The organism is Thauera mechernichensis, from assembly GCF_029588855.1.
Classification (GTDB): Bacteria; Pseudomonadota; Gammaproteobacteria; order Burkholderiales; family Rhodocyclaceae; genus Thauera; species Thauera mechernichensis.
The window spans coordinates 488,696-546,366 of record NZ_JARQZE010000001.1; the positions used below are offsets into that span (position 1 = coordinate 488,696).

Below are 57,671 nucleotides of genomic sequence, written 5' to 3' on the forward strand. Positions count from 1 at the left end.
CGAAGGTCTCGACGACGAAATCGACCTGCTCGCTCAGCGGAACGTCCAGGCCCAGACCCCAGAAGTTCAGGTCTTCGTCGCCCTTCGTCCAACCTCGGCCAAGGTTGAGGTGAACCCTCGGCCCCTGCTCGAACGCCCAGGTCGCAAGGCCTGCCAGCGAATGGGCTCGTGCCGTGCCCTCGCCGCTCACGCGCTCGCGGCCATACTCGTACTTCAGGCCCGCCGACAGGCCAGCCTCGGCCTGCAGGGGAATCCACTTCAGCGCAGCGCCGACGGCGCGGATCCTGGCGTCGGGATCGGCGTCGCGATCCTTGGCCCGGCCGAGCCCGACCTCCACCTCGACGTTGTCGATCGGCCCGAAGCCAGCGGCGCCCTCGAAGCCGCGCACCCCGCCATCGCGACTCCAGCCGAACTCCAGCTTGGCGCCGCCGCGCTCGAGCGTACCTGCATCGTCCACCGCCATCGGACGCTCTGCAAGCGCCGGCGCTGCTGCGCTCGCGAGCAGCAGGGCTAAAACCGTGACGAGACGGCTACTATTGTTGTTTTGCATGATTCCACTCCCAGGGGAGGCACTGAGGATACGGAAGCGACGCCTCCCTGACGGCGCTTCCAGCTGACGACAAAAACCCGTTCAGCATACCCTGCCGGTCGGCGCCGTGCACCAGGCTCATCGTAATCGTCGATATGACGCGTATCAGGGCGGACTCGCCTCTTCGAGCACTTCCTCGCAGCCCGTTCCCGAATCGGGCCGCGGCGCCAGGAATACTGCGCCCAGATAGCGCGCGGCCAGGGCATAGGCCACCACCCAGGCGGCAACGCTCACCGCCTGCAGACCCGCGATCGGCAGGCCGGGCAGGCCCGAGGCCGCGCGCGCCAGCGCCGCCGCCACCAGCCCGACTGCGGCCAGCAGTACCCAGGACCTCATGTCCAGTTTGTGGCCCGCATGTGTGCGCCCGGCGATGCACAGCACGCCGAAGATCGATACCCCCATCGCGCCGATCGTCAGCAAGTGCAGGCCTGCACTGGGCGCCACCGGCACACCGAGCAGGGCCAGGCCGCTCAAGGCATAGCCTGCCGCCATCAGCCAATACACCACGTAGAGCATGAGGGCCCAGCGCGACAGCAGCGCGCGGCCGACATGCCAGTCGTTGAGCAGGTTGAGCACGGCGGCAGCCGCAGCCAGCGCCACCCAGCCGGCAATGACCGATCCGGGCAGCACGAACTCGACCGCGGTGTACAGCGCCACGCCGAAGATGGCGAGATTGCGTCGCGGCGGACGCGCGCGGTAATCAGGCAGGTCGTCGTCCTCGCCATGGCGGCGGGCCGCAGCACCATCGCGTCGCAGACGCTCGGCATCGAGCGCATCGTTGACGATGCGCATGGAGATGCGGCTCAAGGCGACCACGATCAGCACCATCATCACGCCGACACCTACCTTCACCCAGCGCATCGGATACAGCCCGCCCAGGGCGTCGGCATGGAAGCCGGCCAGCGCCAGCCACATCGCGCCCAGCCCCCACAGGAAGGCGAGGTGGCGACGCTCGGGGTCGTGCCACAGGCGCGGTGCGACGAGCGCGATCAGCGCGCCGAGAAAGCCCAGGTTGAGCACCGCCGCCAGGGCCTCCCCAACAACGCCCAATGTCCCGGACAGCCAGAAGGCGAGACGGGCAGCCGCCCACAGCAGGACCATACCGAGTGCGACACGGCGCCCCAGGGCGGGTGTACCGGTGAACTCGGGCACCGCCGTCAGCAGGAAGCCCGCCACCGCAGCCAGTCCGAAACCGAACATCAGCTCATACGCATGCCAGACGGTCGGGCCGCCGGACACGGCCGGCACGCCCAGCCCCCAGGCAAGAAAGCCCAGCCAGATCGACAGCAAAATCACGGCGTACCCGGCCGTGGCGAGGAAGAAGGGGCGAAAGCCGCACATGAACAGCGGCCGCGCCGCCAGCCGGTCGAACAAGGTGTCGCGAGTCGTAAAGCGCATGACGTGTACTCCTCAGCCGCCGCAGCGCGCGCCGCCACGGGCGCCCAGCACCGGCTCGGCGGGCACGACCAGGCGCAAGCCTGCACCCGGGCGCACTGCCGGCACCTCAGCCAACGCAGGCACGGCGGGCGGCAAGCCGAAGCTGTCGCGCACCGCCTCCGCCTGCAGCAGTTCCGCGGTATAGTGATAGACCCAGGCGTCGTCCCTGCTCGCCGCAGGCTGACCGAGCTCGAACCGGCACACGATGCGCCCGGGCGTGGGCGCCATCACCAGGATGGCGTCGGACAGGCGGACAGCCTCCATGAGGTCGTGGGTGATCATCAGCACGCCCATGCCTTGCTCGGCCTGCTGCGCCAGCAGCAGGCGGTAGAGCTCTTCCTTGAGACCGACATCGAGCGCCGAGAAGGGCTCATCGAGCAGCAGCAGTTCGGGCGCCAGCACCAGCGCGCGCGCAAGCGCAACACGGCTCTGCATGCCGCCCGACAACTGGTGGGGAAACTTGTCGAGGTCGCGATGCGCGAGCCCCAGGCGCAGGGCAAGCTCGCGGGCGCGAAAGTGGCGCTCGTCGCGCCCCACGCCGGCGGCCTTGAGACCGAGGGCGACGTTGTCGAGCGCCGTCTTCCACGGCAGCAGGCGTGGCTGCTGGAACATGAAGGCGGTGCTCGAAAAGCTGTTCGACACCTCACCCGCCTGCACCGTCAACAGACCGGCAGCAAGGTGCAGCAGCGTGGTCTTGCCACAACCCGAAGGGCCGACCAGGGCGACCACCTCTCCCGCACGCAGGCGGAAATCGATGCCGGCCAGTACCTCGTCGCGCCCGAAGGCGTGGTCGAGCGCGCGGATGCGCAGTTCATGCTGCGTGCCGGCCGCTGCCGGCAGTGTGCCGATGCTCATGTGCCCTGCTCCCGCCAACGCTCAACCTCGCGCTTGATCGGTTCGAGCACCAGGTACTCGACCGCCAGCAGCAAGCCGACCACCGCCGCGATCCAGGCCATGGTCGACGCCGTGTCCAGGTGCGAGCGCGACACCGCGAGCGCCGCACCGACGCCATCCTGGGTGGCGAGCAACTCGGCCATCACCACCACCTTCCAGGCCGTGCCGAGCGCGGCGATCCAGGCCGGGAACAGGTAAGAGACGACATGCGGCAGATAGACGTCGACGAACATCATTCGCCGCGGCAGGCGGAAGGCCTCGGCCATGCCGCGCAGGTGGTTGTCGAGCGTGCGCGTGCCCTGCAGCGCCCCGATGAAGATCACCGGGAAGGCAGCGACGAACACGGTGAACACCGGCGTGCCGTCGCTCGCGCCGAACCACAGCATGGCGAGCACCAGCCAGGCGATCGGCGGCGTGCCCATGAGCACGGTGACGAGCGGGCGCGACATCATGGATGCGGTCATCGACAGCCCGGCGACCAGCCCCAGCACACTGCCGGCAAGCACCGCCAGAACATAGCCTGACAGCGCGCGGCGAGCAGTGGCGGCGAGCTCGGGCCAGGCAGCGCCGCTGTCGATGAGCGCCCACAGCGTGGCGAAGGCCGAACGCGGGTCGGGCATGACCAAGGGCCCGTAAACGAGGCTCACCGCCTCCCAGGCGGCGAGCAGCAGGAACAGGCTGGCGATCGCACCCCAGCCGCTCCACAGGTAGGCGGGCAACCCGGCGAGCCAGGCGCGCAGCAGCGTCATCGTATCCCCGCTCCGGCGTAGAAGCCATCATCGGGGAGCTTGCCACCGACCAACGCGGGGTTCCTTGCAAGCAGGTGGCCGTACATGAACTCGAGTTCGGCGCGCGCGGCTGCCGCCGGCACGGCGTCGAGCTGGCTCACCGCAATCGAATCGGCCACCGCCTCGGCGCTGAGCATGTCGATGCGTGCCGCCACCGCCTTGCCACAGGCTTCGGCGTTGGCCTTGCACCAGGCCAGCGAGCGCGCGTACTCGGCCTCGATGCGCGCGACCAGCTCGGGGCGCGCGCGCAGGGCGCCCATCACCGCAATGCCGGCCTGCGGGATGCGTGCCTCGCGAGCGAACACCCGCCCCCACTCCTGCTGCAGGTCGACGCTGCGGTGGAGCTCGGGGGCAAGCACGCTGAGCGGGAAGGAGCCCGTCTTGCGCAAGGCCATCGAGGCGGCCGGCTCGGCAAGCAAGGCGTGGTCGACGCGACGCATGACCAGCAGCTGCATCGCATCGACCGGGCTGGCGACGTAGCGCAGGTTCAGATCCTTCCTGACGTCGATGCCCTGCTGCTCGGCGAGCAGCTGCAGCACGATGTCGGGCATGTCGCCGCGAAACGGCATCGCCAGCTCCTTGCCGCGGAGGTCGGCAAGCGATTTGAGCGTCGGATCGCGCGACACCAGCCACAGCACGCCCCAGGTCGACACGTTGATGAGTTGCAGCTTGGCGCCGCGGTTGTACAGGTTGGCGGCGACGTTGGTCGGCATGGCGAGCACGTCGGCGCGGCCGTCGAGCGCCATCACGCGCAGCTGGTCCGGGTCGCGCCAGGGCACGAACTCGACCACCTCGGCGACGTCGGCGAGCGCACCGGAGTCGACCATGTGGATCAACGCATTCGACACCGAGGCCGAAGGCCCGGACAGGGTCAGCCTCGGCAGCTTCTGCGCATGTACGACGCCGGTGACGAGCAGGAAGGCGCATACCACGCACACGTGCAGCACGGCGCGTGTCCACGCCGGCAGCATCAGTGCGCGCCGCTCGCTCCGGGCGGCCACCGCCCCCTTCTCCGCGCCCGATGCGCCCCCGAAGCGCTGCGTCGAGCGGTCCGCGAACACGACGCCGCGCGAGCGCCGGCGTCGTCCTGAGTAGCGGTGGCCGTTTTCCATATCAGAAGCTCCCGTTCAGGCTGAGTGCGACACCGCGCCCGGGCGCGGCAAGCTCGTTGCCGGAGACGCCGTCGGTCTGGTGCTCGTGGTAGCGCTTGTCGGCGAGATTGGTGAGCTGTACGGCCAGGCCGGCGGACTCGAAGGCGCCGACCTTGCCGAAGTGCCAGCCGAACCCGGCATCCGCGGTGACGAAGCCGGCGGTACGGTTCTCGGTGCCATTGGAGAAGCGCGTGGCGATGCGGTCCTGCTCGGCCACCGCGCGCAGCTGGGCGCGCCACCAGAAGCCGCGCTCGGCCGGCTGGCCAATGCCGAGCGTCAGCTCGGGCGCCGGCATCTGGAACAGCGGCTCCTTGTCCTGGTGGTTCTTGCCGCGCAGCCAGGTAAAGCCGGCGTCGGCAACGAAGGCGCCGAGCGGCATGCTGGCGCTGCCCTCGATGCCGTAGATGCTGACCTTGTCGAGGTTCTCGGTGCGCTTGAGCGGCAGGCCGGTACCCGGATGGCTGGCGCCGGTGATGCGCCCTGCGATGTAGTCGTCGATGCGGGTGTAGAAGGCCGCCACGTTGTAGCTCAACCCGGCCGCGGTGGACTTCAGGCCGATCTCGAAGCTGGTCGACACTTCGGGGTCGAGCTGCGGGTTGCCGACATGGAAGTAGCCATCCCCGCGCGCCGAGTCCTCGAAGCGCTCGCGCATGTCGGCAGCGCGGTAGGCGCGACCGATGTTGGCGTACGCGTTCAGCGCCTCGGCCAAGGGGTGCACCACTCCCAGGGACCACGACAGGTTGTTGTCGACGCTGTCGAGGCCGGTGGTGAGCGCCGAAGGCCCGCTGCCCTTCTGGCTGGCATTACCCTTGACGCGGTCGTAGCGCGCACCCGCCACTACACGCGTGGCGCCGAGCTCGAACTCGTCCTGCACGAACACGCCGGTGGAGCGGATGCGGCCGTCCGAGAACGGGTCATTGCGCACATTGTTGTTGAACAGCGGCGCGTTGTTGTCCATGTAGCGCTCGGGGTCGCCGGTCATGCGCCAGGTCTCGGCGCCCAGCGTGAGCAGGTGGCCGTCGGCAACCGGGAAGATATAACGCGCACGCATGCCGTCGGTGCTGAAGGTGACATCATTACGCACGTAGTCGCGACCGGTGTTGGCCGCACGCGCGCGAATCTGGCGGAACACTTCCTGGCGATAGACCTCGGCCGCCAGCTGCCCTTCGCCGAGCGCTGCATCGATACCCAGCTCGTAGAGTTCGCGGCGCTGCTCGGGCGAATGGATGGTGACCTTGCCCAGCGGCGGCGGAATGCCTGCACCGCTGCGGGTGGAGCCGGGGTACCAGACATCCTCGTCGTTATGGCGCTGCAGGTTCAGGCGCAGGCTGACACCCTCGGCGACGCGGTGGCGGTACTTCGCCAGCAGCGTGTCGGACTGGTAGCCGGTGCGCGCCTCACGCCCATCGGGACTGCGATAGTCATCGACGTCACGGCCGGCGACGCCGAGCACGAGTGCATTGTCGGCACTGGCATGCTGCAGCAGCAGCGCGCCGGCAATGCCCTTGTCGACGCTGCTGAAGCGGACACCCGCTCGGCCGCCGGTGCGCGCCTCGTCGCTGAACTCGGCCTCGGGCGTGATCAGGTTGACCACACCGCCCATCGCGCCACTGCCGTACAACACCGAACCCGGCCCCTTGACCACCTCGACGCGCTCGAGCAGGCCGAGATCCATGAACGATGCGATCGCCCCCTGCGGCTGGGCGGAATTGACCCGCAAGCCATCGACCATGACCACCACGCTTTCCTTCTTGAGCCCACGCAGCACCGGGTTCTGCCCCCAGGCACCGTCGGACTGCGCGGCCAGGCCCGGCTTGCCGCGCAACAGCTCGCCGGCTACTGCGCCGCTCGCCGCAGGAGCGTGGAGGATCTCGACCGCCTGTGGCGTCTCCAGCACGTCGGCGGCATAGCCTTTGGCGGTGACGACCTGGGTGCCGAGCACGGTGTCGGCCGCGACCGCAGGCAAGGAAACGAAGGAAAGGCCCAGCATCGCCGGGGCCAGCGCGCGCAGACGCAAATGCATGACAGCTCCAAGGGTTCTCGAGCTGGCTGGCGGCGGCTGGCTTGCTCTTCAGGATATAAGGATCGGACGAAATGATAATACAAAAATGCGAATTATTCGCATTTGATCCCGATCAAAAAACCCTCCTGCTGTGTCGCCCTTGCGTACCTGTCAGCGCCAGGTCACGGTAGCGGCAAGCAGATAGCCTGCGCCATACACGGTCTTGATGAACTTGCCGCTGTGCCCGCCCTGCTCGAAACGCTTGCGCAAGCGCGACACGCGCAGATCGATGCTGCGATCGAGGGCGGACACGTCGCGCCCGGCGAGCAACTGCTCGCGCGACAGGATCTGGTTGGGACGCTCGAGGAAGGCGATGAGCAACTGCGACTCGGCCAGACTCAGGGTCTCCTCGACCCCCTCTGGCGACACCAGGCGATGCGTGCCGCGCTCGAAGGTCCAGCCTGCAAAGCAGGCAACGCCCGGGGGCTGGGCGCAGGCCGCCGGCTCGGGCTGGTAGCGGCGCAGGATGCTGCGCACGCGCGCGATGAGTTCGCGCGGCTCGAAGGGCTTGACCACATAGTCGTCGGCGCCGAGCTCGAGGCCCATCACACGGTCATGGGTATCGTCACGGCCGGTGGCAATGAGCAGACCGAAGCGATGACGGCCACGCACCTGCTGCAGCACCTCCATGCCGTCCATGTCGGGCAGGCCGAGGTCGAGGATGGCGAGATCGGGCGACTGCATGCGCAACTGGCGCAGGAATTCACCCCCGGTCGGGAACACCGCATGGCGGTAGCCGAAGCGCTCGAGCGTACCGGTGATCAGCCGCGCCACCGCGGCATCGTCCTCGACGACGTGAATCAACGCCTGCCCTGGCTGTGCCCTGTCGCTCAACTCGGCTCCCTCAAGCTTGAAGCATGCTTTGCCCGCGGCGCGATTGGCGGCGCGGACGCTCAGGCGATCGCGGCATGCAGCGCGGCGGCAAGCTGCTCTGCGCTGAAGGGCTTGTCGAGCACCTGCACGTCCGCCTCCTCGCGGCCGTCCTCCGCCTTGTCGGCGTAGCCGCTCATCAGCACCAGCGGTAACTCGGGCCGGAAACGGCGCACGAAGCGTGCAAGCGCACGCCCGTCCATGCCCCCCGGCATCACGATGTCGGACAACACCAGGCCGATCGCGGGGATATTCTCGACCATGTCGGCGGCCTCGTGGCCACTTTCGGCCTCGAGCACGGCGCAGCCAAGCGCCGAAAGCTGCTTGCGCACGACGTCGCGCACCTTGTCGTCGTCCTCTACGAGCAGGACCAGGCGCCCCTCGAGCGCCGCTGCCGGCGCCACGCTCACGGGTGGCGGTGCGACCGCTTGCACCTGCTGCGGCGCCTGCGGCAGCAGGAGCGACAAGGTGGTGCCGACTGCCTGCCGGCTACGGATCCGCACCCCCCCGCCCGACTGCTTGATGAACCCATACACCATCGGCAACCCGAGACCACTGCCGCGGCCAAAGCTCTTGGTGGTGAAGAAGGGCTCGAACACCCGCGCCAGCGTCGCGCTATCCATGCCCGTGCCGTTGTCGCTGACCGCAATCTGGACATAGCAGCCGGGCGGCAGTTCAAGGTCGGCCGCCGCCCGCCCCTCGATGCACTCGAGCGAACACTCGATGCGCAGCTCACCTCCATTGGGCATGGCGTCGCGGGCATTGAGGGCGAGATTGAGCAGTGCGCTCTCGAGCTGGTTGGGGTCGACCAGCGCGCGCAGATCGACGTCGCGAGAGGCCGTTGAGATGGCGATCGTGCTCGGCAACGAGCGCCGGATCATGCGTGCCATGTCGAGCACGAGGCCATTGACCTCGACCACCACCGGCGCGATCGGTTGCCGGCGCGAGAAGGCGAGCAGCCTGCGCACCAGTCCGGCGCCGCCCTCGGCGGCCGCCATCGCCGGCTGCACATATTCGTCCACCGCGGGATGCTCGCCCAGCACCTCGATCAGGCCCTGCAGGTTGCCCATCACCACGGTGAGCATGTTGTTGAAGTCGTGGGCGAGACCGCCGGTGAGCTGGCCGATCGCTTCCATCTTCTGCGCCTGGGCGAGCGCGTCCTGCGTGCGGCGCTGTTCGGTGATGTCGACCGCATGCACATAGCAGCCGATCACCTCGCCATCCGGCCCGAAATCGGGCACCAGGGTGCTGCGGGTAAAGCGCGTCTCGCCGTCCGGGCCGGGCATGCTGTACTCGTAGCTCACCTGCTCGCCGGCAAGCGCGCGGCGCACCTTGTCCTCGACCTGGGCGAACACGTGGGGGCCGATCACCTCGGGGATGGGGCGGTCCTTCATTGCCTCGCTGGTGGTGCCGAACCACTGCGCGTAACGCTTGTTGCCGTAGCGGAACACCCAGTCGTGATCGAAGTAACCCACATGGGCCGGAATCGTATCGGTGATCTGGCGCAGGCGCAGTTCGCTGTGACTGAGCCGCTCCTCGCTCGACATCTGCTGCTCCCGACTCATCCCCGTGGCGCTCCAACTCAGTCCGCAATCACCCGCACAAAACCGGCCCATTCTATGCCTGTGCCGGCCATGCGGACGCCCAGGACACGATTCAGTACATTCCCACGCAATTACGGACAAGATGTTTTGTCATTCTCCATACCCGACGGTATGGAGACCCAGGCCGTCCCTGGGCTCGCCATCCCGATCGCCAACCTGTTGCACACATCTGGGAGTGGAGAAGGATGTCGAAGACTGCATACGAACAAGGACTGGACAAGAATCCGGCGAACTACGTGCCCCTGTCGCCGCTCAGCTTCATCGAGCGCACCGCCATGGTGTACCCCGCGCGCACCAGCGTCGTGCACGGCGCTCGCAGCTATACCTGGGCGCAGACCTACGAGCGCTGCCGCCGCCTGGCGAGCGCGCTGGTCGCCCACGGCGTGGGCAAGGGCGACACGGTGGCGGTGATGCTGCCCAACGTGCCGCCGATGTTCGAGGCCCACTTCGGCGTGCCGATGACGGGCGCCGTGCTCAACACGCTCAACACCCGGCTCGACGCCGAGGCCATCGCCTTCATGCTCAAGCATGGCGAGGCCAAGGTGCTGATCACCGACCCCGAGTTCGCGGGCGTGATCCGTGCCGCGCTAGAGTTGCTCGACGGCGACAAGCCGCTCGTCATCGACGCGCTCGACTCCGAATACCCGGGCACCGAGCGCGTCGGAACGCTCGAGTACGAAGAGGTCCTCGCCGGCGGCAACCCCAACTACGCCTGGCGCCTGCCGGCCGACGAGTGGGACGCGATCGCGCTCAACTACACCTCGGGCACCACCGGCAACCCCAAGGGGGTGGTCTACCACCACCGTGGCGCATATCTGAACGCCGCCTCCAACATCATCAGCTGGGGCATGCCGCAGCACTCGGTCTACCTGTGGACGCTGCCGATGTTCCACTGCAACGGCTGGTGCTTCCCGTGGACCCTGGCAGCCAACGCCGGCGTCAACGTCTGCCTGCGCAAGGTCGATCCGGCGCTCATCTTCGAGCTGATCCGCAGCCAGAAGGTCACCCACATGTGCGGCGCGCCGATCGTGTACGGCATGCTCATCAACGCCCCCGACGCACTGCGCGCCGGCATCGAGCACAGCGTTGCCGGCCTCATCGCAGGTGCCGCGCCCCCGGCCGCGATCATCGAAGGCGCCGAGCGCATCGGCTTCGACATCACCCACGTCTATGGCCTGACCGAAACCTACGGTCCGGCATCGGTGTGCGCCAAGCACCCCGAGTGGAACGAACTGCCGATCGACCGCCGCGCCGAGCGCAACGGCCGCCAGGGCGTGCGCTACCACATGCAGGAAGCAATCACCGTGCTCGACCCGACCACGATGGAGCCGGTGCCCGCCGACGGCGAGACCATGGGCGAGATCATGTTCCGCGGCAATCTGGTGATGAAGGGCTATCTCAAGAACGAGAAGGCCACGAATGAAGCCTTCGCGGGCGGCTGGTTCCACACCGGCGACCTCGCGGTCATGCACCCGGACGGCTACGTCAAGATCAAGGACCGCTCCAAGGACGTGATCATCTCCGGCGGCGAGAACATCTCCTCGCTTGAGGTCGAAGAGGTGCTGTACCGCCACCCCGCAGTGCTGACTGCCGCCGTGGTCGCCAGGCCAGACGAGAAGTGGGGCGAGGTGCCCGCCGCCTACATCGAGGTCAAGGACGGCGCCGGCGTGACCGCGGACGACATCATCGCCCACTGCCGCGAACACCTCGCTCGCTACAAGGTGCCCAAGCACATCGAGTTCTGCGTCCTGCCCAAGACCTCGACCGGCAAGATCCAGAAGTTCGCGCTGCGCGAAATGGCCAAGTCCGCCTCGGCCATCGAGTAAGCACCCCGCAAGGCCCCCCGAGACCCGGGCGGCGGCCATCGTGCCGCGGCCCGGGCCTCCCCCAGCATAACGACAACCCAAGGAAGACAAACCATGTTGATTCAGCGCCAGCACGGCGCCGAGCATCCGTATTGGCCGCTCGGCCCGTTCAAGATCCGCCTGCCCTTCATCCACTATCGCTGGGAATACCCCGAGATGGTGCAGGGCCTGTTCATGTTCGTGGTCGGCCTGGCCATGATCCCCCTGCTGCAGAAGTACCTTGGCATGCCCTACGAGGCGGCGCTCGCCTTCTGCGTCATCGCCGGCATCGGCTACATGCTGCCGGCGCTGCTCGGCGTACCGCTCGTCCCGGGCTGGATCACCCCCGCGATTCCGGTCGTCATCCTCTTCCTGCAGGGCTTCGAACCCGGCCCCGAGGCGGTGCGCGCCATGTTCGCACTGCAGATCACGGTATTCGCCATCTTCCTGATCCTGGGCATCACCGGACTGGGCAACAGGCTGGTGACGATCATCCCCAACTCGCTCAAGAGCGGCATCATCATCGGCGCCGGCATCGCGGCAATGATGGGCGAACTCAAGGCCGGCGGCCGTATCGACAGCACCCCGATCTCGCTGCTGCTGGGCTCGATCGTGTCGGCCTACATCCTGTTCTCGCTGTCGTTCAAGCATATCGTCGAGACCAGCAGGTTCGCCAAGACGATCTCCAACTTCGGCATGATCCCTGGCCTCTTCGTCGCCATCCTGGTGGGCTGGGCGGTCGGTGAATATCCGCTGCCGAGCATCGAGTGGGGCATCACCCAGCCCGACTTCAAGGGCATGACCGAGTACCTGATCTTTGCCGTCGGCATGCCCAGCCTGGACATGTTCCTGCTCGCCATCCCGACCGCGATCATCGCCTACGTGATCGCCTTCGGCGACATCCTGGTCGGCTTCACGCTGTGCAAGCGCGTTGACCACCTGCGCCCGGACGAGAAGATCGAGCTCGACGTCACCCGCGTGCACCTGGTCACCGCGCTGCGTAACGGCATCCACGCCTTCTTCGCCCCCTGGCCCGGCCTCGCCGGCCCGCTGTGGACCGCCGCCCACGCCACCGTGGCCGAACGCTACGCGCTGGGTCGCAAGTCGATGGACTCGATCTTCTCCGGCGGCGGTACGTTCTGGATCACCGGCTTCGTCGCCCTCTTCATCCTGCCGCTGGTGTCCTTCTTCAAGCCGGTGCTGCCGATCGCGCTGTCGCTGACCCTGGTGCTGACGGCCTACATCTGCATCATGGTGGGCATGGAAGAGCTGAAGAACTCGACCGAACGCGGCGTGGCCGGCATCGTGGCGGTGACGCTGGCCATGCCTGATCCGAAGGCGACCGTGTACGCGGTGGTGATCGGCCTGCTGCTGTACTGGCTGATCGAGCGTCCCAACGCCGCCCAGCGCGCCAAGCAGGACCTGTCGATCATCGGCGACAACACGGCCGACATCGAAGCCGGCGATGAGCACGGCGTGGCCAGGAAGTAATCGTCAAATCGGATCGCACGCTGCGCTGGGGCCCGCCCCGGCGCAGGCGGCCGCCGAGGGGGCTGGAGCTGTTAGCAGAAACGCTACCAGCCCAGCCCTTTTCTCATCAGCAGCAGCACCGCCATGCCGAGGATGAAGGGCAGCCAGGGGTTGCGCCAGCGCACGGCCACGGCAACCACCACGATGCCGGCGGCGAGCTTGGGGTTGAAGGGATCGAAGCTGCCGCCATCGAGCAACAGGTCAGGCATCACCAGCGCCGACAGCGCCGCCGCTGGCGCATAGCGCAAGGCGCGCTGCAACGCAGGCGGCAGACGGCCTTTCTCGCCGGCGAGGATGAAGCTGCCACGGGTGAGGATGGTGGTCGAGCCGATCGTCAGCAAGGTCAGCCACAGCCACAGGCCCTCGCTCATCACGCCTTCGGTCATCGCACCGCCCTCCCCGCCAGCGCGCGTTCGGCGACAAACCCGGCACCGATGCCGAGCGCGATGCCGGCGATCAGGCCAAGACGCAACGGCAGCTCACGCAACAACACCGCGCCCAGGCCGCCGACCAGGGCTGCTACCCACATCGGGCGCTCGCGCAACATCGGGATCATCATCACCATCAGCGCGATCGTGGTCATGAACTCGAGCGACCAGTCGCCCGGAATCACGCCGGCCCCCAGCACGCCTCCCAGCACGCAGCACTGCCACAGCGCCCAGCAGTACAGCGAGGGCACGATGTAATAGCCCCAGCGCCAGTGCGGATCGTCCGCCTTGTGCAGCTTCTCGGCGCCGATCGCGAACATGCCATCGACCAGCAGGTAGCTCGACGCGAGGCGGCGCATGAAGGGGTGGCCGTGGAACACCGGCGCCAGTGCCGCGCTGAAGATGACGAAGCGCAGGTTGAGCACCAGCGCGGTAAGGAAGATCAGCCACAGCGGCGCGCCGCTGCCGATCAGCGGCAGCGTACCGAGTTGGGCCGTGCCGGCATAGACCAGCAGGTTCATGCCCATGGCCTCGAGCGGCGACAGCCCGATCGAGCGCATGGCGATGCCGGTGACCACGGCCCAAGGCACGAGACCGACCGAAAGCGGCAAGAAGTCGCGCATGCCCTCGCGGGCACCGCGGCGGAAGGACGATTCCATGAGGCGTGGGTGCAAAAAGCGTCCAAGCATAACAGGCCCGCGCGACAAGTCGACGCTCACACCAGGCGCATCGCCCTCCCGTAGGAGCGGCGCCAGCCGCGAGCCTTTCGCGCGGCGCCAATGCGCGATGTCGCCTTCAACACCTCGCGGCTCGCGCCGCTCCCACGGCACCCCACAGCACTGCGCGCGCCGCTGCACGTGTGTGCGCTCAAGGCCTTACAAGCACTCAGAACCCGAGCGCCTCGCCCGCACCGAACAGTGTCGCAATACCAAGGCCGAGGAAGATCGCTGCAGCAATGCCATGCACCAGCCGTACCGGCATGCGCGCGGCGATGCGGTCGCCGAGTACCACCGCCGGCACGTTGGCGATCATCATGCCCAGCGTAGTGCCTGCGACCACCGCAACCAGGGCCTGGTACTGCGCGGCCAGCGCCACGGTGGCGACCTGCGTCTTGTCGCCCATCTCGGCAAGGAAGAAGGCGATCAGGGTGGCACCAAAGACACCAAGACGCGGCAGCTTGGCGTCGTCTTCATCGAGCTTGTCGGGGATCAGCGTCCATACCGCCATCGCGATGAAGGACAGGCCCAGCACCCAGCGCAGGGTCTGCGGCCCCATCAGGGTGGTGAGCCAGGTGCCGACCGCAGCGGCGAAGGCATGATTCGCCAGGGTGGCGACCAGGATGCCGGCGATGATCGGCCATGGGCGGCGGAACTTGGCGGCAAGGATGAAGGCGAGCAGCTGCGTCTTGTCGCCGATCTCGGCAAGGGCGACGATGGCAGTGGAGATGAGGAAGGCGTCCATTCGATTCCAGTCCTGGCCGGCAGAACACCCATGACCCCGCGCCACCCCGGCCATTGACGGCAGCAGCAGGGTCAAAGGTCTTGCCAGGTCCATGGACCCGTGCGCACCACGGCCGGACGGCCGAGCATGTTGGCGCGCACCCCTCCCGAGCTCCGGAGGGCGGCTACTCCCCAATGACGGCGCGGATTCTAGCCGAGCCCGCACACAGGGTCAAAGCGAAGTCGCCAACAAGCCAACAAACCAAGGGGAAATCGGGGTCTGTCCCCTACGCCCGCTTTAAGGGCGCCGTGGCCAGAAGATCACCCCGCCTGGCCGCGCTGCATCGCCATGCGATACACCAAGGGCACGGCGAACAAGGTCAGCACGGTCGAGAAGCCCAAGCCCCACACGATACTCGCCGCGACCGGCCCCCACATCAGCGACTTGCCGCCGAGGCCGATGGCGAGCGAGAACAGACCGCCGATGGTGGTGGTCGAGGTGATCAGGATCGGCACCACGCGCCGACGCGCGGCATAGATCGCGGCGTGCTGCACGCTCATGCCTGCGGCACGGCGCTCGTTGGCGGCGTCGATGAGGACGATCGCCGAGTTCACCGCAATGCCGGTGAGCGCAATCACGCCGTACAGGGTGTACAGCGACAGCGGATTACCCGACACCAGCAGGCCGAGGACGACGCCGGTGAAAGCCAGCGGCACGGTGACGAGGATGATGAAGGGCTGCCAGTAGCTGCGGAACTGGGCGGCCAGAATCAGGTAGATCAGGCCAAGGCCCAGCAGGAACAGGCGCCCCATCGAATCGAGACTTTCCTGGATGTCCTCGAGCTCGCCCGAGAAATCCAGCTCCACGCCCGGATACTGCGGCTGCAGCCGCTCCCAGGCGGCCTTGAGGCGGTTGTTGGCCTCCAGCGTGTCGATCTCGCTGCGCTCGAGCTCGGCTTCGACGGTGATCGCGCGCGTCAGCTGGTAGTGGCGGATGTAGCCTTTGGACAGGCGCAGCTCGTGGTCCACCAGGTCGCCCAACTGCACGCTGCCGCCCGCACGCAGAGGCACGGGCCGCTGCAAGAGTTCGGTCACGTCGGCGAAGGGTTCGGCACGTGCGCGCACCACGACCTCGACCTTCTCGCCGGCGTCGCGCGTGGTCGCGACGATCTCGCCCTCGCCGTACAGACGCAGCAGGCGCGACACCTCGTGCGCCCCCACCCCGGCACGCGCGAGCTTCTCGCGGTTGAGCACCAGGCGCATCTCGTTGCGCCCGGCCACATCATCGTCGGTCAGGTCGCGCACGCCCGGAAGCCCGGCCACTTCGGCCATCACCGCATCGGCCGCCGCACGCAACACGGCATAGTCGTCCGACTTGACCTTCACCGACACAGGCTTGGCCGTCGGTGGTCCGCCCTTGATCTCCATGAAGGAGTAACGCGCCTCGCCGTCAAGCGCCTCGATCAGCGGACGCAACTCGGCGACGAGCTCGCCGGTGTCGCGCATGTCGCCGTTGCGTGGCGTCAGCGACACCAGCACCTGTGCGTACTGGTCGCCATAAACCGGCTCGGTGTCGGTGAACTTGAGCCCAGCATAGGGCGTGATCGAGCGCAACTCGGCAGGATCGATCGTGCGTGCCAGCACCTCGGCGGCGCGCTCGGCGGCGGCCAGCGAACGCTCGGGAGTGACGCCGGGCGGCATATCGACGCTGACGTAGAACAGACGCATCGAGTCGAAGGCGAAGAACTCCATCTTCACCCAGCCTCCGCCGACCGCCCCGCCAGCGCCTGCCATCACCATAACCAGGACGGCAACGCCCAGGCGCGGGCGGCGCAACACGCCGACCAGCGCACGCGCGTACTTCACCCGCAACCAATGGGTGAAGCGCTCGCGCAGCACCTGCGCTCGCGTGCGCCGCTGCGCGGGCCGCACCTTCAGGGCGAGGATATGCGTGGGCAGGATCCAGAACGCCTCGAAGAGGCTGATCAACAGGCCAACGGTCACAACGAAAGGCACGATGAACATGAAGCTGCCCAGGATGCCCGGCAGCAGCATCAGCGGCAGGAAGGCAGCGATGGTGGTCAGCACCGCTGCCAGCACCGGCAGCCCGACTTCGCGCACGCCACCGATTACCGCTGCATGGGGCTCGTCCCCACGTTGCAGACGGTAATAGATCGCCTCGACCACCACGACTGCATCATCGACGAGCATGCCGAGCGCGATCACCACGCCCAGCAGCACGGTGAGGTTGAGCGTCGACCCGATCAGCTCGGCGGCGATGAAGGTGCCCGCCAGCGAGAACGGTACGCCCAGCGCCACCAGCAGGGCCAGCCGCGAACCAAGGAAGATCCAGCACATCAGCAGCACCGCAGCGAGACCGAACAGCGCGTTCGACTCCATGACCCCGATCGCATGGCGCGTGGCGTGCGTCTGATCGTCGATCAGCGCCAGCTGAACGCCCTGCGCAGCGAGCAGCATGTTGCGATCGGCGGCGAACTGCTGCAGGCGCTCGACCAGCTGCAGGGTATTGGCGTCGGGCTGCTTGGTGATCGAGAACATCACCGCGGGCTGCCCGCCGTAGCTGACGAGCTGGTTCGCGCGCTCGCTGCCGCGCACCACCGCGGCGACCTCGTCGACGGCAACGCGCCCCTGCGGCGTCACCACCGCGACCTGGGCCAGCGCTTCGGGGTCGGGCGTCTTGCCTTCGAGGCGGACCAGCCATTCGCGGTCCTCAACCCTGACCCGGCCGCCGAGCGTGTTCTGGAACCAGGCCGCGACGCTATCGGAAAGCGCGATCGGCGACAGCCCTGCCGCCGCCAGCCGTGCCGGATCGAAATCGACCTGTAGTTGCGGGTCGTCCAGCCCGGCCGCGATCACCTGATCAACGCCGGCCAGGCCCTCTATCTCCTTCTTGAGCACGAAGCCTGCACGCCGCAGGCGCTCGCCGCCGCTGCCGTGCAGCACCATCACGGCGGTCGGAAACCCGTTCGAACTGGTGATCTCGAGCACCATCGGGTCGGTCGCATCGGGCGGCAACTCCGCCGCCGCCTTGTTCTGGATCTCGCGCCGCAGGTCGTTCACGCGCTTGTCGAACTGGCGCTCGGAGACCTCCTCGAAGCGCACCAGGATCGACGACATGCCCTCGCGGCTGGACGAGGACACGAAACGGATGTCCTTGACCTGCTTGATCGCATCCTCCAGCGGCCCGGTGAGCTCGCGCTCGACATCCTCGGCCGAGGCCCCGGGCAGGCTGGTCATGATGCTGACCCAGTTGAAGTTGATCTCCGGATCCTGCGCGCGCGGCATGGTGAGATAGGCGAACAGGCCCGCCACCAGCACCAGGATGAAGGTGATGTTGGCCAGCGGATGGTTGTCGATCAGCCGGCCATAAACGCCGCCGCCATGATCACCGCGCATCGGCGCACTCACTGCGCTTCCGCCGCGCGCTCGGCGTGCAGGTCGAGCGCGAAGCGCCCGTCGTCGACGAGTTCGGTCGCCAACGGCCAATCCACCGCCAACGGCCGGCCCGCCTGAGCCTGCGGCAAGGGCATGAACTGCGGCTGGCCATCGCGAACGACCCAGGCACCCAGCACGCCCTCGCGCTGCTGCAGGTAAGCCGCGGGCAGGTGCGGGTCCGTGCTGCGCCAGCGCAACTCGCCCGCCAGGCCGGGGGCGAGCGCACTTGCCGCCACCAGCACCGCCTCACGCACCTGGCCCGCGGTTTCTACAACAGGCGAGATACGCCGCACCGACAACTCATGGGCGGCGTCGCCGACATGCAGTCGCCAGGCCTGGGCGCGCTCGAAAGCCTCGACCTGGCTGGCCGGTACACGGGCGCGGACCTCGACCTCATCGCTTGCCGCCAGGGTGAGCAAAGGCATGCCCGGGCTTGCCAGGTCGCCTACGCTGGCGCTGCGGCTGCGCACGACACCCGCGTAGGGCGCACGTACCACGCAGCGCGCAAGGGCAAGCTCGGCGGACGCGACCGAAGCCGCGGCCGCAGCACGCTCGCTCTCGAGCACGCCGACCTCGGTCTCGCGGATGCGCAAGCCGTCGGCACTGATGAAACCGCGCGCTGCCAGCGCACGCGCCTGTGCAAGCTGGGCACGCGCCAGCTCGATGCGGCTATCGACCAGGGCGCGCTGGGCGCGGGCGCGTTCGAGTTCGATGCGGTAGGCCGCATCATCCAGACGCACCAGCACTGCACCGCGCGCAACGGCCTCACCCTCTCGCACCGGCATGGCAAGGATACGTGCGGAAACCTCGGCGGCGATGCCGGCTTCGTCACGCGCGTGGACTGCAGCGGGTATGCGGAACTCGGGGTAAAGGGCGATCTCGGACAGGGGTTTCGCGTTCCACTCAGTCGCCAACGACAGCGTGGGAAGCAACAGCAACACGACAGCGAGGACTCTCATCGCAGCTCTAGGTGGTCATTTGTGAAGGCCTGGCCACGACCGCGACGGCAAGTTAAGCCAGCCTCAGCGTTGGTCGATGACGTGAAAACCCAGGGTGGGCGCGGTGAAATCGTCGGGCGTCGCACCGAGCCCGATCTCGCCATCGCCATACAGGGTACAGGTGTCGCGCCGCAGGGCCACCGGCGCGGATGCCGACGCAAAGCGAACCCAGCTGCCGTTGCTGCTGAAGTCGGTGAACACGCACTGACCGCCAGTCCACTCGATACGCGCATGGCGGCGCGACACACGCGGATCGTCGATGGAGAAGCCAACGCCATCGCCACGACCTATGACCAGCGGGCCATCGTCAGGATGGAGCTCGATACGCTGGTCGAGGCGCTCGATATCGATGCGCTGCACCGAGACCGGCCCATCGATGAGTTCCTGGAAACCAAGCATGGTGGTAAGCGTGGTCTCGGCGGTGCGACTGAAATCCACCCGCCACACCCGCAACGGCTCGGCCTTGCCCTTGATGCTGATGCGATCGAGGCTGTGGCAACCAAGGCGCATCGCGTCGGGCAAGCTGTCGAAGACGCTCTCGCCGATGAGAATCTCTCCCGCCTGGGCACGGTCGCTCAGGCGGGCGGCCACGTTGACCGCATCGCCGTAGCAATCGCCGCCATGCTCGACGATCGAACCGCGCGCGACCCCCGTCTTGATCCCCAGCGGTGCGCGTTCGGTCTCGCCATGCGTGAGCTCGCGCACGACCTCGGGCATGTTCGCAGCAGCCTGAACCGCGGCGACCGTGTCGTCGAACAGCACCAGCACGCCGTCGCCCAGGTACTTGACGACGCGCCCCCCGGCGCATGCCAGATGGCGACCGAGCGCGTGCATGCGGCGAGTGACGATCTGCGTCGCCGCCACATTGCCCGCCGTCTCGAACAGCCCGGTGCTGCCCGTAAGATCGGCGAATACCACGGTCCTGACCGATTGCTCCACACGCCTCCTCATTCTGTCGCCGGACGCGCAGACGGGCGCCCCGGGCAGAGGGGGCGCGCATTCGCAGCATCGCGGAATGCGTGATGCTAGCACTAAGGCTTGAAGACGTCATCGCTGAAGGTGCCGCCGCCGACATGCGCATCGCGCCCTGCACAAAGCGCATCTCGGTGCAGGGCCGCACCGTGGGGGACATCCCCACTGGAAGCGCACGCGAAAGCACCGTAGTCTCGCTCGATGCCAGGGGCAAGCCGCCGCACAAGCCGGGACTCAGCATGCACACCACAGCAAAATACAGATTATTCAATGCCTTGCTCGCACTCAAACAGCTGCAGGCGGATCTGAAAGACGCCCTCAAGATCGGGCTTGCCGCGCTGCTGTGCCTGGTGCCGAGTGCCCGCGCGGCCGATGTCGTGCGCCTTGCCGCGGTCGACATGCCGCCGTACCTGGGCGCCCATATCGAGCGCCAGGGGTATGCGGTCGAACTCGTTCGCCGCGTGCTGGCGCAGAGCGGCCTGGAGGTCGAGATCCGTTTCTACCCGGCTGCACGCGCGCTCGCCCTTGCCGAGTCCGGCAAGGTGGATGGCGTGCTGCCGATCGTGGGCGCCAACGCCGGAAGCCGCATGCTGCAACTGAGTGCACCCTTCCCTGGACTCAATCTCGGCCTGCTCAAGCGACGCCAGGATATCGTCCCGTATCCTGAGGATGCAGATCGCCGCCCAACAGTTGCACTCCGGGACCTGGCAACGCTGCGTATCGGCATGCTCAAGGGCGCGAAACTACCGGCGGAAGTCGACGCTGCGGTTTCGCCGACGCGCGAATACGTCGCCTCCGACCTGCAGAACCTGGACAAGCTCGCGCTCGGCCGCATCGACCTCATGCTGGTCGACAAGTACCGTGCGAGCGACCTGATGGTACTGCACCGCCCCCATCTGATCGGACAGTTGGAGTTTCTCGATCCGGCGTTGTTTCCGACCCCGTTCCACGTTGGCTGGTCTACGCAGTCACCCCGCCACAAGGCCCTGGCTGCAGCCTTCGACCAAACCCTTGCGGCGATGGCCGCTGCCGGTGAGTTGCGGGAGATCCTGTTCAGCCATGGCCTGCGCGCCAACGACACGGCCAGCGGGCACGCTGCGCGCCTGACGATCGGCACGGTGAACAATCCCGACATGCTGGTGATGAAGCGCCTGTCCGCCGAATTCGAGCGCGCCAACCCGGACATCACGCTCGACTGGCGCGTAATCGACGAGACCGTCCTGCGCACTCGCCTGATGACCGACCTGGCGATCGCCGACGGCCAGTTCGACATCATGACCATCGGCTCGTATGAGACGCCGCTGTGGGGGCAACGCGGCTGGCTCGAGCCACTCACCGACCTCCCGGCCGACTACCAGGAGGCCGACCTGCTTGCATCGGTGCGCGCCAGCCTGAGCCACGACGGAACGCTCTACGCCCTGCCGTTCTATGCCGAAAGCTCGATGACCTACTACCGGCGAGACCTGTTCGAGCGCGCCGGCCTCACCATGCCGGCGCGCCCGACGTACGCGGACATCGAGCGTCTCGCCAGCGCCCTCGACGACCCCGGGGCCGGCGTGCGCGGTGTCTGCCTACGCGGCAAGATCGGCTGGGGCGAGAGCGTCGCGGTCATCGCTCCCATGGTCAACACCCATGGCGGACGCTGGTTCGACGAGCACTGGCAACCGGAGGTCGACACGCCTGCCTGGCAGCGGGCAATCGAACTCTACGTGAGGCTTCTGCAGCGCCACGGGCCAAGCGACGCCAGCGAGCGCGGCTACCGCGAAACCCTGCAACTCTTCGCTGACGGGCATTGCGCAATCTGGATCGACGCCACGGTCGCCGCGGGCCTCCTCTACGACCCGCAGCAATCGAAGGTCGCGGCCCAGGTCGGCCATGCACCGGCCCCAGTGGGCAGCGTGGAGCTCGGCGAGCACTGGTTATGGAGTTGGGCGCTCGCGATACCTGCAACGTCGACACGCAAGGCCCACGCCCGACGCTTCCTCGAGTGGGCGACCTCGCAGACCTATGCCGAGCGTGTCGGCGAACAGGTAGGGTGGGTTGCAGCCCCCCCCGGCACACGGCTATCGACCTACGCCAGGCCGGAATACCAGGCCGCGGCCCCCTTTGCGGACTTCGTGCTGGCATCGATCCGGGACGCCGACGACGCGCTGCCAGGCCGTCACTACCGCGGCATCCAGTTCGTCTCCATCCCCGAATTCCCGGCCATCGGACATGCGCTCGCGGTGGAGGTGAATCGTGCCCTGAACGGCAAGATCAGCGTCCAGCAGGCGTTGCGCAACGCCCAGATCGAGATCCGACGCATCCTGGAGGCAGCAGGTTACTACGCCGCCCCTGCCACTAGCGGCTGAGGCGCAGCCGGAATCAGTCGGCGTAGCGGGCGCGGATATCCTCGATCTCGGCGCGGAGGGAAACGAAGCTGGCCGCAAGCACGGGGTCGAAGTGCTGCCCCGCCTGGGCCTGGATATGGGCAAGGGCGTCGTCCACCGACCACGCCTTCTTGTAGGGCCGAACCGAGGTCAGCGCGTCGAAGACATCTGCAACCGCGACGATACGGCCCGCCAGCGGGATCGCCTCGCCAGCCAGCCCACGCGGATAACCACTGCCGTCCCACTTCTCATGGTGGCTGACCGCAACGGTGGTCGCCAGCGCCAGCAGTTCGGAACCTTCCGGATCACCGATGATGTGGGCGCCGATCGCGGCATGCGTCTTCATCACCTCCCACTCCTCCGCGGTCAGCTTGCCAGGCTTGCCAAGGATGTGATCAGGAATCCCGATCTTGCCGATGTCGTGCATCGGCGCCGCATTGAAGAGCAGCTCGCTCCAGGCCGCGTCCTGCTGCAGGGCGCGGGCCAGGCTGCGCGCGTAATGGCTCATGCGCACCACGTGCTTGCCGGTCTCGTCATCCTTGAACTCGGCGGCATTGCACAGGTTACGGATGATCTTGATGCTGGCATGGTTGAGTTGCCGCGTGCGCTCACGCACCTGCGCCTCGAGTTGCAGGGTGTGGCGATTGGCCGCAAGGTGGGCTGCCACTCGCGATAACACGATTCGCGGCCGTACCGGCTTGGTGATGTAATCCACCGCCCCGGCATCGAAACCATGCTCGTGATCATCCTCATCGTCACAGGCAGAGACGAAGATCACCGGAATGGCGTGGGTGCGGGGGTCCGCCTTGAGCCGTTTGCACACGGCGTAACCATCCATGTCCGGCATCATCACATCGAGCAGGACGAGGTCGGGCATCGGCTCCTGCGCCGCGATCTGCAGCGCCCGCTCGCCGCAGGTGGCGATCTTGAGGCGGTAGTGCGGACGCAGCACGCCGCGCAGGACCTCGATATTGGTCGGCACGTCGTCGACGATCAGCAGCAGTGGTTTGATGGCTTGTTCAGGCATGTTCATCTCGGTTCTTCCTTACCCGGCTCGGCAGCGCCGCCCACGACACCCCAGGCTTCTGCCAGCCGATCCAGCTCCGCCAGCGCTTGATCAAAGGCATACCCCTCGACCAGCCCCGCCAGGCGCTCACAGCCGGCCTCGGCCCGCGCATCGCTCAGGCACGCACGCAACTCGATGACCGCCTCGACCGCGTCGGCATCCGCTGACTCGAGCAAGCAGCGCAAGCTCGCGATGCGCTCGCTCAGCGTCGCCGTACCCGTATAGGCCCTGCTGCCCGAACCCGGTGCCGGAAGGTTCTCGATACGCGCGCTCAGACGCTCCAGCGCCGCACATAGCGCGGCAACCTCGGTCTGCAGCAAGGCGCTGCCGCACTCGCGGCTGCACGCTTCCAGCCGTGTCGCAAAGACCTGGGCTTCAGCCGCGCCGAGCACCGCCGTCTCGCCCTTGATACGGTGCGCGAGCCCCCGCAAGGCCTCACGATCGCCCGCGGCCGCCGCCGCACGCAACCGCGCAACGAGGTCGGCCGAATTGCCCGCGTGGAGCGCAAGCAGGCGGCGCTGCAACATGCCATTGCCACCAGCAAGCTTGAGGCCATGCTCGAGGTCGAGCACAACGGGGGCATCCCCTGCCTTCTCTCCAGGCCGTGCCACGTCCTGCCCCGCTCCGCCCGCGCCCAATTTGCCCCTGCCACACCAGCGTAGGATCGTGGTCAACATCAGGTCGACATCGATCGGTTTGACGAGATGGTCGTTCATACCCGCAGCCTGCGTCAGCGCACGCTCTTCGGGGAGGGCGCCCGCCGTCATCGCGATGATGGGCAGCGCCGCGAAGCGCGCCTGCGCGCGCAGGCGGCGAGTCGCCTCCAGGCCATCCATGTGTGGCATCTGGACATCCATGAGCACGCAGTCGCAGGCCGGCCCAGGATCGAGCTGCCGCAAGGCCTGCTCGCCATCGCCCGCGGTCAGAACCTCGGCGCCCGCACGCGCAAGCATCTCGAGCGCGAGCTCCTGGTTGATCGGGTTGTCCTCGACCAGCAGGATGCGCAAGCCGGTGAGCGAGCGACTGCCCGGTCGTGGCTGCAGCCCCGCCTGCGGCAGATCGGAAGAGGCATCGGCGCCGAGCGCCGACTGGATCGCCTCGAGCAAGGTCGACGGACTCGCCGGTTTGGGCAGAATGGCCCCCACCTGCACATCGGCACAAGCAGCCCTGAGCGCTTCGACACCGAAGGCACTGACCATGATGATGGCCCGTGGGTGTGCAACCTCCTCGTCATGCTGGATGGCCCTGACCAGTTCCACACCGTCCATGCCGGGCATGCGCCAGTCCGTGATCAACAAGTCGAAGGGTGGCGCCCCTCGCATCATCGCAAGCGCATCCCGCGCACAGGCCGCACACTCGACCTCAGCCTGCATCGAGGCTAGCTGGGCAGCCAGCACCTCACGCGCCTCGGGATGGTCGTCCACCACCAGCACCCGGCTCTTGTGCAATCCGGCCCAGGCCATTGCCGCGCGCGGAGTCTGATCGGACTGGACGACAGCAGGCACGGCAAAGGCGAACACGCTGCCGCGCCCGGGCTGGCTGGACACATCGATCCGCCCGCCCATCAACTCGACGAGGTGACGCGAGATTGTCAAGCCAAGGCCGGTGCCACCAAAACGGCGAGAGATCGAGCCATCTCCCTGACTGAAGGGCTTGAACAACTGCGCGAGCTGCGCCTCATCGATACCGATGCCGCTATCCTCAACCTCGAAGCGCAGCAAGACCTCCCCCGCAAGAGCTGGCTCGCAGCGGCAGCGTACGACCACCTGGCCGTGCTCGGTGAACTTGATCGCATTGCTCACCAGGTTGATCAGCACCTGCGTCAGCCGCAGCGGATCGCCGACAAGCCGGCGGGGAACATCCGGCGCAACATCGAACAGCAACTCGAGCGACTTCTCCTCGGCCTTCAGGCCGAGCATGGCGGCCAGATCGTCAAGCACGCGGTCGAGGTCCAGATCGACCTGCTCGACACGCAAGTTGCCGCTCTCGATCTTCGAGAAATCGAGGATGTCGTTGATGATGCCGAGCAGGGACAGTGCGGCAGCATTGGCCTTCTGGATGAAATTGCGCTGCCTCGGCTCGAGCTCGCACTGCAGCGCCAGTTGCGTCATGCCTATGATCGCGTTCATCGGGGTGCGGATCTCGTGGCTCATGTTGGCCAGGAACTGGCTCCGCGCCGCAGCGGCCGCCTCGGCATTGACCCGGGCGCTGATCAGGGCCTGCTCGGCCTCCTTGCGCTGCGAGATATCCGTCGCAAAGCTGATGAAATCGCCTTCGTGACCCGCGTCCGCGGCCTGGCGATAGATCATGAACTCCACCGCCAGCGCACTGCCATCCCGCCTGTGAACAGTGGCCTCGATACGCTGATGACTGGCCTCGCCGCCGCTCGGTGCGACAACCACGCTGGCGTCGATGGCCGGAGCCAGATCGGTGATCGGCCTGCCCAGAAGTTGGTCGCGCCCATACCCGTAGAGCCTGCACGCATGGTCGTTGACGTAGCTGATCCGCCCACTGCCGGCCTCGTACCACTGGATCGCGATACCGGCGTGGTCCATCGCGAACTGGGTCTCTTCCAGGCGCACATAGGTGGCGGCGAGCTCCTCGGTACGCTGCTCGACAAGCTCCTCCAGGTGCTCGCGATGGCGCGCGAGTTCATCCTCGGCCGTCACGCGCTCGGTAATGTCCTGCATGACACCGACGGTGATGTCCTCGAAACGCACGCCGGAAACATCGACAACCTTCACCGAGCCGTCGCGGCAAACGATGCGGAAGTGCCCGACCTGGACCCTGCCGGCGCCTGCCGCGGCATCAACGACAGCACGGTCCCAGGCCGCAAGCGCCGTGGCACGGTAGGCATCGTCGGGGTAGGCCTTGTCGTACCAGGCCGGGAGGTCGGGCAGTTCCTCGGCTGTATAACCGAAAGTCGCCGTAAAACACTCATTCACCAACAGGATACGGCCACTGTTTTCGGCAATGCGCAAAGGCAGCGGAAACTGCCGGGTGACGCGCTCGAAGCGGGCATTCGTGCGCTCGAGCTCGCGATTGCGTGCCGCCAACGCGCGCACCATGTTGTCGATCGAGCACTTCAGCCCATCAAGCTCGCCGAGAAAGCGCAGGTCATCGAGCGCGATCGAGCTGTCGCCAACATGCGAAATCTCGTCGGCGTAGCGCTCGACCTGGCGCAGAGGCCTGATCACCAGGCGGCGAACGACGACATAAAGACTGAGGATGAGCACGACATCGAGGACGAAGGCAAACATCAGCATGTAAAGCCGGGTTTGCGCCAGCTCGACCTCGAGCATGTCCGACGAGGCATGCAGGACCAAAGTCCCGATGCGCTCGCCGCCAAAACTGATCGCGCGCGCCTGCTCATGCAGGCCGGCAGTGGCGTAAGGCAGGCTCATGCGCTGTGCAGCGCCGTCGCCGTCACGCCCAAAGATGAGCGTCTGCGCATCGATCTCAACCACGACGCCGGCAATGTCCGGATCGCGCAAGCGGCTATAGGCGATCTGGCCGATCTGGTCGTATTCCAGGTTCCACACCGGCGGCACGAGCGCCGAAGCCAATTGCTCTGCGGCAAGATTGAGACGATCTTCGAAAGTCCGCCAACGCTCGGCGCTGTAGTAGTGGAAAGCCAGCGAGCCCACCAACGCCAGCAGCGCGGTCACGATGCAGACGATGGTGGCGACGAGGACGACCGCAACCGACACACGCGGGCGGCCGCGCCAGGCAGGCGAGCTCTGCGTGTTCAGCATGGACGCACCCTCCCGCGCAGCGCACTACTCGAACGCGAGCCACCTGTCATTGCCCCCTCCACCCAGGCACGGCCCGGAATGCAGTGCATCAGACCATGATGCACGCATGACTGCAAGCGCGCATCCCGCACGCGCATGCGGCACACACGGCTACCGGCAGAGTCCCATTGTAGTCAGCGCAGCTGCAAGCATGGGCGCCACGCTGACGACATTGCTCGGGTGGGCGATGCAGTCGGTACTCCACACCTGCTCGACGCCTGCGCCATGGATCAGTTCGAGCGCCCCATCGGCAAACAGGGCGTGGGTGACGGCGACATCGACCGATGCGGCGCCGGCTGCGCGCAACTGCCGCGCCGCTTCGGCGAGCGTGTGCCCCGAGCTGGCCACGTCGTCCAGGAGCACGACCGCGCGCCCGGCCACGGCGGCCCCTTCCGGCAACGCAATGTCGACGCGGCGGTCATCATGGCGGACCTTGGTGCACACCATGAAGTCCAGGCCCTGCTCGCGCGCAGCAAGCTCGACCCACTGCCTCGACTCCGCATCCGGTCCTGCCAGCAGCGGCCGCTCGCGCCGCTCGGCAGCGAGCGCACCCAGCAGCCCGGCCCCTGACAGGGCAACCGCATGTGGGACAGGGATCGCCTCGGCCAGGGTCGCGACGCGATGCAGGTGGGGATCGACCGTGACCACGGCGTCGAACAGGCCCGCCAGAAAGTCGCCAACCACGCGCTGGCTGACGACCTCGCCACTGCAAAAGGCCATGTCCTGACGCATGTAGGCCATGTAGGGGGCCACCAAGCTCAGGTGCCGCGCCCCCAGACGGCCGGCCGTACGCGCGACCAGCAGCAACTCGAGCAGCTTCTCGTTCGGGCGATAAAGACTGCGGTAGAGCAGGACGCTCGGCGGCAGCCTGGCCGGCAGGCGCAAGCGCAACTCGTCGTCGGGAAAGCGGTGGCGTTCGATCAACTGCAGGTCCAGCCCCGCAGCCTGCGCCAGACGCCCGGCCTGCTCGGCCTCGTCTTCGAAATGCAGGAGCACGGTCTCTTCACTCATCATCGTTACAAGCCTACTCCCCTGTTGCCCCCCCTTGAAGAGTCCGTAGCCGCCCTGGCGCCAAGGATTTCACACGAACGGACAAGAGGGCCTCGCGGCTCGCCTCGCCAGCCCGCGAACCTCCCCATTCACGCGGTTTGACAAAGCGCCCACCGGCAACTAAACCGATTATGACAAAGGAAGGAAAGCCTCCCCACCCGCGCCACTCCATGAGCTGAGCCCGGGGGGCCGCGTGCGAACGGACGCAGGAGAGACAGATGCCTGATGCCCTGTCCCAGAACGCCATCGACGCACTGGGTGTGGCTGTGGACAGCCTGCTCCCGGACGCGCCTCCCGCGGGCCTGAGCCGCACCAGGGCGCTCGACGTGCGACACGTCAGGCCGCTCGGGCTAGGTGGCTATGTCGGCCACCATGTTGCGCCCGAGGGCGCACTTTTCGGGCGGCGCCTGAATGCCCGTCTGAACCTCAGCATCAATGGCGGCAGCGAGGCCGATGCACGGGCCCATGTGCACAACCTGGCTTCCCACCTGCTCAGCCTGTCACGCAGCGAGTTGCATGCTGCGGGCATCCATCGCATGGCACGTGCGGACAGCAGCGATGCGCGCGCCATCCTCTTCGACATCGACTTCGAGTTCATCCGCCCACCCGCGACTTCGGAGGGCGTGATCACGGACCTCATCCTCGACATCGCGCCCGACGGCTGAGTGCCCGGACGCGCACAGCGCACCGCGCGTACCACGCGCCGTGCGGCCGAAAATGCCCCGCGCGGGGCGCACACACCCCCAGGGGGAACCAAGGAGCGGGCGATGGAAGAGAACTTTGCGGAACAGATCGTTCCGGGCACATTCATCCGGGTACAGGCAGAGGGACTGATCGCGCCCAAGGGCGTCAGCTTCGGCAACGTCGGCATCGTCGGCACCGCGGCTGCGGCCGAGGACGTCACCGATGCGATCGGCCAGACTCACATCCTTGGCAGCATGGAGGATGCGGCCAAGCTCTACGCTGCCTCGGACGCGCTCAGCGCCGGCACGCTCAACCTGATGCGCGGCCTCGCCCTGCTCTTTGCCAACGGTGCACGCACCGTCTATGCCCATGCGCTGGCAGCCGGCGCCGACCAGACCGCCTTCGCCAACGGCACGGCCGAACTCCTCAAGGACACCATCAACATCCTGGTCGCGCCCGAACTGGCCACCGCCACCGCGCTGCAGGTGCTGCCGGCGGCGGTCAATGCCGCCGAGGGCGACGGCAAGGACATGATCACGGTGATCGGCTCGGATGCGAGCACTGTGACCGCCGTCGTCGACCAGGTTGCGGCCAACAAGCGCGTCGTGCTGGTATCGCCCGGGGTGCGCGCCTACGACCCGGCGGCCGGCGCCATGGTCACCCTGCCGGGCAACTACACCGCAGCCGCGGTCGCGGGCCTGGTCGCCAGCCTCGCGCCCCAGGCCAGCCCCACCAACAAGGTGCTTGCCGGCGTCACCCAGCTCGCCACCCGCTACAGCTATGGCCAGCTGAAGGCACTGCTGCAGGGCAACGTATGCGCGCTTGAGGACCGCCAGGGCATCCGTGTCGTGCGGGGCATCACCACCGAAGGGGAAGCCTTCGCGCAGATCACCACACGGCGCATCGTCGACTACGCCAAGGCCGGCATTCGCCAGGTCGCCAACCCCTTCGTCGGCCGGCTCAACAACGAACGCGTGCGCACCGCCCTGCACGGCGCGCTCGACAGCTTCCTGACCACCATGGTGGTCGACGAGGCGCTCACCGGCTACCAGCTGGAGGTCAAGGCGACACGCGCCGACGAGGTCGCGGGCCGCTGCATCGTCAACGTCGCCATGCAGCCGACCTTCAGCATCGATTACATCCGCGTGACCCTCGCGCTGTCCTGAACGCGCAGGAAAGGAGACCGACATGCCATCCGCCGCCAACACCCATGTTTACACCGGAGCCGACGGTTCCATCCTGCTCGCCCCTGCAGGCGAAGGCCCCGAAGGTGCGGCCGCCAGCACGGTGATCGAAGGCAACGACCTCATCCAGGTCGGCCGCGTCACCGGCGTCACCGTCCAGGTAAGCTCGGCGATCCGTCCCTTTCACGAGATCGGCCAGCGCTACGCGAGCGAGTTGCGCGCAGGCAACGTCAGCGTGCGCGGCCAGATCGACCGTGCCTGGCTCAACGGCGCGCTGCTGCGCCTGCTGCTGGGCGAGGCGAGCGAACAGCGGCCGCGCAGTGCGTGGGCCCAACCCGCCTTCAACATCACGCTGATGGCGGAGAACGCCGCCAACCCGGGCACGCGCTCGATCGTGACGCTGCACGACGTCAAGCTCGAACAGTGGAACCTGAGCATGCCCGAAGACGATTTCGTCATGGAGGGCGCGCGTTTCCAGGCCCTCTACCTGAGCGTCCGCGACGAACAGGGCTGACGCCATGGCGCTCTCTGCCCAGGCAGGCGCAGCCACCGCCGCAGCGCCCGCCCATGATCGCTACCTTGCCGCCGACGAGCTGCTCGCCGGCAGCGCCGCCAGCTTCGATATCGAGGTTCCCGCCGCGCTGGTCGAAGCCGGACGCAGCGGCCTCGCCGGCCGCGTACAGATCCGTCCGCTCACCGTGCGCGACCTGCAGCTCATCAGCCGCGCCGCACGCGACAGCGACAGCCTCGCCGGCGCACTGATGGTGCACGCTGCGCTGCAGACCCCCGCGCTGACCCTGCCGCAGATCAGCGCGTTGCCGCTCGGCCTGATGGAGTTCCTTCTCGCCGAGGTCAACCGCATCAGCGGCCTCGCCGTAGCGCCGGCCGCACTCGAGGACGCCGCCGAGCAACCCATTGCACGCGCAGCCCATGTGCTGGCGCGCGCCTTCGGCTGGACGCCGCAACAGATCGGTGAGCTGACCCTCGGTCAGATCCTGCTGCATCTGCAGATGCTGCGCGAAGAGCGAGACGGCGATGGCTGAAACGCACGGTCGTACGCCCCCAAATCGCACCCTTGACGGGTACAAGTGCTGTGTGCACGCCTTGCAGACGGTCGAAGCCAGGCTGTCCGGCCTGATCGCCCGCTGTAGCGAACACGGACTCGCACATGCCGCACACCTCGACCGGCTTCCTGCCCTGGCGTCCTTCGACCCCTTTGCAGCGCCAACCGCCGCCGCGGCGGGTGCCGAGATTGCCGGGGCCAACGCTCGCAGCCAGCCACGCGCAAGCGCGATGCCTGCCGACCCACGCCCACTGCGGGGGACGCGCCAGGCGATGGCCCGCACCAGCAACGCGGACCGGATGGGCAACGAAGCCACTGCCTCCCCGCCACCAGGAGAAGGCGCCGGCCAGGCAGCACGCGGGATGAGCACACCGCCCCCGATCGCGGCCACCGCTGCAGGCGAGGATGCCGGCGCGCTCATCACCGCCCTGCTCCGACGCCACACTGCGCCCCGCCCCGACCCGCAGCACCTCCCCCGCCTGCATCCTACCGGCGGCACCCGGGAGGCGGACGGCCGGGATACCCGCTCCGCTGCGTCCGGGCTCGCAACGGGCCCGGACACTCGCCCCGCACGCGTTGGCCGCCTGCCCGCTGCCGCCGACCCCGCACATGTGCGCCCGCCTGCAGCCGTCCAGGCCGCTCCCGACACAACGCCCTTTTACCCGCGCACACCGTTGCGGCAAGGCGAGGGGGGGTGGCCTGGCAGCACCGCTCTCCATCGCGATCGCCCGGGCCGCGCCGATGTGCCTCCCCCTGACCACCCAGCGGACAATAGCCTCACCGGCTCACCGCAGCTCGGCAGCGACGCACTGCGGCAACTGGTCGGCACCCTGTTCGCAACCGCGCCCCGGGCAGGCCTCCGCCCTGCTCCGGCGCAAACCGCTGCCGGGCAGCCTGCAGGCCGCGCGTCCGGAGCACCGGCGCTGCTCCCGCAAGGGCGCGCGCCCTCGCGCCTGCTGGGCGCCCAGGACGCCGTCCTCGCGCGCACGCCTCAAACGACCGGCGGTACGCCCACGCAGGCGGAGCACCACGCCGATGCCGCCCCCTCCCACCCCGGTGAGCTCGCGGCCGGACTCGAGCGCCTGCTGCGCGAGCAGGCCTGGTTACGCGGAGTCGATCTGTCATGAGCCTGACACCGATGCTTGCCGACTGGGAGCTGCCGCGGGTGACGAGGCTCGAGACCCTCGAAACGCGCGACTTCCTCGAGCTCCCGCTACCCGGGCGCGCGGGCAGCCTGTTCCAGGACCTCGAGCGCCGTCCCGCACGCATCATCATCGAAGGCTCGGTGTTCGGCAGCGAGGCCGGCCTCGACCTGCTCAACGCCGTACGCGAGCACTACGGCGCCGGACAACCCCTGACCTTCGTCTCCGACATCGTCACCGGCACCGACATCCAGTACGTGCTGCTGCAGCAGGTTCATGTCCAGGCCGAGGCCAGCGCGCCCGACCAGATCGACTACGCGCTGTGGCTCATCGAGTCGCCGCCGCCACCGCCACCGGGCAACATCCTCGGCGGCATCGACACCAGCCTGCTCGACCAGGCAGCCGGCCTGCTCGACGACGCCATGGGGGCGCTCGACGCGCTGCAGGCGCTCGGCAGCATGCCGGAACTGTCCGACCCGACAGGCCCGCTCACCGGCATCCTGGGCGACACCGCGCCCGCCATCGGCCAACTCGGCAGCATCGGTGCCGGGCTGCGCGACCTGCTGGAGTAGGCGACCATGGCCGGACTGCTGGTTCAACTCGACCTGACAGTATCCGGCGCCGACCTGTCCGCGATCGCGGGCAGCGTCGGCGGCGCCTACGGCGAGCTCGGCCGCCTCATCGCCGGCTGGCAGAGCGGCCCGCCGGGCGACTTCGGCAGCGCGCTCGCTGACCTGGCAGGCCTGCCAGTGCCACAACTGTCCGGCGGCTTCGAGTTCAGCCTTGGCTTCGGCACGCTGCTGCCGAACCTGCAGGGCGAGCTGGGCGGACTCGCGCAGGCGCTGCAGGCCGATATTGCCGCCTTGCCCGAACGCCTCGGCGCCGACCTGCAAGCGGCCTTTGCACCATTGCTCGCACGCATTGCGCGGCTGCAGGCCGTGTTCAACACCGACTGGCACTGCGGTCTCGCCATCCCGGCAGACCTGACGGCAGGGGCCGGCCCCGCTAGCAGCAGTGCAGGCGCAAGCACGAGCGGGGGCGGAGCCGAAGGTGGGGGAGAAGGTGGGGGAGAAGGTGGGGGAGAAGGTGGGGGAGAAGGTGGGGAAGAAGGCGGCGGCGCAACAGGCACGAACGCTGCCGGCGCGCTCGACACCGCACAGGTTACGGCCGCAAACGCACTGATCGACACCCTGCCCGCCGACCTTTCGGTCCCCAGCCTGCTGCGCTGGCTGCATGCACGCGTGGGCACCTTCCGTCCGGGTTACTTCCAGCTGCGCTCGTTACCCGTGCTCGACGATCTGCGTGACCCGCTCGACACACTGATCCGCTGGGACGATGCCAGCGCCGCAGCGGTAGAGGCCGAACTCCAGCAGACACTGGAGCAACTCGCGGCGCTGATCGCAGCCAATACCAGCGCCCACATCCCCCGCGCGCTCCCTGCTGCGGACCTTGCCACCCAGCCCGGCATCGAACTGGGCAGCGCGGGTGCCGATTTCGTCACTGCAGTGGGCTCGCTCGCGGCCCTCACCGCTGCGCAGCCCACCGACTCCGCTGCCATCGCAGCCGCGCTCGCGAATGCGCAGGCCCTGCGCGCACCGCTGCTCGCGGCGCGCAACGTCACGCTCGCCCCCGCCAGCACCGCAGCCCGCGCGCGCCTGCACAACGCCCTCCTCGCTCTGCCAGGCGCCCTCGACGCCGGGCTGTGCCGCACGCTGGTCCTGCTGCTGCCACGGGCGAGCCTGGCCGACCTCACCCAGTCCGTCCCCGGACTCGCCATCCCGGGCCTGCCTGCCAATGCCTTCGCCGCACTGGAGGCCCTGATCGACGATATCCAGACGCGCCTCGAGACGGTGCTCGACCTGCTCGACATCAGCGCCGTCAGCGCCCCTGTCACCACCGCACTTGCGCGCGCAAACAGTACCCTCGCAAACATCGAAGCCCAGCTCGCCGCGCTCGGGGCGAGCAGCGCACGCGCCTTTGACGATGCCCGCAGCCAGCTCCAGACGCTCGACCTCGCGCGCCTTCAGCGTCAGTTCGAACAGAGCCTGGAGCAAGCCGTGGGGGCCATCGAGGCAGCCCTTGCCGCCACGCTTGCGCCCGCCACCACGGCCCTTGCGCAGGCCCTCCAGGCCGCGGACACGGCGATGGACGCGATCGATCCGGAAGTGCTCTCCGCACCGCTGCAGCAGATCCTGCAACCCCTTGCCAGCCTCAGTCAGCAAGAAGACGTGGCCCGGCTCATCCAGGTGCTCGGTCAGGTGAAGGCGCTGAGCGAATCGCTGTCACGCATCTCCTTCGCACCGGTGGCGGACGAGGTCATCGCCGCCATCGGCAAGCTCGAAGCCGTGTTGCGCGCAATCGACCCCGCCACCCTGCCCGCTCCGGGCCCCGAGCTGATCCGCTCGGCCATGAGCGTACTGCCGCCCTCGCTGGTGCCGCTCACCGACCCGCTCATCGTCCGTCTCGACACCCAGCTCGAGGCCAGCCCGACCGAACTGCTGACCCAGCTCAAGGCCATTCCCGAAGAGGCACGAGCCCGCCTGCTCGCACTGTCGCCGCGCGCGGCCCTCGCCCCACTGCTGGCCGAACCCTTTGCTGCAGTGCGCGACGGCCTGGCCGCCTTCCAGCCCGCGCAATGGCTGGACGAAGCCGATCGCACGCTGGCCGACACCCGCCAGCGCCTCGGCCGCCAGCTCGACATCGGCGGCGCGCTCGCCGCACCGGCGCAAGCCCATGGCGCGCTGGTGCGCGAGCTCGAAGGCCTGCGCCCGTCCGCCCTGCTGCAGCCGCTCACCACCACACTCGGCCAGGCCCTCCAGGCGCTGGACGCTGCCGTACCGGCGGGCGAGCTCGGCACGGCGCTGGCGGCGACGCTCGACCGCATACGCAGCTTCGCCAGCACCCTGGCAAGCGCGCTCGATGTCGCCGACCACCTCGTCGACCGTCTCGGCACCCTGGGGGACGCCGGCAGCGAGTTCGACAGCTGGCTCGACGGCATCCTCGCCAAGGTCCCGGAAACGGCCACAGCAGCGCAGCTCGAGGCCCTCGACACGCTGCGCCAGGCCGCGCTCGCCAGCAGTGCCGACGCCCTGCGCGCGCAGTGGGCCGCACACCGTGACGCGCTCGCCACAACACTCGCCGACACCAGCCCCGGCACCCAGTCCGCAGCGCTGCTGCGCGAACTCGCGCTCGCCCGCGCCCGCATCCGCGGCCAGCTCGGCGCACTCCCGCCCGCGCTCGCCAACCCGATCGCCAGCTGGCTGGACGAAGCCGACACCCGCGCCGCCGAGGACGGCCTGATCGCCATCGCCGCGCTGTCGCGTCGTCTGACCGAAACCGACGCCCGCATGACAACCCTGCTCGACCAGCTCGGCAACCGCTTTCCGGCCGCACAAGGCCCCTTCGCCGCCTTGCTGCCGGGCAACCCCGTCCAGTTGCGCGCCTGGGTGCGCGAAGCCCTGGTGCGCCAGTTCGGCCGCCCGCTGGTGCTCTTCCTCGACAGTCTGCAAGTGCTGGTGGCCCTGCTGCGCAGCGCCACGGCCGCACTGCGCCGCCTGGTCGACGCCCTGCAGGCCAGGCTCGACGAACTCCTGGCCGCCCCGCAGGCGCTTGCCGCACTGCTCGAAGGCATCGAGTCGCTCACCGACCGCGTCGCCGGGCTCGACCCGGGCCTGTACGCGCAACAGGTCGATACCCTATACCGCGACCTGCTCGGCGAACTGCGCGCCCTCGACCCCGCCGGACTGCGCCAGCCGCTTGAGGCCACCCGCGACCGCCTGCTCGCGCGCATCTCGCTCGACACCGTGATCCCGCCTGCCCAGCGCGCCCAGCTCGACGCCATGCACCGTGAGCTGCAGGCCAAGGTCGGCGCGCTCGACCCCGACCCCTTGCTGCTCCAGCCACTGGACGAGACCTGGCGGGCGACGGTGGAGCCGCTGGTCGCAGCGCTCGACGCCAGCGCCTCGATCCAGCTCATCGCCGACTGGATCAACGCACTGCCACCCGAACTGCGCCTGCACATCAGCCGCGTTGACGCCGCCTACGCCGCACTGCTTGCCAGCGCTCCCGGCGGCAGCGGCGCATCAGTGAGCGTGAGCGCCAGCGTCAGCGTGGGCACCTAGGAGAACAGGACGATGCTCGGCTCCCTCCTGATCCAGCCGCAAATGCTCAACCGCATGCAGGGGCGCGGCGCCGGTGACGAGATCGCCGACGAAGTCGTTGCCCTCGCACACCTGCTCAGCCTCAACCCTGCTGCCGCGGACGCGGTCCTGCCGGCCTTTGAGGCTGCCGGCCAGCGCTTCGCCTCGACCCTGCTGGCACGGATCGGCCCACGCCTGCCGCAGGCACTGAACGAACTGCGCGCACTGGTCGAGCCCCTCACCACACCGCTTGCCAGCTTTGCGAGCGGGCCGCCGCCGGCCACGACCGCCGACATGCTCGAGCACATCGCCGCCGGCCTCGAGCGCCTGGCACCGCTCGCCGGCCTGCTGTCAGACGCACAGATCCGCAGCACCCTGCGGCGTGCGAGCCGCATCCTCACCGACACCCTGGGCCTGAGCCAGGCCGGCTTCCGCGCCGACTTCCTGGTCATGCTCGGCGAGGTACGCGCCGAGTTGCGCACACACCCCGCCGGCGCCAGCACGGCCGCGCGCGCCGTGCGCGAGAGCTTCGCCTGCCTGCTCAACCGGCTGGAGACGGACGTCTATCCGCACTTCCCCACCCTGGACCTGGATGTCGACCGCCTCACCGCCATCCTCATCCGCGCCTTGCGCACAACGCCGCTGCCACGCATCGGCGGCCAGGCCGAATGCCTGCTCGGGCGCATCGAGGCGGTATTGCGCCTGCTCGCCGAAATCACCCGCGCTGCTGCAATCAGAGCCCGCAGCACGCGGGCAAGCGCGCCCCCTGCCGCCTCACCGGCGATGGCTGCGCGTCGCACAGCTCCGGCCAGCGCGCGTGCGGACGCCGCGCCCCGCCGCGAAGACGACGGACAGTATTGCTGGTACGCCTCCTGGCTGTATGCACGCCATCGCCAGGGGTTCTCGAACGGCGCCGGCATCGGCCTGCTGCAGAACGTCACCCCTGGCTACCCCGGCGACGAGGTCTGGCGCAGCACCGACGGCCGATGCCTGACCTTGCGCCGTGCCACCGTCGACGACGCCGTGCTGCACCGCGCCGACGCGCCCTTCGCCTGGTTCCAGGCCCCCCAGTTCGCCGGCCCGCCCAGCCGCGAGCACTTCAGCTTCGGCGCCATACCGCCAGCCTTCCTCGAAGGCTGGACCCAGGCCACCGCCATCCTGCAGAAACTTGGCGCGGGCTTCTGGCATGCGGTGGCGATGGGCCAGGGCGAGCGCGAGTACGCCTGCAACATCCCGCTCTGGCTGTGGCACTGGACGGACGGCATCGCGCGCGGGGCAGGCGGCGCACCGCTGCCCTCGCTGCTCTGCCGCTCGCTGGGCTGGGGGGTGGGTTCGACCTGGCTGTTCTCGTCATTGCTGCCGATGCTCACCGTCATCGGCGGCTCCTTCGAGGGGGTGCACACCGAGACCACGGCCGGCCTCGGCTTCCTGCAGTGGCTCACGCTCATCGGCGGCGATGCGCTCTCGGCCTACACCATCAGCGGCGCCACCCAGGGCGTGAACGACTTCTTCCTGTCGCTGTTCACGCTGATCAACCAGACCGGGGCGGGTGGCCCACCCGCGTCGGGCGAGGACCTGCGCCCGGCCAACTGGGCACATGCAGACGCCGTCATCGGCCTCGTCAACCTGGCGATCGGCTTCGGCTTCCGCGCCCTCATTCCGCGCGACGACTACGGCCTGCCCTTCGACAACAACGGCGCTGCCGCCTTCGGGCCGCTCTATTTCCCCTGGATGCTGCTCGGCGCCCCGCTCGCGAGCGCCTTCTCCAACGCCATCGGCACCCTGCTCGCCTGGGCCATCGCCCGCACCCACACTCCGATCCAGCTTGGCGAGAAGATCGGCGTCGGCGCGCTGGTCGGCACCCTTTCCTTCATCGTCGAGTTCTACGCCCAGCGCGACGGCAGTACCGACGACGGGCGCTACAACCCGCGCATCGACCCCGCGGGCACGCCGTACACGGACGCCGCCGGCAATCCGCGCAGCGACTTCGCCGGCTATCCCGACAAGGCCGGCTCGCCCTATCAACTGCCCTACGCGGCCGGCATTGCGATGTACGTCGGCCAGGCCAATCTCGGTTTCTTCAGCCATGCGCGCTGGAACAGCTTCCCGCAGATCTATGCCTACGATTTCGCGCACGACTTCGGCGACGAGATCCTCGCCATCCGCGACGGCACCGTGATCGACTTCTTCGACTGGATCCCGGACAACATCAATCCCGACGGTACACAGCGCACCGCGGCACGCACCGCATCCGACACCGTGATGGGCGCAGGCTGGCGCAATGGCAATCCGAGCTGGAACTACATCGTGGTCCGCCACGACAGCCGCATCGACAGCCAGGACCGCGACCAGGGCGGCACGCCGGTCACCACCTATGCCGTGTACGGCCACGGCGCCACCGGCGGCGTGCGCGAGCTGTGGCAAGCACTCTACGGCAAGGGCGCGCTCGACATCATCGGCACCCGGGTGCGCCGCGGCAACCCGCTGATGCGCGCGGGCAGCACCGGCGTGAGCTTCCACAACCACCTTCACCTGCACGTCGTCCCCGGCCCCGACCCAAGCGCGGCGACGCACACCCCGCCGCGGCCCATCCTGCAGGAAGGCGACCTGGGCGACTACACACTGCCCTTCGTCTTCGCCGACGCGCCGGGCGACGGTGTGCTGCGCAACCTGCGCTGGTACCGCTCGGCCAACGCCCGCAGCACGGAGCTGCCACCATGATCGGCGACGCGCTCATGGATGCACTCGGCGCCGCGCTCGACCACAGCGCGGGCAACAGCACGCTGCCACCGCCGCAGGCCAAGGTTTCGCGCGGCGGCGGCGCGGCCTCGGCGGGGGGCTTCGGTGCCGAACTCGTGGCCCTGGTCACCGGTCCCGGCCAGCCCGATCCACTCACCACTGCACTCATTGGCGCCGAAGTGAACCTGCTGCCTGCACCCGCGCTGTCCTCATGCCGCCTGCGCTTCCTGCCGCGCGCCGATTTCCCCGCGCTTGCCGCCGGCGACGTGCTCAAGCTGCAGCTCGGCGCAGGAGACGATCCGCCGGCCGTCTTCAGCGGCCCGATCGCCCTGCTCGGCGGCGCCAGCGGCGTGCTCGAACTCGTACTCGGCGCACCGGCCACCGCGCTGGCGCGGCTGCGGCGCAACGCCGGCTATGAGAACCAGCACTTTGCCGACCTGCTCACGCTGTGGGCGGGCGAAGCGCAGCTCGACATCGGCGAGCTCGACACCGGGCCTCGATTCGCCTTCCTCGCCATCGACGCCCAATGCTCCCTGTGGGAATGGATGTCCCGCCTGGGCAAGGCCGCCGGGGTGCCGGTGTGGACCGACGCTGCCGGACGCCTCAACGCCCGTGCCGCACGCGGCCAGCCAGTGGCGAAGTGGGCCTGGGGGCGCGACCTGCTCGCGCTTGAGGCCGACCTGCACGACACCGCCATCGCACCCTTTGCCCCCGACGTCACCGGGCGCACCGAGCAAGGCGCCTGGAGCGACGGCGAAAAGCCGGCCACGAACACGCCGGGCGCGCCGGGCGGCGGCGCACCCGGCGCGGGCCCGGGCGGCCTTGGTGGTGCTGCCGGCGCGGTCGCCACCCTGCTCGGCGCTGCCCCCGCCGCAGCCAAGGCCGCGGGGCGCGTGAACGTCAGCGTGCCAGGCTGCCCGGCGCTGGAGATCGCCAGCCCCTTCAGGCTCGAAGGCTGCCCCGGCGGGCGCGGCGACGGCGACTGGATCGCGGTGGCGGTGACGCACCGGCTTGAGCCCGGCCGGGGCTTCATCACCCGGGCGACGGGGGTGCCGGCATGAGCACGCTCTACGACACCATCCAGCAGATGATCCGGCGCGAACTCGCCAGCCGCCGCCAGACAGAGATCGGCATCGTGCAGGCGGTATTCCCGGCCGCATCGGGGGGCGGTGCCTACAGTGCCGACGTGGTGCTGCGCGACACCGAGCTGGTGTTGCGCCAGGTTCCGGTCGCAACCCCGCGCAAGGGCTTCGCCAGCCTGCCCGAGGTCGGCGACCTGGTGCTGCTCAGCTTCGTCGGTGGCGCGCTCAACCGCCCTGTGGTGTGCGGCACGCTCTACAACGAGGCCGACACGCCGCCCGACAACAGCGAAAACGACTGGGTGCTGCAACTGCCCTCGGGTGCCGACGCCCGCGATGGCGGCGTGCGCGTCGAGATCCGCCAGTCGTCGCCGCAGGGCTTCAGCGTCAGCCTGATGGGCGAGCGCTTCAAGCTCGAGGTCCAGGACGACGACCCGGTGATGCGGCTGCAGGTCGCCGACACCACGATCAGCATCGACGGTGGCGGCGGCGTCCAGATCGACACCCCGGGCAATCTCGATGTCTCCGCCGCGGGCAGGCTACGCCTCAAGGCGGACGGCGACGCCACGCTGGAGGCTGGCGGAAACCTCGTGCTCAAGGGCGCGATGGTCAAGATCAACTAGGTTGACGAGGGAGACGCGACGATGAGCCTGCCAGCCGCAAAAGAAGGCGACCGCATCCTCGCCACCGACATCCACATCGTGATGCTGCCCAGTCCCGGCGGCCCGGTGCCGACACCGCTGCCCAGCCCCTTCGTCGGCACGCTCGACGGTGGCCTGTCGGCCGACGTGCTCATCGAAGGCAAGGCCGCCGCCACCAAGGACTCGACCGCCACCAATACGCCCGGCCACATCCCGGCCGGTGGTCCGTTCCAGACACCGCCGTCGAACAGTGCCACCATCCTCGCCGGCTCATCCACGGTGCACATCAACGGCAAACCGGCGGCGCGCATGAGCGACATGGCGCAGACCTGCAACGACCCAGCCGACCTGCCCGCCGGCAGCGTGATCGCCAGCGGCACGGTCCTGATCGGATGAACGCCATGCCCAGCTTCCGCCCTCCCTCCACTGCGCACCTGCTGTGCGATATCGCCATCCATGCGGTGCATCGAGAGCTGCGTCCGGTGTACCGCCCCAGCGAAACTGCTCGGCGGCCGCGCTCGGCCTGGGATCTCGTCGCCCGCGACGGCCTGGAGAACCTCGCCCAGGCCGTCATCCTGCGCCTGCTCACACCGCGTGGCGAACTCGCCGCGCTCGGCCACCCCGACTACGGTTCGCGCGTGCACGAGCTGATCGGGCGTGAGAACGACAGCCCGCGCCGCAACCTGCTGCGGCTCTTCATCCTCGAGGCGCTGAAGGCCGAACCGCGTATCGACAAGGTGGCCGAGCTGCGTGTCGAGCCCTCGCCCGGCAGCCGCTCCACGGTCGATGTGCTGCTGCGGGTCAAGCCGGTCGCCGCCACCGAACTGGTGACGATCGGCCCCTTCTCCATCGAACTTGCCGTGTGAGGACGCCATGTCTTTCCGCCGCAAAACCTATCCCGAAGTGGCTGAAAGCCTGCTCAACCGCCTGCTGGGCGGCGTGAGCGGCGAGGCCCACCCCTATCCGCCGGCCAAGGCCGCGCGCGAACCCTACCGCCATGCGCTGGAGCGCCCGCCTGTCGACCGCATCACCGCGGTGTGGGGCGCGCACAACGGCGAGACCTACCGCTTCGCCGCCGATGCCGACTACGCCCTGTCGGCCGACGGCGCCGAACTCGAATGGCGGCCAGGTGGTGCCCGCCCCGACGAGGGTACGGCCTTCGAGGTGCATTACCTGCCGCGCCAGCGCGAAATGCGCGTCAACGATCTCTATCCCGGCTCGGTCGTGCGCACGCTGATGGAAGCCGTCGCGCTCGAGACTGCCGGCCTGTATGCACAGATGGAAACGGTCTACCGCGCGGGTTTTCTCGACACCGCCAGCGGCGGAGCGCTCGACCACGTCGTCGGCCTGCTCGGCATCCGCCGCGTACGCGCGGGGCGCAACAGCGGCGAACTGCGCTTTACCCGCGCACGCAACACCGCGGGCGAGATCACCATCCCCGCCGGCACCCGGGTGGCGACCGCTGACGGTGCAATCGAGTACGAGACCACCGCCGACCTCACCCTGGTCGACGGCCAGGCCGCGGCCAAGGTCGCCGCACGCGACCTCGTCGCCGCCAACGACGCCCTTGGTGCCGACAGCCTGGTGCTGATGGTGCGCCCGATCGCCGGCGTCGAGGCAGTCACCAATCCGGCCGCCACCGCACGCCAGGAGCGCGACGAGAACGACGACGAACTGCGCAGCCGCGCGCGCCGCTTTCTTGCCGGCTCGGCACGCGGCACACGCAGCGCGCTGGAAGCCGCGGTGGCCGCCGAAGGCCTGCGCGCCGAGATCCTCGAACCCTCGCCCGGCCGCGTCGACATCCAGTTGCAGGGCGTGCTCGACCCCGACCACCGCGCCCGCCTGGACAAGGCCGTGCGCAGCGCGCGCCCGGCCGGCGTGCAGGTGCACATCCATGACGGCAGCCCGCCGGCCAAGATCACGCTCGACCTGCGTCTCACCACCGCCCCGGGCCTGCTCGACACCGAGTTGCGCGCGGTCCAGGACAGCATCCGCAAGCGCTACGCCGACTACTTCGCCCACCTGCCGCTGGCCAGCGACGGCAGCCTGACGCGCCTGGTCGGGCTTGCGATCGGCGTCGACGGCGTCGACGACGTGCGCATCACGGCCGCCCACGCGGACGGCGCCGACGTGCTCGACAGCGCGCAAGGGGTATTGAACCTGGCCTCGCTATCGACCGAACTGGGCGAAGTGCGCATCGTCGACCCGGCGCTCGCCACCGCCCTGCGCCTGGTGCTGCGCTACCCGCGCAGCGCCGCGATCCCCGACCAGGCCAGGCTGAGCAGCGCCACCGAGGCCGCCATCGCCGCACTCAACGAGCTCGCCGCAGCCGGCAACGCCAGCGACGATGCCAAGCGCGTGCTCGACTGGAGCCGGCTCAGCCGCCTCCTGCCGCTCCCGCATGCGGGCTGGAGCAGCGCCACGCTGGCCCAGCAGCTCGCCGGCACGGCGGGTGCCAGCGCAGCCGACGTCGCCCCCTACACGGTGCACTGGGTGCTCACCCGCCCCAACGCACTCAGCCAGGTGCTGGACGGCCCCACTGCCCCGGGCTTCGCACTCGCCACCGGCGAACGCCTGTCACTCGCCGGCGTCGTGGTCGAAGTGAAGCCGAAGGATGCGCCATGAGGACGCCCCCGGCACGCCACGCCACCCACCCACGGAGGCCCGCATGAGCGCACGCGATCCGGCCTACGCCAGCCAGCACGAGCGCCTGCTGGCGCTGCTGCCCAGCCTGTGGCGTCCGCAGCACGACGAGGGCGGCCTGCTCGCCGACTGGCTGGCCGCAGTGGCCGCAGCCCAGGGCGAAGCCGCTGCCGAACTTCAGAACGTGCTGCGCGCGCACTGGTGGGACACCGCGGACGCCGCACTGTGGGCGCGCCACTACCAGGCCGACCGCCGGGAACGCGGCCTGCCTGCCGCCAACGTGCGCGAGCCGCGCGACCGCGCCGAACTGCAGCACTACCCCTGGGTCCGCGACCTCGCCCGCATCGGCGCGCTGCTCGATCTGCCGCCCTGGCAGGAGCCCGCCAGCCTGCGCGAGAACGTCGAAGAATACCGCCAGCGCCTGCCCGACATCGTCGACGCCTGGCGGCTCGGGCTCACCACCCCCGATGCGCTGCAACGCCTGGTCGATGCCGCCCTGCCCGAGGACATGGCGGCGCCGCTCGCCCGCCAGCGCAGCCGCTTCGCACTGGAGGAACCGGTGGTCGTGCTGCGCCGGGTGCGCGCGCTGACCGCCCCGCCCACGGTGCAGCAGGGCGACCGCATCGCCCCGCTCGCACGCTGGCGGCTCGACGCCCCGACGACCCCCGGCTTCGTCCTCGCCGGCATTGCCGCCGACCCGCCCTGCGCCGCCACGGCAACGCCGATGATCGAGCGCTACACCCCCGGCACCCACCCTGTCGGCATCGGCCTGGCATGGACGGGCACACTGGCGCCCGACCAGGCACTACGCCTGACGCCCACCCGGCGCGGCTGGCTGGCGCGCGACGCCCACCTGTTCGCCAGCGCAGCGGAGTCGGCCGCCAACGCCGGCCGCGACCCCTCGGCCAACGGCCCCTGGCAACAGGCCGCCAGCCTGCCCGCGGGGCGCATCCTCAGCCTCTCGGCCGCCCCTGACGGCAGCCTGTGGGCGCGCCAGCGCACGCAACAGACCTGGCGCGTACAGCGCTTCAACGGCAGCAGCTTCACGGCGATCGAGGCCGACGCACCCGACGGCCCCTACCTTGCCCTGTGCTGCGCCGGCGACTCGGCCTGGCTGGGCACCGATGCCGGCCTGTTCCGCTGTCGGCTGTGGCCGCAAGCCGGCGGCCTGCGCTGGCAGGCCGTCGACGGCATCGACGGCGCCGTGCGCGCGCTGGCCACGCATGGATCGACACTTTACGCCGGCGGCACGGACGGTCTGAGCGTGCTCGATCTGGATCAGCCCGGAGAGCACCCGGCGATCGAACGCCGCCATGTCGGTCTCGACATCCACACCTTCCTCATCGACCACGACCGCGAGCTGGTCGCCACCGCCGACGCGCTCTTCATGTTCCGTCAGGGACGGTGCTGGCGCTACGAAGGCGCGGCAGTCTCCGAGCACCTGCCCGACTGGCAGGCCGAGCCTGCCGCTGCCCCCGGCCTGCACAGCCCCTTGCCGCCGCTCGACATACTGGCGGCGACGGCCGACGGCAGCCTGTGGCTGGGCGGCGCCGAGGGCCTGGCGCGCTGGCATGTCGCCGACGGCGAAGGGACGCGGCTGGAGGCCTTCCCCGAGCTGATCGGCGCGGTGCGCAGCCTGGTGGTGGACGAACGCGGCATGCTGTGGATCGCCGCCGACAACGGCCTGTTCCGCTACGACGGACGCGACCTCGCACGCCACGACACCGAAGCCGGCACCTGGCTGGCGGAGGGGCGAGCAGACACGGCCTACCCGAGCGACTTCACCAGCATGCCGCGCGGCCACTGGCGCTACGACCGCGACCAGGCGCGCTGGCTGCGCTGGGACGCCGTGCAGCGGCGCTTCGCCGACCCCGGGCTGGCTGACCGCCGCAACGCAGGCGTGGGCGCCGGGGCCGACGCGAACATCGCCGCCGTGCTGTTCACCCCGGGCGTGCGTGCCGAACTCGGCCAGTGGGATGCCGCCGCGGGCAGCTTCAGCGCGCATGCGGAGGTGCCGCCGGCCGAACTGCGCCTGCGCATCAAGGCGGACGAACTGCGCGTGGTTGATGGCGTCGCGCCCCTGCTGCCGCCGCCCAGCGGCCGTAGCGACGAGCGCTGGCGCTACCTGCAACTAGCCACCGCCGCCGCGCCCCCCGCAGGAGACAGCCCATGGTGGTCGACCGAGGGCCAGTTGTTTCCGGCGCCGGCACGCAAGGCTGTGCTGCCGGGGCATTTTCGCAGCGCACCCGCCTTCGTCGCCGACCCCGAGGGCGAAGGGCAATTCGACCACCTCGCCTTCACCTACCCGCCCTCGGCACGGCTGTGGGCGCTGCTGCCGGACGGCCCGGCGGTGGGCATCCGCATCCGACTGTGCCTGCCCGAGCCCGACGCCGCCGCCGACCCGGCGCTCATCGAGCGGGTGTGGAAGCTGGTCGAGCGCGCCCGCCCGGCCGGGGTGCCGCTGCAACTGATGGTCGAAGGCAGAATCGTCAAGGAGAGCACATCATGACCCTGGAACAAGCCAAGGCAATCGTCGACGGGCTTGGCGGCAAGGCGGCGGGCCACCTGATCCGGGCCGAAGACTGGAATGCGCTCGTCAGCGTGCTCGGCGCCTATGGCGCGCAGATCGAGGCCCTCGACACCGGGCTGCAGGGCGTGCAGGCCGACGTCGCTGCACTGGCAACGGAGGTGCAGGCCGCGATCGCCGAGCTCGCAGCGCGCGTCGCGCCGCTCGAAGGCCTGGACGAAGTGGTCGCACGCATCGATGCCGAGACCGCCCCGCTGCGCGAGAACTACCTGCTCAGGGTGAGCACGACGAACGAACACTACCTCGTCGGCCAGGTCGCCGAACTGGTGTTCACCGCCACCGCGCTCGATGGCGGCCCGCTGCCGGAGCCACGGCCCTGGCTCGACATCGTCACCACCTGGGGCCGGCTGCGCGCCGTACCCGGCTTCATCGTGCGCGAGAACGCCGAGGAAAACGCGCTCGCGGTGCAGTTCAACAACGCCGGCCAGGTGCGGGTGCAATTGCGCTCGCACTTCACCAAGGGCATCACTGCCAGCACCGAAGCAGCCTTTGCCGGCGTGCTCCAGGCCCAGGCCGGCAACAGCGGCAAGACCGTGATGCGGGTGCTGCAGGAGGCCGCCTCGCCGCAGGACCCGGAAGCGCAGATGGCCTTCCGCTCGATCAGCACGATGTATGAAGGCAACCGCAGCGTGCGCGGCTTTGCCGATGCCTACATCGACCAGTACACCGGAGGGCGCATCATCGGCGGCATCAGCCTCAACCCGGGCGAATGGCGCCACTACCGCGCCACCGTGATGGCCTTCGCCAAGCCCGATGCCGTCGCCACCTCGCCTGACCCGACACGCGGCGTCGCCACCATTCAGGTCAATTTCCGCGAATGGATCCCGAACTGGTCCTTCGGCCACATCGACTGGGTGGATCCGGTGCTGCCCGACTGGTCGCGACTGCTCGACGTCCACATCCGCGTACCGGACCTTGTGCACCGCATGGTCAGCGAACTCGACAAGCGTGCGACCGATGCCGGCGTGCTCGGCCGCATCCGCGACATGAAGGCCCTGGAGAAGGCGGCCAATGTCATCAACCCGGGCAACGACACGCTGATGCAGCACGGCAAGGCGATGATGCAAGGCGCACTGCAGATGCAGTTCGCGACGGGCTTCGCCGACACCGGCGTGGCCGCTGGCTACGCCCGCCAGGCCGGCGTCACCCAGCAGGTCAGCCAGACCGCGAAGGCGGCGCAGGACACGGCACTGGATGCCGCCACTGCCAAGCAGGCGGTCACCGTGCTGGAGAACCGCGTCAAGGCCGCGGAACAGACCGGCAAGGAGATCAGCGCCGGACTGCGCTCGCTCGGCGACGGCATCAACAAGATCGACGTCGTCCAGGTAGCCGACCTTGGGTCGCGCCTGAACGCAATCAACGCCTCGCTCAGCGGCCTGGCGAGCAGGATCCGCTGAAGGCGCAGGGCCCGCCACCACGAACCGACGCCAAGGCCATGCCGATCGTCCATCTGCAACCGAGCGATCTGTCTGCCGCGCAGGCGGCGCAGGTGCTCGACTTTCTGAACCGGGCAACGAGCCCTGCCCAGCTCGACCGCGACATCGAGTTTCCGGGCGAGCCCGACATCGGCGTGCGCCTGGGCCAGCGCCTGCTCGACGCGCGCGCGGCGCTCGGCGGCCGCTTCACCGACATCCTGCAGGTGCGCGCAATCCGCCTGATCGGGCCTGAACGCTTCACCGAGATCTGCGTCGCCGCGCTCGGGCTCGACCCGGTGCGCTGGGTGGCGCTGTTCTACGGCGGCGACCCACTCGCCCCCCAAGCCGAAACCGGGCTCGGCGTCAGCATCGAGGTGCTGCCGCAGACGGCATGGCTGGGCCAGCCGCGTACGCTGCGGGTGCGCGTGTGCGACCTCGGCGGCACGCCGCGCGCCGGCGTGCCGGTGGTGGTGCAGAGTGGCAGAGGTCATCTTGTGTACATGTACGGCTTCCGCCGTATCGAAGGCCAGGCGGTGACCGTGCTCAGCGGCGCTGACGGCACGGCCGAACTCGAGTTGCTCACCCCGCCCACCGAGCCCCTGTCCGAGAACCAGCAGGCGGCGCTCGAGCATGCACTCGCGCGCCTTGATGTGCACGCGCCGCACCCGCTCACCCTGGCGCCGGCACTGCGTGCGATCGCCGAGGAATACCTGCGCGACCGCAGCTACAGCTTGCGCAGCGCAATCGACCTCTACGTGCGCGACCACCGCCACGCCATGCTCGACAGCGTCAATCCCGGCCGCTGGCGTCTGGCCTGGCCGGCAGACAGCGCCTTGGTGCAGGCCGATGTGCTCGCCGACGAGGACAGCGGCACCAGCCTGGCGCGCGGCGTACGCACGCTGACCTGGATCAACTGGGTCGGCCCCTGGCTGAGCTTCATGGCCGAGGTGGTGGCCGACGGCGACGCATTGGGACGTGCCCTCGCCGATACCGCGAACACCCCCGAGGCTGACGGCCAGGCACTGGGGCGGCTGCTCAACCTTGGCCAGTCCTTCCTCGCGGGCAAGGCTGGGCGTACCGCGGAATGGCTGGGTCGTCAGCAGCTGACGCAGACGGTCGACCGCTTCCTCGGCAGCGGGGTGGACGTGCTGGCCCCGGCCGTACGCGACGATGTGGTGCGCCAGCTCGGCGTTGCCGCGAGCGGCGTCACGGCGCGCTCGCTCGGCAGCTTCACCTTCGCCGACACGGCACGCAACGCCCTCGACGCCCGCATCGATGCGGTCGCGCAGGACACGCTCACGCAGTTCGAACACCTGAGCGCGCTGGCCGTGGAGATCGACGGCAAGGCAGCCACGGTGAACCAGCAGATGCAGCAGATGCAGGCGCTTGCCGCAGGCGTGCATCAGGACCGCCTCGCCATCGATGCACGCTACTCCGACTTCGACAGCCGCTACACCCTTTTCGATAGCCGGCTCAACGCCTTCGACGCACAATACGGACAGTTCTCGACCGATATAGGCCGTTTCCGCGCCGATCTCGCCGGCTTCGACCAGAGCCGCGCCACCATCACCGAGCGCATCAACACGGTCGACCGCAACCTGAACACCGTGGTGAGCCTGAACAACCTGCGCCTGGGCGGGGGCTGAGATGAACTCGCCCGCACTGGCGCCCTTCGGCCTCTACCGTAGCGCGGCATTCAACGCTGCGACACGGCTGAGCGCCGGTAACTCGCTCACACTCGATCGTCCGCAGGCGATCGGTGGCGGTGCCTTCGTGTTCCGCCTTTCGCTGTGGCTGCCGCTACCGCCGGCCTGTCGCGACGCCCGCGCACTGCAGCTCGCCGACAGCCGGCTGGAACTGCGCTTCACACCGGGCGAGATGACGCTTGCCACCGACGACAGTCACTGGTTCTCGAGCACCGAGGACACGGAACGGACGCAGGCACGACTGGGCTTCGTCTGGCCGGCAACGGTCGTCCGCATCGACGGCCCGCATGCGGGTGCTCAGTACGCCTTCGGCCTGCACCGTGCCGACGGCGAAGCGGTGAGCGCAGAGGCAAGCCAGCGCGGCAGGACCGGGCAGACACTGGCCCCCGCCTGGCAGGGCTCGCCGCTGGTGGTGCGCTTCGATGCCCCGGTGCCCTTGCAGGCCAGCGCAACGCTCAAGAAACCGGCCGCCGCCAGACCCCGCAAGCTGCAGCAGGCGCGTGCACTCGGCGTCCCTGCCGCCGGCGGTCTCATCCAGTCTCATGACCATGGTCTGGTGGCGGCCCAGGCGGGGATCATCGAGCAGTTGCGGCGCAGCTCGCAGCTTGTCCCCAGCGTACGCATTGCCGCCCGCCCGACGAGCCCGCGCCTGCGCCTGGTGCTGGAGGAAGGCGGTAGCGAGCGTCTGTTGTGGCAGACGATCGCCGCCGGCGAGCACCCCACTGCGGTGAGCTTGCCCACCGCCGAACTCGCCCAGGAATGGGCGGCCGCCCTCGAACAGATCATCGCCGCCTGCAGCAAGCTGGCGCCCGGCGCCGGGCTGCCCGGCCTGCGTCTGGACATCGAATCCGATGCCCCCTGCACGGTCAACGTGCTGCATGCGGCGCTCGCCCTCGACGCCGAATACGACCTGCTGGCCGACGGCCAGGCCATGGCCCCCGGTGCGCCGAGGCTGGTTTTCGACGGCAGCCGCCGCACCCGGCTGGCGCTCGAACTGCCCACCCCGCCTGCCGGCAACCGGCGCAGCCTGCAGCTCGGCGGGCGCATGCGCTGCGCGGACATGCCTGGCGTGGGGCCGGGCCGCGACGCAACCACGGCTGCTGCGCGCCAGGGCCTGCTGCTGGAGGAGGACCACCGCGTCGAAGGCCGCCTGGCGCTGCTCGCCCCGAGGCGCGTGGCCGGCCTGGTGCTGGGCTGGCATCCACTGTCGGCCCGACTGCGTGGCAGCCTGCGCGTACTGCCCGCTGACGCCCGACGCGGCACACCCGCCCTGCTCGCACAGGCTTTCGACTTCGACACCGATACGGCAGGCGTGCTGATGCTCGCCGTGCGCTGGCCGGCCCTGGACCTGCAGGCGCAGGCGCTGCGCATCGAGCTGGGGCTGCAGGAAGGGCGTGGCATCTGGCTGAGCGGCAGCGCCGGCGAGGACTGGCACGTACGCCAGGACGCAGGCGACCTCGATGGCAGGGCGCTCGCGCTGACGCTGGATGCGGCCTGGCTGGACGACGACGCCGGAGACGGCACCACGGGCGACGGCGCCCCCGCGCCGTCCTTCCACCTTGGCAGCCAGTCGCTCACGGCAACGGACATGGCACAAGGGCGCTTCGCGCTGTCGGTCGCGCCACCGGCACTGGACGCCTGGCCGGGACAGCCGCTGTGCGTGGAATCGGGTATCGCCGCCGAAGTCGCAATCGAGAGCGCCGTCCTCAAGCTGCGCCTGGGCTGACAGCCCGAGCATTGCAGCCAGGCGCGGCAGCGCCCAAGGCCGGCTCAGAACTCCACGAACAGATGCGACAGCCCGGCGGCGTCACCGATCGAGAAGCCCGATGCGCGCAGGCTGGCCTGGCGCGCAAACTCGAGGTCGGCCGGGTAGTCGGCATGCACGCGGTACAACAGTTCGCCGCAGGCAACCGGCTCGCCCAGCTTCTTCAGCAGATCCACCCCTGCGCCCTGCACTTTGGGCGCACCGGCCAGACGGGCGACGCGGGCGAGCTGCAGGTTGTCGATGCCGGTGACCACGCCGTCGGCATCGGCCGCCACCTCGAAGCTGAGGCGGGCGAGCGCCGGCGCGTTGTGGTCGAAGGGGCGCCCGCCCTGGGCACGGATGATCGCGTCCATCTTCGCCAGCGCGCGGCCGGAATCGAGGATGTCGCGCGCGATCGCGAAGCCGTCGCCACCGCGCACGTCGGGGTCGAACTCGAGCATGCGCCCGGCCAGGCGCAGCGCCTTCTGGCGCAGGTCGTTGGGCGCACGCGGATCATTCTCGAGCACCCGCATCACGTCGCGCGCCTCCAGCACGGGTCCGATGCCGCTGCCGACCGGCTGGCGGCCGTCGGTGATGACGACGTCGATCACCAGATTCATGCGCGCCGCGACGAACTCGAACAGCTTGCGCAGCTTCTGCGCCTCGGGCATCGAGCGCACCTTGGCGGTCGGCCCCACCGGAATGTCGAGCACGAGATGAGTGGAGCCCGCCGCCACCTTCTTGGACAGGATGGAGGCCACCATCTGCCCGGGCGAGTCGATGGACAGCGGGCGCTCGACCGAGATCAGCACGTCGTCGGCTGGCGACAGGTGGGCGGTGCCGCCCCAGGCCAGGCAGCCGCGGTGCTCGCGCACGATGTCGGCGAGCGCATCGACCGGCAGCTCGACCCTGGCGAGCACCTCCATGGTGTCGGCGGTGCCGGCCGGCGAGGTGATCGCGCGCGACGAAGTCTTCGGGCACAGCATGCCGTGGGCGGCGACGATGGGCACCACCAGCATCGAGGTGCGATTGCCCGGGATGCCGCCGATGCAGTGCTTGTCCACGACCGGGCGCTCGCGCCAGTCCAGGCGCTGGCCGACCGCCGCCATCGCCTCGGTGAGGAAGTACACCTCCTCGCGGTCGAGCTCGCCCTGGTTGCTGGCGACGACGAAGGCGGTGAGTTCGATCTTGGAGTAGCGATGCTCGGCGATGTCGCGCACGATGGCGCGGAAGTCGTCGCGCCCCAGGCGCTCGCCCGCGATCTTGCGGTGCAGCGCGGGAATGGACGACGGCGGCTCGGCCTGCGCCACCATGGCCGGGTGGCCGTTATCCACACCGAGCTGGGCGAAGGCGTCGATCGACAGCCCGATCTCGTTGCAGCGCACGATGCGCGGGTCGTCCACCACGTTCAGCGTCGCCAGCACGCGCCGGCCATTGGCGCGCACCTCGACCTTGGCCAACGCCTGGAAGCCCTCGGCGCGATAGATCTCGCAGTCGCGATTGAGGTAGGCGACGTTCTCGCGATAGGTGTCGATGGCAACGCGCCGCAGGCTGAGCGGGAAAGCTTCCTCTGCGCCGCTTGCGGCCGGCCCGGGGGGCGGCAGTGCAGGAGTCGTCTTCATGACGACAAGACTACACCTGCTCATGCGGGCAGAGCAGCCCTGCCGTCATCGGCGCGAGACACAGCGCACACCGCAAGCGAACAAGCTTGCCAAAGGTCAATATGGTCAAGGCCTTGGGAGCCTATGCTGTGATCTGGATCACATGCGCTTGCACGGAGGCCCGCCATGACAAACCGCAACATCTCCTTCATCGTCAAGGACCAGGCGCCCTTGATGATGCGACCTTCGGACACGGTGCAGACCGCTTGCCAGCAGATGTGCGAACGCCGTGTCGGCGCAGTGCTGGTGACCGATGCCCGCGCCCACCTGAAAGGCATCTTCACCGGTCGCGATGCGGTGCAGGTGCTGGCCCGGGACGCCAACGCCGCCCATGTGCATCTGTCCGAGGTGATGACGCCCAAGCCCGACACCATCGAACCGGAGCGCACCGCGATCGAGGCCCTGCGCATGATGTGCGACGGCGGCTACCGCCATGTACCGGTGGTCAAGGATGGCAAGGTGGTGGGCATCGTCTCGCGCAGCGACTTCAAGGGTCTCGAGCTCGACCAGTTCGAGGACGAGCTCAGCCTGTGGGAGCGCATCTGCTGAGCGGCACGCTCAAGGATCGACCTGGAAGCGCAGGGTACCGATCATGCGATCGTCCGCAGTCAGCACACGCACCTGCCAGCGCCCTTCCGGGCGCTCCGGGAAGTTGAGCTTGCGCGTCCACGCCCGGTAGCCCTCGGCGCGCCCACCCTTGACCTCGAGTTCGATGCTGTCGACCTCGCGTCCCTCGTGCAGCCAGACGTGGCGCACGCGCTCGCTCAGGCCGAGGGGCGCGTGGATGGCGGTGTAGGCGTACAGGCCGTGCTCGCGCAGCTGCGCCGCGCCGATGCGCTGCAATGCCAGCTCCGGGCTGCGCCCGACGGTGTCGAATGCCGTCGTCACCGCCACCTCGGTCAGCCTCAGCGTCGCTGGTGGCACCCACAAGCGGGCAAACCAGCCGGCCGCCCCCAGGCCCGCAAGCAGTACGAGCACGAGCAGCGGCCGCCACCAGCGCGGCAGCGTGATCAGGCCGGCCAGGGTCGGAAAGGACAGCAGCACCGCAATGCCGAGGGCCAGTTGGTAGCTGGCCATGGCCGGCAGGCGCAGGATCAGCGGCAGCGCCACCAGCAGCAGGGCGAACAGGGCAAAGGTGTGATAGCCGAGGAACAGCCAGCGTCGTGTCGCCAGCCTGCGGTAGTAGATGGGGTCGATGATCGCGACCAGCGCCGCCGCCGCCACCGCAATCGAGAACAGGGCCTGGCCACTGTTCCAGGACGTGCTGGCGACAAAGAAGGGCAGCGCGAAGAACAGGCTTTCCTGGTGCGTGAATTGGGTCAGGTAGCGCAACAGCGCAGGCGGCGGGGCATGACCGAAGCGCGTTGCAACGGCCTGGCTGAGCACACGCTCGAGCACCAGCAACAGCCAGCCCGCCAGCATGCCGATCGCCATCACCCGGCCCACACCTTCATGGCGCTCGATCAGGGTGAAGCTGAGCACGCCCGACACGAAACCGAAGGCTGCGACCAGGCCAGGATGCCTGCGCACCCAGACCACCCAACGCAATACTCGACGCTTCAACACCGGCACTTGATCGCTGCGCGCTGCGGGCCCGCCGCTCAGCGCATCAGGTCGCGCAAGTCGGCGACCGCCTCACGGCCGAAGTCGTCGTCGAGCAGGTAATCGACCAGGTGCATCGCACACACCTCGGGCGCCACCAGCGCGCCGCTGCGCTGCAGGTCGACGAAGCGCTCGCGCTGCGGAAAGCGTTCAGCCGAGGCGGCGCGGATCTCCGCCTGCATGGCGGTGTCGAGCACACCCGGCGCCAGGCTGCAGATGCGCAGGCCCGGTATCGCCTCGGCCTGCACCGCGCGCGCGTGGTGGTCGAGCGCGGCCTTGCCGGCGCAGTAGACGCTCCAGCCCGCATACGGCTTGCGCGCCGCACCGCTCGAGACATGCACGATCCTGCGCTCGTGCGCCGCCGGACTGGCCGGCACCAGGGCCGCAGCCAGCATCAAGGGGGCAGCCACAGAAAGCGCGATGGCCCGGCCCACGGCTGCAGGCTCCTGCGCCGGCAACAAGGCCATCGGTTGCAGGGTGCCGGCATTGTTGATCAACAGCACCAACGCTGCATCAGCCAGCCAGTCCTGCAAGGCGCCGCCGGCCAGCCAGGCAGCAAGCGCCGCGCTGTCGCCAAGGTCCAGGCTGCATTCACGCAGCTGCAGCGGATGCGCCGCAGCCAGCTCGGGGCTGCCCTGCCGCGCCAGTCCCAGTACGTCGACGCCGCGCGCGAGCAGTTCGTCGGCCAGCGCCGCCCCCAGGCCGCGGCTGTGGCCGGTCACGATGGCCTTGGTCCTCATGTTCGCATCCCTTCCACAATCGCCCTCACCAGGGCAGGCGCTCACCAAGATAGCTGAAGAATGCCCCCGAGTCCTCTGCCCCCAGGCCGGACAGCACGCCGAGCAGGCGCTCGGCCGCCAGCCGCGGCGGCTGCACCTGCAGGCCGGCCTTGGCAAAGGGCGCCGACAGCCGGGTATCGACCGTACCCGGATGCAAGGCCACGCACAGCGCACCCGGATTGCGCCGGCGCAGCTCGACGGCAGCCGTGCGCACGAACTGGTTGAGCGCCGCCTTGGAGGCACGGTAGCCGTACCAGCCGCCGAGCCGGTTGTCGCCGATGCTGCCGACCTTGGCCGAGAGGGTCGCGAACACTGCACGCCCGGTCGCCGGCAGCAAGGGCAGGAAGTGCTTCATCAGCAGCGCCGGGCCGATGGCGTTGACCGCAAAGGCATGGGCCAGGTGGGCAGGATCGAGCTGGGCCAGGCTCTTCTCCGGGCGCATACCCTCGCCATGGAGGAAGCCGGTGGCGTCGAACACCAGCCTCGGCACGCCGCGCGCAGCCACATGCCCGGCACAGGCGGCAATGCTGGCCTCGTCGAGCAAGTCGAGCGCAGGCGTGCTGCTGCGGCCGAGGACCACGACCTCGGCGTAGGCCGGGTCGGCGCGCAGGCACTCGGCCACGGCAGCGCCGATGCCGCCGCTGCCGATGACGACGGCGAGCGCAGGCGTATCGCCGGCACTCACCGCACCACCTCCTGCACAACGGCAGCACCGTCCCATTCACCCTCACGCCCCTCCTCGACGGCGTGGCAGGCGACACGCTGGCCGCCGTCCAGCGGACGCAGGGCGGGCGCCTCGCTGCGGCAACGCGCGTCCGCCAGCGGACAACGCGGATGAAAGCTGCAGCCGGGCGGCGGCGTGATCGGGTTGGGCACTTCGCCGCGCACCAGGTCCTCGCGCTGGCCGCGCATCTCCAGGCTGGGGATGGTCGCCAGCAGCATGCGCGTGTACGGATGGCGGGGGCGCTCGAAAAGCGTCCGGCTGGCAGCGATCTCGACGATGCGGCCGAGGTACATCACCCCCACTTCGTTCGCCATGTGGCGCACCACCGCGAGATCGTGACTGATGAACAGGTAGGTGAGACCGAGCGCATCCTGGAGGTCGCGCATGAGATTGAGGATCTGCGCCTGCACCGACACGTCGAGTGCCGAAGTCGGCTCGTCGCAGACCAGGAACTCGGGCCGGTTGGCAAGCGCACGCGCGATACAGATGCGCTGGCGCTGGCCACCGGAGAACTCGTGCGGATACTTGGCGCCATCGGCCGGGGACAGGCCAACCTGGGTCAGCAGCTCGGCAACGCGCGCACGGATGGCCGCCTGCTCCGTCTCCAGGCCGAACACACGGATCGGCTCGGCGATGATCCGCTCCACCCGCCAGCGCGGGTTCAGGCTGGCGTAGGGATCCTGAAAGATCATCTGGAAGCGGCGGCGCAGCTTCTGGCGCTCGGCCGCGCGCGTCACCAGCGCGAGGTCGTGGCCATCGAACACGATGCGCCCTGCAGACGGCTCGTAGAGGCCGACGATGAGCCGCGCCACCGTCGATTTGCCGCAGCCCGACTCTCCCACCAGGGCGAAGGTCTCGCCGCGCGTGATGTCGAAGGACACGCCATCGACCGCCTTCAGCCACCGCCGCGGCGCGCGCTCGAGCAGGCGGTTGAGGAAGGGCTTCGAGACGTCGAAGGCGCAGCGCAGATCCTCGACCCTCAGCAAGGGCTGGCCCCCGGCCTTCGCAAGCTCGACACCCGACGCAGCTGGCACGGCGTCGACGTCAGGCGCGCCATCGCCAGCAGCCGCGCTCGCCAGTGAAGCCGGGACGGCGTCCCGCTCCGGCCCCGCCACGTCGTGTGCCACGTCGTGTTCAACCGGCTGGTGGATCAGCCCCTCGGCGTCCTCCACTGCGGCCTGGTCCTCGCGCCTGGCCTTGCTCACCGCGCGCTCGATGATGCTCATCACGCGCCCTCCACAGGCTCGGTGCCCGGCGTCGACGCCAGGTCATCGGCATAAAGCCAGCAGGCCGCCCGCGTCGCGCCGGCGGGCAGCAGCTCGGGCCGGACCTCGCGGCAACGCGCGAAGGCCTCGCCACAGCGCGGGTTGAAGGCACAACCGGCGGGTATCGCAGTCAGCCGCGGCATGGCGCCGTCGATCTGAACCAGGCGGCGAACGTCCGCCCCCAGCACCGGGATCGAGCCCATCAGGCCGCGCGTGTAGGGGTGTGCAGGCCGGCGCACGACTTCTTCGACCGGGCCGATCTCGGCCAGCCGGCCGGCGTACATCACCGCGACGCGGTCGGCGGTCTCGGCGATCACGCCCATGTCGTGGGTGACCAGCATGACCGCTGTGCGATGCTGGCGGCACAGCCGACGCAGCAGGGCGATGATCTGCGATTGCACCGAGACATCGAGCGCGGTCGTCGGTTCGTCGGCAATGATGAGCTCGGGCTCGGCACAGAGGGCGAGTGCAATCACCACGCGCTGGCGCATGCCGCCGGAGAACTGGTGCGGGTAGTGGTCGATGCGCTCGCG

The 57,671-nt window shown here is 69.0% G+C and carries 44 protein-coding genes and 1 riboswitch (2 of these 45 running past the window's edge); of the genes, 21 read left to right on the forward strand and 23 right to left on the reverse strand.

Translation table 11 applies throughout. The features are described from left to right. The 8 genes from P7F68_RS02370 to P7F68_RS02405 all read right to left on the reverse strand — a co-directional run. Nucleotides 1-463 carry the 5' portion of a hypothetical protein gene (locus P7F68_RS02370; protein ID WP_386039385.1) on the reverse strand. It extends 134 nt beyond the left edge of the window, so 463 of the gene's 597 nt are visible here — the first part of the coding sequence; its start codon is at nucleotides 461-463; its stop codon lies beyond the left edge, outside the window. A 231-nt stretch (nucleotides 464-694) separates the two neighbouring features. Next, nucleotides 695-1,987, reverse strand: a complete 1,293-nt coding sequence (locus P7F68_RS02375; RefSeq protein ID WP_277830354.1) for an NnrS family protein — start codon at nucleotides 1,985-1,987, stop codon at nucleotides 695-697. Between the two features lie 12 nt (nucleotides 1,988-1,999). Beyond that, the gene (locus tag P7F68_RS02380; protein ID WP_277830356.1) at nucleotides 2,000-2,881 is read right to left on the reverse strand and encodes an ABC transporter ATP-binding protein; all 882 of its coding nucleotides are present in this window, start codon (nucleotides 2,879-2,881) and stop codon (nucleotides 2,000-2,002) included. After that, nucleotides 2,878-3,669: an ABC transporter permease gene (locus P7F68_RS02385; RefSeq protein WP_002929571.1), complete on the reverse strand. Its 792-nt coding sequence runs from the start codon at nucleotides 3,667-3,669 to the stop codon at nucleotides 2,878-2,880. Before P7F68_RS02385 ends, P7F68_RS02380 begins: the two co-directional genes overlap by 4 nt. Further along, nucleotides 3,666-4,820, reverse strand: coding sequence for an ABC transporter substrate-binding protein (locus P7F68_RS02390; protein ID WP_277830358.1), 1,155 nt, complete (start codon nucleotides 4,818-4,820; stop codon nucleotides 3,666-3,668). Before P7F68_RS02390 ends, P7F68_RS02385 begins: the two co-directional genes overlap by 4 nt. Before the next feature lies 1 nt (nucleotide 4,821). Further along, nucleotides 4,822-6,882 carry a TonB-dependent receptor plug domain-containing protein gene (locus P7F68_RS02395; RefSeq protein ID WP_277830360.1) on the reverse strand — a complete coding sequence of 687 codons (2,061 nt, stop codon included), beginning with the start codon at nucleotides 6,880-6,882 and terminating at the stop codon, nucleotides 4,822-4,824. Between the two features lie 150 nt (nucleotides 6,883-7,032). Continuing rightward, nucleotides 7,033-7,725 (reverse strand): response regulator transcription factor, encoded by a 693-nt coding sequence (locus tag P7F68_RS02400; RefSeq protein ID WP_002929565.1) that lies wholly within the window; start codon nucleotides 7,723-7,725, stop codon nucleotides 7,033-7,035. An 89-nt stretch (nucleotides 7,726-7,814) separates the two neighbouring features. Continuing rightward, complete coding sequence (locus tag P7F68_RS02405; protein ID WP_277830363.1) at nucleotides 7,815-9,356, reverse strand: PAS domain-containing sensor histidine kinase; 1,542 nt, start codon at nucleotides 9,354-9,356, stop codon at nucleotides 7,815-7,817. Between the two features lie 224 nt (nucleotides 9,357-9,580). Here P7F68_RS02405 and P7F68_RS02410 point away from each other — a divergent pair, with 224 nt between their 5' ends. Further along, the gene (locus P7F68_RS02410) at nucleotides 9,581-11,221 is read left to right on the forward strand and encodes an acyl-CoA synthetase (protein WP_002941613.1); all 1,641 of its coding nucleotides are present in this window, start codon (nucleotides 9,581-9,583) and stop codon (nucleotides 11,219-11,221) included. 93 nt (nucleotides 11,222-11,314) lie between these two features. Further along, nucleotides 11,315-12,730, forward strand: a complete 1,416-nt coding sequence (locus tag P7F68_RS02415; RefSeq protein ID WP_002929559.1) for a solute carrier family 23 protein — start codon at nucleotides 11,315-11,317, stop codon at nucleotides 12,728-12,730. A gap of 83 nt (nucleotides 12,731-12,813) precedes the next feature. On the opposite strand, the gene P7F68_RS02420 is transcribed toward P7F68_RS02415, so the two are convergent. From P7F68_RS02420 to P7F68_RS02445, 6 genes are all read right to left on the reverse strand, one after another. Next, a complete protein-coding gene (locus tag P7F68_RS02420) occupies nucleotides 12,814-13,155 on the reverse strand; it encodes an AzlD domain-containing protein (RefSeq protein WP_277830366.1) in 342 nt (113 codons plus the stop codon). Next, nucleotides 13,152-13,856, reverse strand: coding sequence for an AzlC family ABC transporter permease (locus P7F68_RS02425; RefSeq protein ID WP_277830368.1), 705 nt, complete (start codon nucleotides 13,854-13,856; stop codon nucleotides 13,152-13,154). Before P7F68_RS02425 ends, P7F68_RS02420 begins: the two co-directional genes overlap by 4 nt. Before the next feature lie 226 nt (nucleotides 13,857-14,082). After that, nucleotides 14,083-14,658, reverse strand: a complete 576-nt coding sequence (locus tag P7F68_RS02430) for a TMEM165/GDT1 family protein (RefSeq protein WP_002941602.1) — start codon at nucleotides 14,656-14,658, stop codon at nucleotides 14,083-14,085. A gap of 8 nt (nucleotides 14,659-14,666) precedes the next feature. Then, nucleotides 14,667-14,850, reverse strand: a riboswitch (yybP-ykoY riboswitch). 107 nt (nucleotides 14,851-14,957) lie between these two features. Beyond that, the gene (locus P7F68_RS02435; RefSeq protein WP_338405584.1) at nucleotides 14,958-18,053 is read right to left on the reverse strand and encodes an efflux RND transporter permease subunit; all 3,096 of its coding nucleotides are present in this window, start codon (nucleotides 18,051-18,053) and stop codon (nucleotides 14,958-14,960) included. Between the two features lie 8 nt (nucleotides 18,054-18,061). Then, a complete protein-coding gene (locus P7F68_RS02440; RefSeq protein WP_277830372.1) occupies nucleotides 18,062-19,051 on the reverse strand; it encodes an efflux RND transporter periplasmic adaptor subunit in 990 nt (329 codons plus the stop codon). Nucleotides 19,052-19,114: 63 nt separating this feature from the next. After that, entirely contained in the window at nucleotides 19,115-20,029 is a 915-nt protein-coding gene (locus P7F68_RS02445) for an adenylate/guanylate cyclase domain-containing protein (protein ID WP_002941599.1), read from the reverse strand. An 83-nt stretch (nucleotides 20,030-20,112) separates the two neighbouring features. Here P7F68_RS02445 and P7F68_RS02450 point away from each other — a divergent pair, with 83 nt between their 5' ends. After that, the gene (locus tag P7F68_RS02450) at nucleotides 20,113-22,413 is read left to right on the forward strand and encodes an extracellular solute-binding protein (protein ID WP_277830376.1); all 2,301 of its coding nucleotides are present in this window, start codon (nucleotides 20,113-20,115) and stop codon (nucleotides 22,411-22,413) included. A gap of 13 nt (nucleotides 22,414-22,426) precedes the next feature. Here the strand turns inward: P7F68_RS02450 and P7F68_RS02455 are convergent, their stop codons facing one another. From P7F68_RS02455 to P7F68_RS02465, 3 genes are all read right to left on the reverse strand, one after another. Further along, complete coding sequence (locus P7F68_RS02455) at nucleotides 22,427-23,464, reverse strand: HD domain-containing phosphohydrolase (protein WP_277830378.1); 1,038 nt, start codon at nucleotides 23,462-23,464, stop codon at nucleotides 22,427-22,429. Beyond that, entirely contained in the window at nucleotides 23,461-27,252 is a 3,792-nt protein-coding gene (locus tag P7F68_RS02460) for a hybrid sensor histidine kinase/response regulator (RefSeq protein ID WP_277830380.1), read from the reverse strand. The genes P7F68_RS02455 and P7F68_RS02460 overlap by 4 nt, the downstream gene beginning before the upstream one ends. A gap of 150 nt (nucleotides 27,253-27,402) precedes the next feature. Then, a complete protein-coding gene (locus tag P7F68_RS02465; protein ID WP_232431631.1) occupies nucleotides 27,403-28,302 on the reverse strand; it encodes a ribose-phosphate diphosphokinase in 900 nt (299 codons plus the stop codon). 257 nt (nucleotides 28,303-28,559) lie between these two features. On the opposite strand from P7F68_RS02465, the gene P7F68_RS02470 reads away from it, so the two are divergent. The 17 genes from P7F68_RS02470 (at nucleotide 28,560) to P7F68_RS02550 (ending at nucleotide 51,089) form a co-directional block, all read left to right on the forward strand. Then, entirely contained in the window at nucleotides 28,560-29,006 is a 447-nt protein-coding gene (locus P7F68_RS02470; RefSeq protein WP_002929542.1) for a hypothetical protein, read from the forward strand. Nucleotides 29,007-29,108: 102 nt separating this feature from the next. Further along, on the forward strand, nucleotides 29,109-30,191 hold the full coding sequence (locus tag P7F68_RS02475; RefSeq protein ID WP_002929541.1) for a phage tail sheath C-terminal domain-containing protein: 1,083 nt from the start codon (nucleotides 29,109-29,111) through the stop codon (nucleotides 30,189-30,191). Nucleotides 30,192-30,213: 22 nt separating this feature from the next. Then, nucleotides 30,214-30,723, forward strand: a complete 510-nt coding sequence (locus tag P7F68_RS02480; RefSeq protein WP_002929540.1) for a hypothetical protein — start codon at nucleotides 30,214-30,216, stop codon at nucleotides 30,721-30,723. A 4-nt stretch (nucleotides 30,724-30,727) separates the two neighbouring features. Continuing rightward, complete coding sequence (locus P7F68_RS02485; RefSeq protein ID WP_277830385.1) at nucleotides 30,728-31,252, forward strand: hypothetical protein; 525 nt, start codon at nucleotides 30,728-30,730, stop codon at nucleotides 31,250-31,252. Further along, entirely contained in the window at nucleotides 31,245-32,399 is a 1,155-nt protein-coding gene (locus P7F68_RS02490) for a hypothetical protein (protein WP_277830387.1), read from the forward strand. The genes P7F68_RS02485 and P7F68_RS02490 overlap by 8 nt, the downstream gene beginning before the upstream one ends. Then, nucleotides 32,396-32,986: a hypothetical protein gene (locus P7F68_RS02495; RefSeq protein ID WP_002929529.1), complete on the forward strand. Its 591-nt coding sequence runs from the start codon at nucleotides 32,396-32,398 to the stop codon at nucleotides 32,984-32,986. Before P7F68_RS02490 ends, P7F68_RS02495 begins: the two co-directional genes overlap by 4 nt. Nucleotides 32,987-32,992: 6 nt before the next feature. Further along, a complete protein-coding gene (locus P7F68_RS02500; RefSeq protein ID WP_277830390.1) occupies nucleotides 32,993-36,535 on the forward strand; it encodes a hypothetical protein in 3,543 nt (1,180 codons plus the stop codon). 12 nt (nucleotides 36,536-36,547) lie between these two features. Continuing rightward, the gene (locus P7F68_RS02505) at nucleotides 36,548-39,274 is read left to right on the forward strand and encodes a M23 family metallopeptidase (protein WP_277830393.1); all 2,727 of its coding nucleotides are present in this window, start codon (nucleotides 36,548-36,550) and stop codon (nucleotides 39,272-39,274) included. Then, nucleotides 39,271-40,353: a hypothetical protein gene (locus tag P7F68_RS02510; protein WP_277830395.1), complete on the forward strand. Its 1,083-nt coding sequence runs from the start codon at nucleotides 39,271-39,273 to the stop codon at nucleotides 40,351-40,353. Before P7F68_RS02505 ends, P7F68_RS02510 begins: the two co-directional genes overlap by 4 nt. Further along, nucleotides 40,350-40,994: a phage baseplate assembly protein V gene (locus tag P7F68_RS02515; protein WP_002925976.1), complete on the forward strand. Its 645-nt coding sequence runs from the start codon at nucleotides 40,350-40,352 to the stop codon at nucleotides 40,992-40,994. The genes P7F68_RS02510 and P7F68_RS02515 overlap by 4 nt, the downstream gene beginning before the upstream one ends. Before the next feature lie 21 nt (nucleotides 40,995-41,015). Continuing rightward, nucleotides 41,016-41,408: a PAAR domain-containing protein gene (locus P7F68_RS02520; protein WP_002925974.1), complete on the forward strand. Its 393-nt coding sequence runs from the start codon at nucleotides 41,016-41,018 to the stop codon at nucleotides 41,406-41,408. Between the two features lie 5 nt (nucleotides 41,409-41,413). After that, nucleotides 41,414-41,878, forward strand: coding sequence for a GPW/gp25 family protein (locus P7F68_RS02525; protein ID WP_002925972.1), 465 nt, complete (start codon nucleotides 41,414-41,416; stop codon nucleotides 41,876-41,878). Nucleotides 41,879-41,885: 7 nt separating this feature from the next. Then, on the forward strand, nucleotides 41,886-43,637 hold the full coding sequence (locus tag P7F68_RS02530) for a baseplate J/gp47 family protein (protein WP_002945040.1): 1,752 nt from the start codon (nucleotides 41,886-41,888) through the stop codon (nucleotides 43,635-43,637). A gap of 43 nt (nucleotides 43,638-43,680) precedes the next feature. Next, nucleotides 43,681-46,164, forward strand: coding sequence for a hypothetical protein (locus P7F68_RS02535; RefSeq protein WP_277830406.1), 2,484 nt, complete (start codon nucleotides 43,681-43,683; stop codon nucleotides 46,162-46,164). Next, the gene (locus tag P7F68_RS02540; RefSeq protein WP_277830408.1) at nucleotides 46,161-47,639 is read left to right on the forward strand and encodes a hypothetical protein; all 1,479 of its coding nucleotides are present in this window, start codon (nucleotides 46,161-46,163) and stop codon (nucleotides 47,637-47,639) included. Before P7F68_RS02535 ends, P7F68_RS02540 begins: the two co-directional genes overlap by 4 nt. A 38-nt stretch (nucleotides 47,640-47,677) precedes the next feature. Next, nucleotides 47,678-49,303: a hypothetical protein gene (locus tag P7F68_RS02545; protein ID WP_277830410.1), complete on the forward strand. Its 1,626-nt coding sequence runs from the start codon at nucleotides 47,678-47,680 to the stop codon at nucleotides 49,301-49,303. A gap of 1 nt (nucleotide 49,304) precedes the next feature. Further along, the gene (locus P7F68_RS02550) at nucleotides 49,305-51,089 is read left to right on the forward strand and encodes a hypothetical protein (protein WP_277830412.1); all 1,785 of its coding nucleotides are present in this window, start codon (nucleotides 49,305-49,307) and stop codon (nucleotides 51,087-51,089) included. Between the two features lie 44 nt (nucleotides 51,090-51,133). Here P7F68_RS02550 and P7F68_RS02555 read toward each other — a convergent pair whose 3' ends face one another. After that, nucleotides 51,134-52,729, reverse strand: a complete 1,596-nt coding sequence (locus P7F68_RS02555; RefSeq protein ID WP_277830414.1) for a thymidine phosphorylase family protein — start codon at nucleotides 52,727-52,729, stop codon at nucleotides 51,134-51,136. Between the two features lie 165 nt (nucleotides 52,730-52,894). Between P7F68_RS02555 and P7F68_RS02560 the strand changes: the two genes are divergently transcribed. Then, nucleotides 52,895-53,317 (forward strand): CBS domain-containing protein, encoded by a 423-nt coding sequence (locus P7F68_RS02560; RefSeq protein ID WP_002945026.1) that lies wholly within the window; start codon nucleotides 52,895-52,897, stop codon nucleotides 53,315-53,317. 9 nt (nucleotides 53,318-53,326) lie between these two features. Here P7F68_RS02560 and P7F68_RS02565 read toward each other — a convergent pair whose 3' ends face one another. The 5 genes in view from P7F68_RS02565 to P7F68_RS02585 are tightly spaced (at most 35 nt apart) and all read right to left on the reverse strand, a layout consistent with a single transcriptional unit that may run on beyond the window. Beyond that, the gene (locus tag P7F68_RS02565; protein ID WP_277830565.1) at nucleotides 53,327-54,334 is read right to left on the reverse strand and encodes a DUF5924 family protein; all 1,008 of its coding nucleotides are present in this window, start codon (nucleotides 54,332-54,334) and stop codon (nucleotides 53,327-53,329) included. Nucleotides 54,335-54,369: 35 nt separating this feature from the next. After that, nucleotides 54,370-55,110 (reverse strand): SDR family oxidoreductase, encoded by a 741-nt coding sequence (locus tag P7F68_RS02570; RefSeq protein ID WP_277830417.1) that lies wholly within the window; start codon nucleotides 55,108-55,110, stop codon nucleotides 54,370-54,372. A 25-nt stretch (nucleotides 55,111-55,135) separates the two neighbouring features. After that, nucleotides 55,136-55,834 carry an SDR family oxidoreductase gene (locus P7F68_RS02575; protein WP_277830419.1) on the reverse strand — a complete coding sequence of 233 codons (699 nt, stop codon included), beginning with the start codon at nucleotides 55,832-55,834 and terminating at the stop codon, nucleotides 55,136-55,138. Continuing rightward, the gene (locus P7F68_RS02580; protein WP_277830421.1) at nucleotides 55,831-57,099 is read right to left on the reverse strand and encodes an ABC transporter ATP-binding protein; all 1,269 of its coding nucleotides are present in this window, start codon (nucleotides 57,097-57,099) and stop codon (nucleotides 55,831-55,833) included. Before P7F68_RS02580 ends, P7F68_RS02575 begins: the two co-directional genes overlap by 4 nt. After that, nucleotides 57,099-57,671, reverse strand: the 3' portion of a protein-coding gene (locus P7F68_RS02585; protein ID WP_232431684.1) for an ABC transporter ATP-binding protein. The gene runs 477 nt beyond the window's last position; only the last 573 of its 1,050 coding nucleotides appear in the window; its start codon lies off the right edge, out of view — the gene reads right to left on this strand; its stop codon occupies nucleotides 57,099-57,101. Before P7F68_RS02585 ends, P7F68_RS02580 begins: the two co-directional genes overlap by 1 nt.

Coding starts and splice junctions, on each gene's coding strand:
- P7F68_RS02525 (WP_002925972.1), top strand. CDS start 41,414: ATGCCCAGCTTCCGCCCTCCCTCCACTGCGCACCTGCTGTGCGATATC.
- P7F68_RS02430 (WP_002941602.1), bottom strand. CDS start 14,658: ATGGACGCCTTCCTCATCTCCACTGCCATCGTCGCCCTTGCCGAGATC.
- P7F68_RS02535 (WP_277830406.1), top strand. CDS start 43,681: ATGAGCGCACGCGATCCGGCCTACGCCAGCCAGCACGAGCGCCTGCTG.
- P7F68_RS02560 (WP_002945026.1), top strand. CDS start 52,895: ATGACAAACCGCAACATCTCCTTCATCGTCAAGGACCAGGCGCCCTTG.
- P7F68_RS02475 (WP_002929541.1), top strand. CDS start 29,109: ATGGAAGAGAACTTTGCGGAACAGATCGTTCCGGGCACATTCATCCGG.
- P7F68_RS02375 (WP_277830354.1), bottom strand. CDS start 1,987: ATGCGCTTTACGACTCGCGACACCTTGTTCGACCGGCTGGCGGCGCGG.
- P7F68_RS02530 (WP_002945040.1), top strand. CDS start 41,886: ATGTCTTTCCGCCGCAAAACCTATCCCGAAGTGGCTGAAAGCCTGCTC.
- P7F68_RS02480 (WP_002929540.1), top strand. CDS start 30,214: ATGCCATCCGCCGCCAACACCCATGTTTACACCGGAGCCGACGGTTCC.
- P7F68_RS02415 (WP_002929559.1), top strand. CDS start 11,315: ATGTTGATTCAGCGCCAGCACGGCGCCGAGCATCCGTATTGGCCGCTC.
- P7F68_RS02555 (WP_277830414.1), bottom strand. CDS start 52,729: ATGAAGACGACTCCTGCACTGCCGCCCCCCGGGCCGGCCGCAAGCGGC.
- P7F68_RS02395 (WP_277830360.1), bottom strand. CDS start 6,882: ATGCATTTGCGTCTGCGCGCGCTGGCCCCGGCGATGCTGGGCCTTTCC.
- P7F68_RS02545 (WP_277830410.1), top strand. CDS start 47,678: ATGCCGATCGTCCATCTGCAACCGAGCGATCTGTCTGCCGCGCAGGCG.
- P7F68_RS02510 (WP_277830395.1), top strand. CDS start 39,271: ATGATCGGCGACGCGCTCATGGATGCACTCGGCGCCGCGCTCGACCAC.
- P7F68_RS02425 (WP_277830368.1), bottom strand. CDS start 13,856: ATGGAATCGTCCTTCCGCCGCGGTGCCCGCGAGGGCATGCGCGACTTC.
- P7F68_RS02490 (WP_277830387.1), top strand. CDS start 31,245: ATGGCTGAAACGCACGGTCGTACGCCCCCAAATCGCACCCTTGACGGG.
- P7F68_RS02580 (WP_277830421.1), bottom strand. CDS start 57,099: ATGAGCATCATCGAGCGCGCGGTGAGCAAGGCCAGGCGCGAGGACCAG.
- P7F68_RS02440 (WP_277830372.1), bottom strand. CDS start 19,051: ATGAGAGTCCTCGCTGTCGTGTTGCTGTTGCTTCCCACGCTGTCGTTG.
- P7F68_RS02520 (WP_002925974.1), top strand. CDS start 41,016: ATGAGCCTGCCAGCCGCAAAAGAAGGCGACCGCATCCTCGCCACCGAC.
- P7F68_RS02450 (WP_277830376.1), top strand. CDS start 20,113: ATGCTAGCACTAAGGCTTGAAGACGTCATCGCTGAAGGTGCCGCCGCC.
- P7F68_RS02550 (WP_277830412.1), top strand. CDS start 49,305: ATGAACTCGCCCGCACTGGCGCCCTTCGGCCTCTACCGTAGCGCGGCA.
- P7F68_RS02485 (WP_277830385.1), top strand. CDS start 30,728: ATGGCGCTCTCTGCCCAGGCAGGCGCAGCCACCGCCGCAGCGCCCGCC.
- P7F68_RS02380 (WP_277830356.1), bottom strand. CDS start 2,881: ATGAGCATCGGCACACTGCCGGCAGCGGCCGGCACGCAGCATGAACTG.
- P7F68_RS02470 (WP_002929542.1), top strand. CDS start 28,560: ATGCCTGATGCCCTGTCCCAGAACGCCATCGACGCACTGGGTGTGGCT.
- P7F68_RS02420 (WP_277830366.1), bottom strand. CDS start 13,155: ATGACCGAAGGCGTGATGAGCGAGGGCCTGTGGCTGTGGCTGACCTTG.
- P7F68_RS02495 (WP_002929529.1), top strand. CDS start 32,396: ATGAGCCTGACACCGATGCTTGCCGACTGGGAGCTGCCGCGGGTGACG.
- P7F68_RS02515 (WP_002925976.1), top strand. CDS start 40,350: ATGAGCACGCTCTACGACACCATCCAGCAGATGATCCGGCGCGAACTC.
- P7F68_RS02435 (WP_338405584.1), bottom strand. CDS start 18,053: ATGCGCGGTGATCATGGCGGCGGCGTTTATGGCCGGCTGATCGACAAC.
- P7F68_RS02540 (WP_277830408.1), top strand. CDS start 46,161: ATGACCCTGGAACAAGCCAAGGCAATCGTCGACGGGCTTGGCGGCAAG.
- P7F68_RS02465 (WP_232431631.1), bottom strand. CDS start 28,302: ATGAGTGAAGAGACCGTGCTCCTGCATTTCGAAGACGAGGCCGAGCAG.
- P7F68_RS02390 (WP_277830358.1), bottom strand. CDS start 4,820: ATGGAAAACGGCCACCGCTACTCAGGACGACGCCGGCGCTCGCGCGGC.
- P7F68_RS02385 (WP_002929571.1), bottom strand. CDS start 3,669: ATGACGCTGCTGCGCGCCTGGCTCGCCGGGTTGCCCGCCTACCTGTGG.
- P7F68_RS02570 (WP_277830417.1), bottom strand. CDS start 55,110: ATGAGGACCAAGGCCATCGTGACCGGCCACAGCCGCGGCCTGGGGGCG.
- P7F68_RS02505 (WP_277830393.1), top strand. CDS start 36,548: ATGCTCGGCTCCCTCCTGATCCAGCCGCAAATGCTCAACCGCATGCAG.
- P7F68_RS02460 (WP_277830380.1), bottom strand. CDS start 27,252: ATGCTGAACACGCAGAGCTCGCCTGCCTGGCGCGGCCGCCCGCGTGTG.
- P7F68_RS02455 (WP_277830378.1), bottom strand. CDS start 23,464: ATGAACATGCCTGAACAAGCCATCAAACCACTGCTGCTGATCGTCGAC.
- P7F68_RS02410 (WP_002941613.1), top strand. CDS start 9,581: ATGTCGAAGACTGCATACGAACAAGGACTGGACAAGAATCCGGCGAAC.
- P7F68_RS02405 (WP_277830363.1), bottom strand. CDS start 9,356: ATGAGTCGGGAGCAGCAGATGTCGAGCGAGGAGCGGCTCAGTCACAGC.
- P7F68_RS02500 (WP_277830390.1), top strand. CDS start 32,993: ATGGCCGGACTGCTGGTTCAACTCGACCTGACAGTATCCGGCGCCGAC.